Below are 56,202 nucleotides of genomic sequence, written 5' to 3'. Positions count from 1 at the left end.
CGGATCGGGCCGCTCCTTGGCGCCGGTCCCGGCGACGATGACGGTGTCGGCGCGCTCCACGGCGTCCAGTCCGTGCCGGATCACCAGGTCGGCGCCCCCGCTGGTGGCCACGACCCCGGGATCGGGGGTGCACAGCTCGACCTCGTAGCCGGGCGCGCCGTCGACCTCGACCTTCGTGAAGAGCATGTCCGGCACCGCGAGGTTGAACATCGAGGCGGGCGGGGCGGCGATGACGGCGACCCGGTGAGGACGGGGTGCCGCCGGGCGGTCGGTCGTGGTGCTCGCGCGGGTCATGGCCAGAACCTCCGGGTGCATGGCATTCTGGCCGCTACCCTACCCCTGGCGCCCCGGGCACGCTGATCACATGCCTGAGGATCTCCGCACACCGGCCCCCGCCGTACCCCGTCAAGTCCTTTCCCCCGCAGCGCCGTTGGCACCGTCCGGCCGCCGCGCGCCGTCCCCCGGCCGTACGCTGACGGCCGCGCTGCTCGGCTTCTTCGTGATCACTCTGGACGCCTCGGTCGTCACGGTGGCGCTGCCGTCCATCGGCGGCGACCTCCACGTCGGGCTGTCCGCACTGCAGTGGGTGGTGGACGGCTACACGCTGGTCTTCGCCGCCCTGATGCTCTCCACGGGCGCGCTGTCGGACCGGATCGGCGCGGGCCGCGCCTTCACCGCCGGGCTGGCCGTCTTCACCGCCGCCTCGGCGGCCTGCGGTCTGGCGCCCGGCCTCGCGGTGCTGATCGGCGCCCGGGTGGTGCAGGGCGCGGCGGCCTCGGTGATGCTGCCCGCCAGTCTGGCGCTGGTGCGGCAGGCGTACCCCGACACCCCGGCCACGCCGGGCGGCGCGGGCACGAAGGGCCGGGGCAGCGCCTGGGCGGTCTCCTTGTGGGCGGCGGGCGGCGCGGCGGCGGTCGCGCTCGGGCCGGTCGCGGGCGGCGCGCTCACCTCCGCGTGGAGCTGGCGCGCCATCTTCTTCATCAACCTGCCGGTCGGCGTGCTGGCCTTCGTCCTGCTGGCCGGGACACCCCGTCCCGAGCGGCGCCGCACGCCGCTGGACGTCCCCGGTCAGCTGACGGCCGTCGCAGGTCTCGCCGCGCTGACCTTCGCGGTGATCGAGGGCGGCGCCCTCGGTCTGGAGGCGCTCGCGGTGGCGGCCGTGGTGCTGGCCGCCTTCTTCGTCATCGAGTCGCGCAGCGCCCACCCGGTGGTCCCGCTCGGCCTGTTCCGGAATCCGACGATCTCGGTGTGCATTGCGGCGGGCTCGGCGCTGAGTTTCGCCTTCTACGGCATGATCTTCGTGCTCAGCCTGTTCTTCCAGCAGATGCGCGGTCAGTCGGCGCTGGGCGCCGGGCTGATGTTCCTGCCGATGACGGGGCTGATCTCGCTCGTGAACATCGCCTCCGGCCGGCTCGCGCACCGCTTCGGCCCCCGGCCGCCGATGCTGGCCGGGCAGCTGCTGATGATCGGCGGGCTGCTGGTGCTGCTGCCCGTCGGGGCGGGCACCCCCGCGCCGCTGATCGCGCTGGCGATGATCCCGATGGGTCTGGGCGGCGCCCTGTCGGTGCCGCCGCTCACGGCGGCGATGCTGCAGGCGGTGCCCGCCGAGCGGGCCGGACTGGCCGCCGGGCTGCTCAACGCGCTGCGGCAGGTCGCGGGCGGCCTGAGCGTGGCCGCGTTCGGCGCGCTGGTCTCCGGCCGGGCGCACTTCATGTCGGGCATGCGCGTCAGCCTGCTGCTGTCGGCCGCGCTGCTGGTGGTGACCACGGTGGCGACCCTGGTGGGTCTGCGCTCCGGGACACGCCCCGGGGCCGCCCGGTGACCGGCCCGGCTGGCGCCAGCCCGCGAACGGCGGTGGACTGGGGACAAGTGCCGTGCCGCGAACAGATGTCGAGATCAGATGTCGAGAACAGGTGTCGGGAACAGGTGTCGAGATCAGCTGCCGGGTTCAGCTGTCGAGGAGGTCCGCCATGCCGTCGGAGACCGGGTTCCGGGTGCGCCGTGTCTACGATCCGCCGGAGCCCGCCGACGGCGTACGCGTCCTGGTGGACCGGTTGTGGCCGCGCGGGGTCTCCAAGGAGCGGGCGGCCGTGGACGAGTGGTGCAAGGAGCTGACCCCGTCCAACGAGCTGCGGACCTGGTACCACAGCCACCCGGACCGGTACGACGACTTCGCCGAGCGGTACCGCGCCGAACTCGCCGGATCCGAGGCGGATCCGGCGGTCCGGCGGCTGCGGGAGCTGGCCCGCGGCTCCCGCGTCACCCTGGTCACGGCCGTGAAGGACCCCGACCACAGCCATGTGCCCGTCCTGCTGGGCCGGCTCACCGAGTAGGCGGTACGGGCGCGGACACGCCCTAGGACGCGGGCACCTCGCGCACTCCGTCGACCTTGCGCGGCACGCCCAGCGGGTTGCCGTCGCGCAGCTCCGGCGGGAGCAGCGCGGGCGGGGTGTCCTGGAAGGCGACCGGGCGCAGCCACCGCTCGATGGCCGTGCCGCCGACCGAGGTCGAGGTGGACGTGGTGGCGGGGTAGGGGCCGCCGTGGTGCTGGGCGGGGGCGACCGCGACACCGGTCGGCCAGCCGTTGACCAGCACCCGTCCGGCGAGCCCGGTCAGCCGGGCGAGCAGCGCCGCGGCCTGCCCGCCGTCCTGGTCGGCCTCGTCGGCGCCGAGGTGCGCGGTGGCGGTGAGGTTGCCCGGCAGCCGGTCGAGCACCGCGGCCAGGTCGTCGCCCGAGCCGTACCGTACGACCACGGTCAGCGGGCCGAAGCACTCCTCCAGCAGCAGGTCGTACGCGCCCTGTTCGGTGAGGTCGGCGGCCTCGACGGTGACGAAGCCGGGCTGGACCACGTGCTCGCCGCCGTCGCCGGGGACCACCGGGGCGGTGACGCCGGGCAGCGCGGTGCGGGCGGCGGCGCCCTTGAGGAAGTTGTCGCGCATCCGGGAGTCCAGCAGCACACCGGCGGCAGCGCCCGAGGCGGCCTCGGTCAGCGCGGTCACCAGCCGGTCGCCGTCGGCGCCCGAGGGGGCCAGCACCAGACCGGGCTTGGTGCAGAACTGCCCGTTGCCCAGGGTGAAGGACCCGGCGAGCCCGGCGCCGATCTGCTCGGCGCGCTCGGCGGCGGCGGCCTCGGTGACGACGACCGGGTTGAGGCTGCCCAGCTCGCCGTGGAACGGGATCGGGCGCGGGCGGGCCGCGGCGGCGTCGAAGAGCGCGCGTCCGCCGGGGATGGAGCCGGTGAAGCCCGCGCCGGACACCAGCGGGTGCCTGACCAGCTCGACGCCGGCCTGGAAGCCGTGCACCAGCACGACGGTGTCGGCGGGCAGCCCGGCCGCGACGGCGGCCCGGCGCAGCACGTCCGCGCACAGCTCCGAGGTGGCCGGGTGGTCCGGGTGCGCCTTGACGACCACCGGGCAGCCCGCGGCCAGGGCGCTTGCGGTGTCGCCGCCGGGCACGGAGAAGGCGAGCGGGAAGTTGCTGGCCGCGTAGACGGCGACGACGCCCAGCGGGATCTTGAAGCGGCGCAGGTCGGGGCGGGGCAGCGGCTTCGCGTCGGGGTCGGCGTGGTCGATGATCACATCGAGGTAGCCGCCCTCGTCGACCACCTCGGCGAACGCCCGCAACTGGTAGGCGGTCCGCGCGAGTTCACCGGTGAGCCGGGGCACGCCCAGCGCGGTCTCGGCGTCGGCCGCCGCGATGATCCGCTCGCCGGACTCCTCCAGCAACCCGGCGGCGCCGCGCAGCAGGCGGGAGCGTACGCTGCGGTCGGCGAGGGCCGGGAGCGCCGCCGCGGCGGCGCGAACCGCGGCGTCGACCTCCTGCGCCGTGGCCTCCGTGGCGACCTGCTCCCGCTGCTTCCCGGTTCGGGGGTCGACGCTCCAGACTGGTACTGCCACCGGAAGAACCTCCGTATGTCGATAATTCTGTACCGCGCACCAGCATCACACCGGCATCGTTCGGTATACTGAACATCGTCTTCACATGTGAATCAACTCGTCGGGAGCCTACGTCCACCGCCCCCGGCCGAACAAGACCGAACAAGAGGGGTCGCACGCGATGGCTGCTGTCGAGGGAGCCGGTTCCCAGGTCAAGTCTGCGGTGCGCACCGTGGAACTGCTGGAGTTCTTCGCGGGACGCCCCGGAATGCACAGCCTGGCCGCCGTGCAGGAGTCGGTCGGCTACCCGAAGTCCAGCCTGTACATGCTGCTGCGCACCCTGGTCGACCTGGGGTGGATCGAAACCGACGCCACCGGCACCCGGTACGGCATCGGCGTGCGCGCGCTGCTGGTCGGCACGTCCTACATCGACGGCGACGAGGTGGTGGCCGCGGCCCGCCCGACGCTCGACCGGCTCTCCGACGACACCAGCGAGACCATCCACCTGGCCCGCCTCGACGGCACCAGCGTGGTCTACCTGGCCACCCGGCAGTCGCAGCACTACCTGCGGCCCTTCACCCGGGTCGGCCGCAGGCTGCCCGCGCACTCCACCTCGCTGGGCAAGGCGCTGCTCGCCACGTACAGCGACGAGCAGGTGCGCAAGCTGCTGCCGGAGACGCTGGAGCCGCTCACCGAGCACACCCACACCGACCGCGAGAAGCTCATCGAGGAGCTGGCGCAGATCCGCGAGCAGGGCTACGCGGTGGACCGCGAGGAGAACACCCTCGGCCTGCGCTGCTTCGGCATCGCCATCCCGTACCGCACCCCGGCGCGCGACGCGATCAGCTGCTCGGTTCCGGTGGCGCGGCTCACCGCGGGCCATGAGCAGATGATCAAGGACACCCTCTTCGACGCCCGCGACCGGCTGCTGCTCGCGACCCGGCGCCTCTGACACCGCGACCCCGGCGACCTCACGACCCCGGCGACCGGTGGTTATTGCGGGGCGCCCGCCGGGGCCGCCGGGTTAGATTCGGCCGCATGGCGACCGATGAATCCTCCGCGTCCGGACCGCACACCGCCCCGCCCGCCACGGCGTACGACCCCGAGCTGTTCGCCCGGCGCGCCTCGTCCTTCGGCAGCGCGGCGGGCGCGTACGCCGAGCACCGGCCCGACTACCCCGACGCGGGGGTGCGTTGGGCGCTGGAGCCCGCGCTCGGCGTGGCGGACGGCGGCCCGCTCGACGTGCTGGACCTCGGGGCGGGCACCGGGAAGCTGACCGGGTCGCTGGTCGCGCTCGGCCACCGGGTCACCGCCGTGGAGCCCGACCCCGGGATGCTGGCCGAGCTGCGCGGGCGGCTGCCGTCGGTGACCGCGCTGTCCGGTGGGGCCGAGGAGATACCGCTGCCGGACGCCTCGGTGGACGCCGTGGTCGTCGGGCAGGCGTTCCACTGGTTCGACCAGGAGCGGGCGCTGCCGGAGATCGCCCGGGTGCTGCGGCCCGGCGGGGCGCTGGCCGCGCTGTGGAACACCGACGACGACCGGGTGGAGTGGATCGCCGGGCTGGGCAAGGTGTCCGGGGTCTCGGTCTCCTTCGTCCACTGGCCCGACGGCGACGAGATCGCCCCGCACCCCGGCTACGCGCCCCTGGAGCAGGCCGACTTCCCGCACCACCAGCCGCGCACCATCGAGTCGCTGACCGCGACGGTGGCCACCCACTCGCGGTTCCTCGTCCTCGAACCGGCCGAGCGCGAGCGGGCGTTGACCCGCGTACGCGACTACCTGCGTTCCCGGCCGGAGACCGCGGGCGGCTCCTTCGACCTGCGGATCGTCACGCGGGTGCAGCGGTGCGTGCGGCTGGCACATGACGGAGGGACGGCCTGACGGGCGGTCCGCCCGGTGGCGTCCCCCGCGTCTGACGCACCCCCGGCGCACACCTGACGAAGGGCCGAAAACCGGCGCGTTCCAACCTCTGCCCAGAGCGTTGCGCCGCTGCTACGCTCTCGCCGCGCCGTGGCGGGGAGGTCCGGGCAGGAAGAGGTGACCGTGGGCACAGCCATCGACGACGATGCCGACGCCGCCGCCGCGTTCCACGCGTTCTTCGAACGGCACTACGCCGAACTCGCCCGCCTCGCCCATCTGCTGACCGGCGAGGCGGACGCGGCGGACGATCTCGCCGCCGACGCCCTGGTGGCCTTGTGGCGCCGCTGGGACCGGGTCCGCGACGCCGACCACCCGGTGGCGTACGCCCGCGGGGTGGTCGCCAACCTGGCGCGTTCCAGGATCCGCAGCGAGGTACGGGAGCGGCGCCGGATCGCGCTGTTCTGGTCGCATCCCGCGGAGCGCGTCGAGGGTCCTGACGTGCCCGCGGTCCTCGACGTACGGCAGGCGCTGCAGCGCCTGCCGTTCCGCAAGCGGGCCTGTGTGGTGCTGCGGCACGCCTTCGACCTGTCGGAGCGGGACACCGCGGCGGTGCTCGGTATCTCGGTGGGCACGGTGAAGAGCCAGACCTCGCGCGGCGTCGCGGAGTTGGAGCGGCTGCTGGCACCGCGTACGGTCGGAGCGCCGGCGCCCGCCCCGCTTTCGGGCGGCGCCGCGAAGAGCGCGGCGCGCCGGTCCGGCACGGCGGGTCCGCCGAGAGCGGCGGGCCCGGCGGGTACGGCCACGGCGGACCCGGGGGCGGGACTGCCCGCCCCCGGCGCCATGCGGATGATTGACGCGGCGGGTCCTGCGGCTCGTACTCGTACGGGACGGGGAGTGTGATGGCCGAGAGGGCCGACATGGCCGAACTGGCGGCAGGGCTACGGGCGGCGGCCGACGCGCACCGGCCCGACCGGGAGCGGATGCTCGCCCGGATCGAGCGGGCGATGGACGCGCCGCCCACGGTGCCGCAGCAGCGGGAGCCCGGCAGGAGCGGGGCACCGTGGATGCGGGTGACCGCGGTGACGGCGGCCGTGGCGGGGGCGATCGGGCTCGGCGGGCTGGCGGTCGGCGCGGTCACCCGTGACGGCGAGCCGACGCAGAGCGTGGTGACCTCGCAGGGCCCGAACCGCCCGCAGCCGCCGCCCGCAGCGGCCGGCGAGTCCGGCAGCCCCTCGGGCGAACGCGCCGCGCCGCGCCACTCGTCGCGCCCGACGGGGCACCACCCCGGTTCCGGCGGCGTTCCCCACTCGGCCGCCCCGACCAGCGGGACGCCCACGGCCTCCGCCACGGTCACCACTCCCCCGGCGACCACCGGCACCACCCCGGCCACCTCACCGCCCGCCGAGCCCACGCAGGGCGGCACCCTGTCCGCGCAGGGCTCGGTCAACGGCGGCAGCAACTCGTACTGGACGCAGAACGACGTCACCTTGACGAGCAGTCAGCCGATCACCTCGCTGGTCGTCGAGTTGCGGGTGGCCCGCACGCCCGGGGTGGACAGCAGCGGTTCGTGGACGTCGGCGCCGGACGCGACCACGGCCTCGGTCACCGTCGAGGGCGGGGATCTCGTCTACCGCTGGACACTCGACGACGGACGGACCCTCTCGCCCGGCACGTACACCTTCTCCGGCCAGTTCCAGCACGACGAGGGCGTCCGGGACACCAGCGGGGACGGCTGGAGCGCGCAGACCGCGGGTCCCGACGGCTCCGCGTCGCTCGGCGGCGGCTTCTGACGGATTCCGCGGCCCACCCTCCGCGGCCCGCGGCCCGACACCACCGGACCCGGCGTCAACGACGGCTTTCGGTCGTTTCCGTGAAATGTTCGCGACAGACGGCAACCTCTTGAGCCCCGGTGGCGACTTCAGTACGCAACTCCCTCTGCTTCACCTTCCCGGTGATGCTCCGGGGCGCGGCGGTACCCCCATGATCGCCGCGCTCCGGTTCAGCGGGTGAAGTGGTACGGGAGAGCCTCAGCGCAGCTCCGCGAGGCCCGCGGTGACCGCCCGCAGGTCGGCGTCGGAGGCCAATCCCGCGTGGTAGAGCCGCAGTTCGGTGGCGCCGAGCGCGGCCGCGTGCCGGGCGTCGTCGACCAGCGTGCCGGGGCTGCCGCCCATCCCCGAGACGACGGTGAGGTTGGCGGCCAGCACGGTGCGGTCGGTGCGGTGCGGCGCCACCGGCGAGAGCATCGCCTCGCGGACCGCGGCGCCCCCGGTGCAGGGCAGCACCAGGCCGTCCACGGCCCCGAGGATCCTGGCCGGGTCGACGCCCGCGTTGGCGCCGCAGTGGTACGCCACCGGGTCGGCGTGCATCAGCACCTGGAAGCCGGGCGCGGCGGCGGCCCGTACCGCCGCGACGGCCTCCTCCTGCAGCGAACCGGCCGTCGCCGTACGCCAGTCCAGGGTGAGCGCGGCCAGGTCGGCGCCGAGCAGCTTCTCGATGCCGGGCAGGCCCGCCTCGGTGCCGCCCTCGGCCCAGGCGGGTGCCAGGGCGCCGCGGACGGCGGCGGCCAGCGCGTCGGGATCGGCGCCGAGACCGGCGTAGCCCTCCCGGCAGTGCGCGCAGAAGCACAGCGACATCAGGTACTGGGCGGCGTCGCCGAGACCGACGCCGCCGATCTTGTCGTGGGCGTGCAGATGGGCCAGGCCGTACCAGCCGAGCGACTCCAGTTCGGTGCCGCCGGCGCCTGGCCGCACCGCCGCCTCGGCGGCCAGGTCCACCAGATAGCGGCGGACCTCGGGCCGGGCGACGCAGGGCGCCCAGGGGTAGCGGTCGCCGTAGGCGTTGACGACGCTGGTGCGCGGATGGTCCGCGCCCATCCGGGAGTTGTGCGCCAGCACCACCCAGGTGTGGACGGACAGGCCGGCGGCCTCCAGGGCCGCGGCCGCCGTGCCGTACGCGTCCGGGTCCGCCGCCCAGGCGCCCGCCCGGTACGGGTGCGGCTCCCGGCCGCGCCAGTGGTCACCGGGCGGGTAGAGGACGGCGGCGTGTTCCGCGGTGACGACGCGGTGCCGCGGGTGGCGCGGGGTCAGGGCCCGGGTGGAGTGGTAGGCGGAGGCGAGGGTGACCTGGGTGACGCCGAGGGCGGCGACCCGGTCCGCGGCGGCGGGGTCGCCGACGACGTCCCACGGGTAGAGGAAGGCGGAGGCTTTCACGCGCGGGGACCGTCCTGTCGGTTCAGTGGTCGGCGAGCAGTGCCAGGCCCCGCTCGATGAGTTCCGCCAGTTCCTTCACATGCGCGGGCGACGGCTCGGACAGCGGCGGGCGGACCTCGCCGACGTCCAGGCCGCGCAGCCGTACGCCCGCCTTGACCAGCGAGACGGCGTATCCGCGGCCCTGGTTGCGCAGTTCGACCAGCGGCCGGTAGAAGCCGTCGAGCAGGGCGTTGACGGTCGCGTCGTCGCCGGTGGTGAGCGCCTTGTGGAAGGCGAGGGCGATCTCCGGCGAGAAGGCGTAGACGGCCGAGGAGTAGAGCGTCACGCCGATGCCGCGGTAGGCGAGCCCGGTGAGTTCGGCGGTGGGCAGCCCGTTGAAGTAGAGGAAGTCGCGGTCGGGCAGCGCGGTGCGCACCGCGCTGACGATCCGCTGCATCAGGTCGAGGTCGCCGAGGCCGTCCTTGAGGCCGATGATGTTGGGCACCTTGGCGAGCTCGATGACCGTCTCGGGGGTGAAGACCGCGTTGTCGCGCTGGTAGACGATGACATCGAGGCCGGTGCCCGCGGCGAGCGCCGCGTAGTGCCGCAGCATGCCCTCCTGGTCGGCGACGACGAGGTAGGGGGGCATGGCGAGCAGGCCGTCGGCGCCCGCCTCCTCGGCGATCCCCGCGTACTGCAGGGCGAGCGCGGTGCCGTATCCGGCGCCCGCGACGACCGGCACCCGGCCCGCGGTCTCCTCGACGGCCGCCCTGACGCACGCGCCGAACTCCTCGGGGGTCAGCGCGTGGAACTCACCCGTGCCGCAGCAGGCGAAGACGGCCGCCGCACCGGCGTCCACCCCCGCGCGCACGTGCGCGCGGAACGCGTCGAGGTCGAGACCGCCGTCCGGGCCGAAGGCCGTCACGGGGAAGAACAGCAGGCCGTCGAGACGCTCGGCGAGTGCGGGTGAGGTCATCGGGTTCCCCCTGGGGGTCTGTGCGCTCATCTGATTCATGTCCATATTCATGAACGCTGCCACGCTAGGCGAGGTCCGGGGCACGGGTCAAGCCGACGAACGCGCCCCGGGGGCCGTGATGCACCCACATACACGTCCATGTATCTGAATTCTATCCACGGATATACTCAATGCCTTCGTCCTCCCTCTAGAGTGACCCCTGAGGCCAGGAGAAACCCCCAGCGAGACACGGAGACCCCCGCATGCCCGCTCCCCGTACCGTCCTGCTCACCGGCGCCGCAGGCATCCTGGGCACCCTGATGCGCGGCCTGCTGCCGTCCTACGGGTACGAGCTGCGGCTGTTCGACGTGGCGCCGATCAAGGACGCGCCCGAGGGCAGCACCGTGATCACCGCCGACCTCGCCGACCGGGACGCGCTGCGCGAGGCGGTCCGCGGGGTCGACGCGATCATGCACCTGGCGGGCATCTCGCTGGAGTCCACCTTCGACAAGATCCTGCGGGCCAACATCGAGGGCACGTACAACCTCTACGAGGCCGCCCGCGAGGAGGGCGTCCGGCGGATCGTGTTCGCCTCCAGCAACCACACGGTCGGCTTCACCCCGCGGCCCCAGGGTGACGACCCGCTGATCCCGATCGGCACCCCGCGCCGCCCCGACACCTACTACGGGCTCTCCAAGTGCTTCGGCGAGGACCTCGCCTCCCTCTACGCCGACCTGCACGGCATCGACACCGTCTCGGTGCGCATCGGCTCCTGCTTCCCCGCGCCCACCTCCGTACGCATGCTGTCGGTCTGGATGAGCCCGGAGGACGGCGCCCGGCTCTTCCACGCCGCGCTCACCGCACCGGTCACCGGCCACACCGTCGTCTACGGCAGCTCCGCCAACACCCGGCTGTGGTGGGACCTGTCCCCCGCCCGCGCGCTGGGCTACGAGCCGCGCGACGACTCGGAGAAGTTCGCCGCCGCGCTGATCGCCGAGCAGGGCGAGCTGGACCCGGCCAACCCCGCGCACGCCAACCTGGGCGGCCCGTTCTGCACCGACCCCCCGATCTGGCCGTACTGACCGCCCGCCCGCCGCCGTACGGTCAGCGGCCGGGCAGCCGGACCACCGACACGAAGAAGTCGTCGATCTTCCGCACCGCGCGGATGAACTGGTGGATGTCGACGGGCTTGGTGACATACGCGTTGGCGTGCAGCTGGTAGCTGCGCACGATGTCCTCCTCGGCCGAGGACGTGGTCAGCACGACCACCGGGATCGCGGCCAGGTCCTCGTCGGACTTGATCCGCTTGAGCACCTGACGCCCGTCGTACTTGGGCAGGTTGAGGTCGAGCAGGATCAGGTCGGGGCGCACCGCGTCCTTGTGCGCTCCGCGCCGGTAGAGGAAGTCCAGCGCCTCCTCGCCGTCGCGCACCACGTGCAGGGCGTTGCGGATCTTGTTGTCCGCGAACGCCTCCCGGGTCATCAGCTCGTCGGCCGCGTCGTCCTCCACCAGCAGGACGTCGATCGGCTGCACGGGGTCGGTCATCCGGTGTGTGCTCCCTCGGTCTCTTCGCGCGCGGGCACCCCGTGCCGCGCCATGTCGTGGGCGGGCAGGCTGAAGACGATCCGCGTGCCGCGGTCGTACGTGTCGTCCACGGAGATCCGGCCGCCGTGGTGCTCGATGATCTTCCGGCACATCGCCAGCCCGATGCCGGTGCCCTCGTAGACGTCCCGGGTGTGCAGCCGCTGGAAGATCACGAAGACCTTCTCGCTGAACTCCGGTGCGATGCCGATGCCGTTGTCGGTGACGCTGAAGGTGTACGAGCCGTCGGGCGCGGTGCCGGTCTCCACGGTGATCAGCGGCGGGCGGTCCGGCGCGCGGAACTTGACCGCGTTGCCGATCAGGTTCTGCCACACCATGGTGAGCAGTGTCGGGTCGCCCACCGTCTCGGGCAGCGCGTCGGGCCGCCGGATCTCGGCGCCGGACTCCTCGACCACCCCGGCCAGGTTGCGCAGGGCGCCGTCGAGCACGGTGTCGAGCCGTACCGGCAGCCGGTCGTCCTGGGCGCGGCCGACCCGGGAGAACGCCAGCAGGTCGTTGATGAGCACCTGCATCCGCTTGGCGCCGTCGACGGCGAAGTCGATGTACTGCACACCGCGGTCGTCGAGCTGGTCGCGGTAGCGCTTCTCCAGCAGCTGGCAGAACGACGCGACCTTGCGCAGCGGCTCCTGGAGGTCGTGCGAGGCGACGTAGGCGAACTGCTCCAGTTCCTCGTTGGAGCGGCGCAGGTCCCGTGCCTGGTCGGTGAGTTCCTGGGCCTGGAGGGCGAGTTGGGCGCGCTGCCCGTGCGCCTCGGCCAGCGCCCCGGCGATCTCGCTGCGCATCGCCTCCACCGCCTGGGAGAGCACCCGCAGGTCGGCGGGGCCGCTGGGGCGGATGCGCTCCTCGAAGTCGCCGCCCGCCGCCCGCAGCGCGTCGTCGCGCAGCCGCCCCAGCGGGCGGCCGACGATCTGCCGCAGCAGCAGCGCCAGGACGATCACGGCGGCCAGGAAGGAGCCGAGCATGGCGAGGAAGACCGCGTCGCGCAGCGTCTCCACGTGCCGCAGTTCGTTCTTGCCGTGCGTGCGGTCCGCCAGCAGATGCGCGTCCTCGGTGGCGAACAACGCGCGGATCCGGTCGAAGGCCCGCTTGCTGCCGTCGAGCAGCACGGCGTCGGACGCGGCGGGCCTGCCCTGCTGGGCGTGGGCGATCAGCGGGGTCGCGTAGTCGGCGCGCCAGGCGGCGGCCGCGTCCTCCAGGTCCGCGAGGTCGGCGGTCGCCCGGTGGTTGCGGCTGATCAGCGGCCGCAGGGCCGCCACGACGGCGCGTTCCGCGGCCGTGCCGTCGGCGTACGGCTGGAGGAACGGAGCGCTGTGCGTGAGGACGTAGCCGCGGACCCCGGTCTCCTGGTCGAGCAGCGCGGTCTGCAGCCTGACGCCCTCCACCCGTGCGGGCTGCACCCGTTCGGACAGGCTGTCGGACAGGTCACTGGTACGGCTGAGCAGTTGGGCCCCGACCACCGCGAACACCAGCACCAGCAGCGCCATGACGCCGAGCACCAGGTGGAACCAGCCCTGTACGGTGCCGCGTCCGTGCCACCAGCTCTCGGCGGTCGGCGCGGGCTCGTTCGGCGGCGGTGCGGCGCTCATGGGCGGGGGCGCCAGCCGACATGGACGACGGCGGCGTCGTCCGCGAGCCCCGCGCCCTCACCGGTCGCGGCCTCGGCGGCGCTGATCAGCGCGTCGAGGAAGGCCGCGGGCGGCAGGGCGGAGTGCTTGCGGGCCAGCGCCAGCAGGCCGTCCTCACCGAGGCGTTCGGGTCCCGGGCCGAGCCGCCACTCGAACAGGCCGTCGGTGAAGACCACCACGGCGGCGCCGTCCAGCGGCTCCGACGTCACCGGCCAGTGCCCGGAGCCGGGTACGACGCCGAGCGCGGGGCCGTACTCCGGCTCGCACCAGTCGACGTCGGTGCCGCGGCGCATCAGCAGGCCGGGATGGCCGGCCCTGACGATCCTGACCGTATGCCGGTCGGGCGGGAACTCCAGGGTGGTGAGGGTGGCGAAGACATGGTCGCCGCCGCGCTCGGCCACCAGCATCTGCTGCAGCAGGCCCGGCAGTTCGGCCGCGCCCGTCCCGGCGAGCACGAAGGACCGCCAGGCGACCCGCAGGCAGACGCCCAGCGCCGCCTCCGCCGCGCCGTGCCCCGACACATCGCCCACGACCACGTGCACGGTGCCGTCCTCGGTCTGCACCACGTCGTAGAAGTCACCGCCGAGCAGCGCGTGGTCGCGGCCCGGCCGGTAGAGCGCGGTCACCTGCCACTGGTCGTCGCGCAGCAGCGGCGTGGGCAGCAGGCCACGCTCCAGCCGGGCGTTCTCCTCGGCCCGCAGCATGCTCTCGCGCAGCGCGGCACCGGCCTGCTCGATCTGCTTGCGCTGGACGGCGTAGCGGATCGCGCGGCTCAGCGACCGCGGCTCCAGCCGGTTCTTGGACAGGTACTCCTGGGCGCCGGCGGCGACCGCCGCCAGGCCCGCGTCCTCCTCGGACATCCCGGTCAGCACCACGACGGCGGCCGCGGGCGCGTCCCGCAGCAGCCGGGAGACGGCGTCCACCCCGAAGGCGTCCGGCAGATGGAGGTCGAGCAGCACACAGGCGGGCGGCCGGCTGACGGCGAGCCGCTCCAGCGCCTCCGCCAGGTTGCCGGCCCGCACCAGCCGGACCTGCGCGGCGTCCTCGGCGAGGTACTCCTCGACGAGCAGCGCGTCCCCGTCGTCGTCCTCGACCAGCAGCACCGTCTCGGGGCCGGTTACGGACACCGCGACCGCGCTCGCGGCCGCCGCGGGAACCCGCGCCTCCCGGTGTTCGCGCGATCTGGGCACCCCCGCCGGATGTCCGGCCGGCCCCCCGGCTGCGGCACTGTGCGCCACGTTGTGTCCTCCAGCTCGCGCTGCCCACCCCAGTGAATGTGCGCTGAGACTACTTGCCCGGCGCGGAAGCGTATACGCGGCCTCGACACACCGTGTTCGAGGGGTCTGTTCGACCCGGCGGCGCGGCGCGGACGGCCCGGCGGTACGCGGCCTCCTGGTCCACCCGTCCGGGGCCGGACCTGCTACGAATGCCGTAGGGGCGGGCGGCGCGGGAGACTGCCGGGAGCACCGGACACGTACGGCGGCGGAGGGAGCGGACAGGGTGGATACCGGCGGGAGCGGCGGCGGGGCGCGGTACCGGGGGCTGGTCGTGCGCAAGTGGACGGCGGACCCGGCGGCGGTGGTGCTGGTGCTGCACGGCGGCAGTGAGCGGGGGCTCCGGCGGCCGTCGCGGCTCTTCAACGCGCCGGGCCTGCGGATGCGGCCGTTCGTGCGGGCGGTGGCGCGGGCGACGGCCGGGCAGCGGGTGGCCCTGGCCGAGGTGCGCTACCGGCACCGCGGCTGGAACGGCGAGCGGGCGGACGCCGCCCGGGACGCGGCCGACGCGCTGGCCGAACTGGCCGGGCGGACCGGCGGCGCCCCGGTGGTGCTGATCGGCCACTCCATGGGCGGCCGGGCGGCGCTGCGGGTCGCCGGGGAGCCGAACGTCGTCGGCACCGTGGCGCTGGCGCCCTGGTGCCCGCCGGGTGAGCCGGTGGACGGACTCGACGGTTCCCGGCTGGTGTTCCTGCACGCCGAAGCTGACCGGATCACTTCGCCCGCGGAGTCGCTGCGGATGGCCGGGCAGGCGCGCGACGCGGGCGCCGAGGTGTGCCGCTTCGTGCTGCCGGGCGGTGACCACGCGATGCTGCGGCAGGCCGCGACCTGGCATGCGCTGACCACCCGGGCGGTGTGCGGGCTGCTCGGTCTGGGCGCGCTGCCGGCGCCCGTGAAGGAGGCGTTCGCGCAGCCCGCGGGCGTACGGGACGGTCTCGACCTGCCCGCGGGACCGGCCGCCGGGACGGGCCGGGTACGGGCCTGACACCCGGCCGCCGACCCGTCCCGACGGGGCCGCCGGGGGCGCCGCGCGCGGTGGTCACCCGAATCCCGCGAGTAATGGAACCGCAAAGCACGGTCGGTCGTTACGGGGGCATGACCGCTATGACTCCTGGCTCGAATGTGCCGCTCCCCGTGCCCCGGGTGGCGGTGGACGTCACCGCTCCCGTGCGGCTCGACGTGTCGGGCCTGCTCCTGACCGGCGACGGCAAGGTCCGCTCGGACGACGACTTCGTCTTCTACAACCAGCCGCAGGGGCCGGGGGTGACCCATCGCTCCGGCGGCGGGTCCCAGCCCGACTCGATCACCGTGGACACCGCGGCGGTGCCCGCCGGGATCGAGAAGATCGTGGTGACCGCGAGCCTGGACGGCGGCGGCCCCTTCGCGGGCACCATCCCCACGGCCACGGTCCGCGGCGCCGACGACGGCGCGGTGATCGCCACCTTCACCCCGACCGGGCTCGGCCCCGAGACGGCGCTGGTCGTCGTCGAGGTCTACCGCCGCGGCGGGGCGTGGAAGGTCCGCGCGGTCGGCCAGGGGTATGCGAACGGGCTGGCGGGCATCGCCACCGACTTCGGCGTCACCGTGGACGAGCCCGCGGCCACCCAGGCCCCGCCCGCCCCCGCGGCGACGCTGCCGACCGCCCCGCCGCCGACCGGCGCACCGGCCGCCCACCTCCCCCCGCCGCCTCCCGCGCCGCCGGCCGCACCCGCCGCGCCGCCCGCGGCGCCGGGCAAGATCAACCTGGACAAGGGCCGGGTGAGCCTGCGCAAGAACGAGACGGTCTCGCTGGTCAAGGCGGGCAAGCCGCTGCTGTCCTCGGTCCGGATGGGCCTCGGCTGGGAGCCCGCCTTCGGTGGCCGCAGCATCGACCTCGACGCCTCGGTGATCGCCTACGGCCCGCAGCGCAACCACGTCGCCACCTGCTACTTCGGCAAGCTGCAGATCCTCAACGGCGCCATCCAGCACTCCGGCGACAACCTCACCGGCCAGGGCTCGGGCGACGACGAGGCGATCACCGTCCACCTCGGCGGCCTCCCGCCCGAGGTGACCGGGCTGGTCTTCACCGTCAACTCCTACTCGGGCCAGAAGTTCAACAAGGTCGCGAAGGCGTACTGCCGTCTGCTCGACGCCGCCTCCGGCGAGGAGATGGTGCGCTTCGACCTCACCAACGGCGAGGCCAGGACCGGGGTTCTGATGGCGAAGTTCGTCAAGCAGTACTCCGGCGAGTGGGAGATGACGGCACTCGGCCAGTTCATCGACTCCCGCACCGCCAAGGGCATGGTGAACCCGGGCGCCGCGGCGCTCTGATCGCACGCTCCCGCCGACGGCCCGACTCCCCCGCGGAGTCGGGCCGTTGCCGTACGAGGGCGGCCTTCTCCTCCGCGCATCTCCTGCATGCATCTCCTGCGCGCAACCCGCTGGAATGTCATGGTCACATAAAATTCACCGCTGAACATCTACCCGCATAGACCCGTGGCCGGGACGCTGGAAGGGCACTGACCGGACCGCCCGTCCCCTAGCCACGGGAGCGCTCAGCCATGCCCAAAACCCGCCCTGCGACGTCGATCCGTGCCCTCACCCGAATATCGACCGCGACCGGTTCCGCCCTCGCGCTCACCGTCAGCGGCCTCATCCTCGGCGTCAGCGCCGGCACCGCGCACGCCAGCACCTGCTCGCACGCCTTCCTGCCGCTGCCCGACCCGAGCTGCACGCCGGGCGCGTACAACTCCGCCGTGACGCAGTCCACCATCCACAGCACCATCTGTGTGTCCGGCTGGACGGCCACCGTGCGCCCGCCGACGTCGTACACCAACCCGCTCAAGGCCCAGGGCATCATCGACTACGGGTACTCCGACACCAGCATGGCGGACTACGAGGAGGACCACCTCGTGCCCCTGGAGCTCGGCGGGTCCCCCCGTGACCCCGGCAACCTGTGGCCCGAGCCGTACTCCGGCGGCCAGACCGCGCACACCAAGGACGGCACCGAGACCAAGCTGAAGAACGCGGTCTGCAACGGCACCGTCACCCTGTCCGCCGCCCGCAGCGCCATCAGGACCAACTGGACCACCGCGCTGCAGGTCACCGGCATCGGCTGAGCGAGGAAGACGTACGGAACGGCCGGTGGCGCCCGGCGGAAGGCGCCACCGGCCCTGGGCTCCGGGTCTCAGCAGTTCTTGCCCTGCCGGCGCCACGGACCCGTGATCGCGAGCATGATGCCCGGCGTCTGGATGTTGGCGAAGAGCGTGTCGCCGTCGGGCGAGAAGGTCACACCGGTGAACTCGCTGTACTCCGGCGCCTCCTCGGTGCCGATGTTCAGCTCGTTGCGGGCCAGCGGGTAGGTGCGGCCGTCGTTCAGGGCGCCGAAGAGGTGCTGGACGCCGTTGCCGTCCTCGGCGACGATCAGGCCGCCGTACGGCGAGACCGTGATGTTGTCGGGGCCGTCGAAGGCGCCGTCCGCCTCGGGCGTCGCGTTCACGCCGAGCAGCACCTTGAGGGTGAGGGTGCGCCGCGAGGCGTCGTAGAACCAGACGGCGCCGTCGTGCTGGACCGGGCTCTCGGCGCGGGCGAAGGACGACACCACATAGGTGCCGCCGTCGGCCCACCACATGCCCTCCAGCTTGCGCGCCCGGGTGACCTCGCCCTCCCCGAACTGCTTGCGCACCGAGGTGGTCCGCGCGTCGCGGTCGGGCACGTCCACCCAGTCGACGCCGTAGACGGTGCCGATCCTCGTCGCCCGGGACAGGTCGTCGACGAAGCGGCCACCGGAGTCGAAGCAGCGGAACGCCTGGAGGGTGCCCGCGGTGTCGTCCAGGGTGCGCAGCTTGCCGCGGCCGTGGTGGAAGCCCTTGGGCGGGGTCCAGCGGTAGAGCAGGCCGTTCGGCCCGGCGGCGTCCTCGGTCAGGTACAGGTGGCCGCGCTTGGGGTCGACCACGACGGCCTCGTGCGCGTACCGGCCCAGCGCCTTGACCGGCCGCGGGTCGCGGTTGGCGCGGCGGTCGTGCGGGTCGACCTCGAAGACATAGCCGTGGTCCTTGGTCATCCCGTTGGAACCGGCCTTGTCCTCGGTCTCCTCGCAGGTCAGCCAGGTGCCCCAGGGAGTGGCGCCGCCCGCGCAGTTGGTGGCCGTACCGGCGATGCCGACCCACTCGGTGACCGGCGCGCCGTGCCCCGCGCCGCGCCCCTCGGAGGTGTCCCCGTGCCAGTGCCGCGGGACCTCCACGACGGTGCAGCCGCCCGCGGCGGCGGGGTCGTAGACCAGTCCGTCCGCGAGCGGCACGGGGTAGGGCACCTTGGTGCGGGGGCCGCCGAGTTCGTGGTTGTTGACCAGCAGCGTGGCGCCGCGCTCGCCCGCGAAGGCCGCGGTCCCGTCGTGGTTGGAGGGCGTGGTCTCGCCCGACTCCAGGTGCGTCACGCCGGTACGGGTGACGACCCGGTACGAGAAGCCGGCCGGCAGCGCGAGCAGCCCGGCCGGGTCGGAGAACAGCGGGCCGTACCCGAGAGCGGGCTGGTGCGTGCCGTGCCCCTGGCCCTCCTGCTCCGTGCCGTGCCCCGCCGGGCTCGCGGCGAGCGCACCGGGCGCGGTGGCCAGGACGTCCACGGCCCCGGCCAGGGCGACGCCCGCGCCGGTGATCGCGGAACGCTGTACGAAGTCTCTGCGGCTGAGCGGCACGGGGAACTCCTTAGGTCGCGCGGTGACATGCAGCGCCGCCACGCTCCCGCTCCCCGGCCAACACCGCGTGAACGATGCGCGACCGCGAAAGGGACGCCCTCAGAGCAGACCAAGAATTCGTAAAGAGCCATCCAAGGGATGGTCATGGCGCGCCGCCGTCCGGTGCGGGCGTGAACGGCGGGCGCGCCGCGGGCGAGGGCTCAGGTCGTCGAACCGCCCGTGCGGGAGCGGGCCTTGAAGGCGGCCTTACGCGCGTCCTTGGCGGCCTTGCGGTCGGGGTGCAGGCGGCCCATCGCCTCCAGGACGTCGGCGGTGGCCGGGTGCTCGACTCTCCAGGCGGCGTCGAAGAAGCCGTCGTGGCGGGCGACGAGGTCGCGGACCAGGTCGGCGAGGAGCTCGGGGGCGTCGTCGGCGGCGAGTTGGGCGGCCAGGGTGTCGATGGTGAGCCAGAAGACCATGTCGGCGTCGGGCGCGGGGATGTCGGAGGCGCCGGTCTCGGTCAGCCAGACCCGGGCCAGACCGCCGAGCTGGCGGTCGTCCAGGACCTCGCGCAGCGCGGGCTCCGCCTCGGCGCCGAGCAGGGTGAGCGTCTGCTGGCAGATCAGCCGGCGGCCGGGCGCCCCGGCGTCGTCGCCGCGGCCCGCGGCCAGCAACTCCCGTGCGGCGTCGGCCGGTTTGCGGTCCGCCAGCCAGAACTCCGCCTCGGCGCGGGCCGCCTGGTCGGGGTAGGAGGTGAGCGCGTCGAGCAGTTCGGTGGCGGGCGCGCCCGCCAGATCGCCGACGGCGGGGGCGTGCGCCCCGGCGTCCCGCAGCCGCTCGCGCATCCCGTGCACGCCCAGCGGGGTGAGCCGGACCAGGCCGTAGCGGGAGATCTCCTCGGGACCGAGCTCGTCGCCGTCGGAATCGTCCTCGGCGCCGAAGCCGGCGGCCTCGGCGCCCTCGGGCTGCTCCGCCTCCTCGATCAGCGCCTCGTCGACCGGCTGGTAGTCCAGCAGCCCGGTGGGCGCCAGCAGCCGGAAGTGCTCGTCGAGGCGCATCATCACCTCGGTGACCTCTTCGAGCACGGCGTCGCTGGGCTGCTCCATGTCGTCCGGTACGACCAGCGACGCGGCGAGCACCGGCAGCGGCACATCGGACCGTCCGGCGTCGTCACCGGCGGCGCCCTCGTCCATGGCCATCAGGGCGTAGAGGTTGGCGAGCGCGCTGTCGAGGAACTCGGCCTCCTCCTCGGGGTCCCAGTCCAGCTCGTCCAGTACGGAGCCCTCGCCGTCGTCGAGCACGTCGCGCAGGCTCTCGTAGTCGGGTGCGGCGGCCTCGGCGAGCGCGGACTCGGCGGCGGCCAGCCAGACGTCGAGCACGTCCTGCGGGTCGCCCGCCTCCACCCGGCGGTACGCCTCACCGGGCACCGCCCGGCCCGCGACCTCGCCGAGCGGGGTGGACTCCTCGGCCTGCTCGTCGATCTCCAGCGTCAGCAGGCCGGTGTCGACCGCCACGCCCCACGCCTGCGCGGTCTCCGCGAGCGCGGCCTCCTCGGCGTCCTCTTCCTCGCCCGAGGCGGCGGCCGACGCCTCGGAGAGCAGACCGAGTGCGGCGGCGGCCTCCCGCAGCTCGCCCTCCAGCAGCTCCCCCATCGCGTCGACCTGGCGGTGCGGGGCGGCCCAGCCGGCCAGCCGCAGCGCACGGTCCAGCAGCGGCACCGTGAGGGCGAGCCGCGCCAGGTCGTCCGCGGGGAGCAGCCGCACGGGCGGCAGGACGAGAGGGCCTTCGGACATGGGAGGGGCTCCAATACGGCGGGTCGGACGGCAGTGGGCGGATCGGTACGCACCGGTGGGCGCTCCGGTCCACGCACACTCAGCGTAGGCCCTTCGCGACCCGTCCCGTCCGCCGTCGGCCCGGCCCGGCGGCGCCCGGCGGCCCGCCGCGACCACGGTTCATCCGCCCGTACGAGCGCGTTCGGCTCCCGCCCATGTCCCGGCCGCCCGCGGCGGCCGCTCACCGCTGCCGGCGGACCCTCAGCGCACCCCGTCCCACAGCGCCCGCTCGGCGGCCCGCGGGTCGCTCACCACCTGGGGTTTCGCGAGGTCGTCGCCCACCCCGAAGACCATGGTCGTCCGGTCCCTGACGTCGTACGCCGCCCAGCCGGGGTCGCCGGTGGCGGCGAAGGCCACCCAGGCGGCGTGCATGGCGTCGGCCAGCGGCTGCGGCGGATCGGTGCCGATCAGCTCCGAGTCACCGGCCACGGCGAGGTTGTCGAAGACGAAGGGGATCTCGGTGGCGTGGGCCGCGCCCATCAGACCGCCGCAGGCGGGCGAGCGCCGGCCGAACTCGTAGAGGTGGGCCCGCGGCGCCGCCTCCGCGAGCCGGATCGCGGGCATCCGGAAGAACCAGTCGGTGACGACGGCCGAGAGCAGATCGCCGGGTGCGGCACCGGGCCTGGCCTCGCGGTAGACGGGCAGGTCGCGGTCCGGGTCGAGTCCGTGCCGGGCGGCACCGGCCCGCAGCCGGCGCTCGTCGACATGGCCGAGGATGCCGGTGGGGACCATGAAGAGCCGGTACTCCTCGGTGTTGCTGCCGAGGAGCAGCGCCACCGGGGAGTCGGGTCCCGGCAGCAGGCCCGGGGTCTCCGAGACCGGCTCGAACGGCATCGCGTTGAGCGCCGCCTCGCCCCACACCTCCGGGGCCTGGTGGGTGGCGAGTTCGGCCCGCAGCTCGGCCTGCCCCGCCAGCAGCCGGTCCATCGGCACGGTCGCCAGGCCCTCGGCGGTGGGCTCGACGCCGAAGCGGGCCGCGAAGTGCGCGGCGATCCGGCGGGCGGTGGCCTGCCGGATCGTGTGGTGCGCGGCGCCGCTCTGCAGGATCGCGCGGTGGAACAGCCCACGGGCGGCGGGCGTGGTCAGCAGCACCCCGATGCTCATGGCGCCCGCCGACTCGCCGAAGACCGTGACCCGGCCGGGGTCGCCGCCGAACGCGGCGATGTTGTCGCGGACCCACTCCAGGGCGGCGATCTGGTCGAGCAGCCCGCGGTTGTCGGGCGCGTCCGGCAGGGAGAGGTAACCCTCCACGCCCAGCCGGTAGTTGACGGTCACGCACACCACGCCGTCGCGGGCGAAAGCGGCGCCGTCGTACCCGGGCAGCGAGCCGGCGCCGTTGACGAAGGCGCCGCCGTGCAGCCACACCATCACCGGTGCCCGGCCGTCCGTGCCCGGCGTCCAGACGTTGAGGTTGAGGCAGTCCTCGCCCGGCAGGGACGGGTCCGGCAGCACCCGGTCCATCGGCGGCGGATACGGCCCCTTGGGCGCGGTCGGCCCGTACGCGGTGGCGTCGCGCACCCCGTCCCAGGCGGGTACGGGCCGCGGCTCCCGGAACCGGTGCGGGCCGAACGGCGGTGCGGCGTAGGGGATCCCGCGGAAGACGGCCACTCCCCCGGCGCCGTGGGTGCCGCGTACCGCGCCCTGCCGGGTGGTGCACACCGGTGCGTCCATGCCGTCGGCCTCTCCCTCGTCGGTAGCCGTAGCCGTACCCCCTCTCAACATACCGGTCGGTCGGTATGACAGGGGAGGGCGCCGCGCTTGCGTGGCGGTGCGGCCGGGCGACAGGCTGGGGCCGTGAGCGACGCGGCGGGGGACGTGCGGCGGATGACGGCTGAGTTCATGGCCGCGGTGGGGGTACGGCAGACGCTGGCGGTACTGCTGCCGGTGCGGCTGGTGGCGGATCCCCCCTGCGAGGCGGACCACGCGGACACCGGCGACCCCGCGGCCGGATCGCCGTGGCGGAAGGGGCCGATGCCGTTCGCGGTGGCCTCGCGGGTCTCCGACACCGCGGCGCGGCGGCGGCTGTTCACCCCGGCCGCGGCCCGCGCGCTGTACGACCGGCGCTGGCACCGCGTGATGTCGCTGACCCGGGGCGCGCTGCGCGTCGACGGCCTCGAACTGCTGCGGACGCCGACCGCGAAGTCACCGCACCAGGCGCTGGCCATCGCGCACTTCACGCTGACCGGCGAGCCGCTGCTGCCGCTGCTGCGGTCGATCAGCCATCGGCGCGGGTCGGACCCCGACCCGCTGTCCGGGGCGTTCGACCCGGCCGAACTGCTGGCGGGGGTGGCCGATCCCGCGCCGGCGCAGTCGCCGTTCGCGCTGGCCCGGCCGTACACGGTGGTGTTCCTCACCCCGGGGACCGGTCCCTCGGCGGCGCTGCGCGACCCGTCGACCGGGGAACTGCCCGTCGGCGCTGACTGGTTGCTGCGGTCGCTGGCCGCCCGCGCCACCCCCGACGACCTGCCGCTGGCCCCTGAGGTGGTGGCCGAGGTGCGCGAGCAGGCGGGCCGGATATCGGCGGACTGGAGCGCCCTGGTGCTGCGCCAGGGCGCCGCCTTCCTCGGCCACCGGCCGGACACCGGCAGCGGCGACTTCTTCGACTTCGCCGCGCTCAACGCCCGCTGCACCTACCTCGACGCGCTGCTGCTGGGCACCGTGCAGCGCGACCACATCGAGGAGTTGACCGACGATCTGTCGGCGGTCTTCGAGGGCCCGGGACTCGCCCGCAGGGTGGCGGCGCTGGAGCAGCGCATCGCGCTGTTCCGCAGCACCTACTGGCGCCAGCACCTCAACGCGCACGGCCCGGCCAACGACATCCTGCTCGCCTTCCAGGCCCGGCACCGGCTGCCCGAACGGTTCAGCCAGGTCCTCGCCGAGGCCGCCGACTACGCGCGGCTGGTGCAGACCCAGGAGAGCCAGCAGATCGCGGGCGCCCTCGGCGTCCTCACCGTCCTCGGCCTGCCGCTGGGCACCGCGCTGTCCGTCCTGCAGGTGCTCGGCGACTCCGACCCCTGGCACCTGGCCCTCGCGCTGACCGCCTCGCTCGCCGCCACCGCCGCCGCCCTCACCACCCGCTACGGCCGCCTGGTCCTGTCCTCGCTGCGCGGCGGCCGCCGCCGCTGACCGCGGTACGGTCCCGCGGCTCAGCAGTTCAGCGGCGCAGTCCGAGCCGGGCCAGCAGCGCCGGGGTGCTGTCCCGGCGGGCCCAGGCGATGACGGCCAGCGGCAGTATGAGGATGACCGGGGTGGCCGCGTGCTCCCCGTGGAAGACGGTGACCTGGGTGACGGTGGCGCAGACCATCAGGCCGATCATCGCGAGCGCGGCCACCTGGTAGAGCAGCGGGACGACCAGGGCGACCGCGCCCGCGAACTCCAGCGCGCCGGTGAGGTACATGAACCAGTCGCCGAAGCCGATCTTGTCGAACGAGTCGGCCGCGGCGCGCAGGCCCAGCAGCTTCGGGGTCGCGCTGGCGAACGCGTAGAAGAGCGCGAGCACGATCTGCAGGCCGAGCAGCGCGGTGTGCGCCCGGTCGCGGCGGGCGGGGGCGCCGGTGGCGCCCGGGACGGCACCCGGGGTCGTGTTCAGGGTGGTGGCGTCGGTGGCGGTGCCTGCGGTGGCGTGGGACACGGTGAACTCCTCGGTCGGGGACTGCGCTTGTCGCTGTCACAGGGATGGACCGGAGGGACTGCCACAACTCATCGGTGCCGCGGGAACCGCGGCGGTAGAGTGTGAGTTCCTCGGAGAAACCCACACGGCAGGGGGCGTACGGCGTATGCGCGAGATCAGTGGAGAGGCCGAACTGCGGGAACTGCTCGGGGAACCGACGCAGGCCGCGCTCGACAAGAGCCGTGACCGGCTGCACGCGCTGGACGTGGATTGGCTGGAGGCGGCGCCGTTCTGCCTGATGGCCACCGCCGCCGCGGACGGCACCTGCGACGTCTCGCCCAAGGGCGACCCCGCCGGGTTCACCGTGGTGCTCGACGACCGCACGATCGCCCTCCCCGAGCGGCCCGGCAACCGCCGCGCGGACGGCTTCCGCAACATCCTGTCCAACCCGCACATAGGGCTGCTCTACTTCATCCCCGGCCGCGGCGACACCCTGCGGATCAACGGCCGCGCCCGGCTGCTGAGCGACGCGGACTTCTTCGACCGCATGGTGGTCAAGGGCCACCGGCCGAAGGTGGCGGTGCTGGTCGAGATCGAGGAGGTCTTCCACCACTGCTCGAAGGCGTTCCTGCGCAGCGCCCTGTGGAAGCCGGAGAGCTGGCACCCGGAGGCGATGGCCTCCCGGGCGCTGATCTCGCGGACGCTGGAGCGCAAGGGCGAGTCGCTGGAGGCCCTGGAGGCGTACTACGGGCCGTCGTACGCGGAGAACATCTACCGCTGACGTGCGCGGCTGCCGTCATCCGGCCGCCGCTGCGGCGAGGAGCGGTCAGGGCAGTTGGGGGCACCCTCCCCGCAGACCGGAGGCCACCGGAGCGGTACCGTGTGCGGCACAGCGATCGCCCGTGTCCGATCGCTGATCCGACAAGGGGGGTTCCATGAAACACCGTCGCCCGCGCCCGCCGCGAAGAGTGCTCGCCAGAGCGGTCGGTACGGCGGGTGCGCTGGCTGTCGCGCTGGGCGCGGGGGTGACACCGGCGATGGCCGCCGGGAAGGTGTCCGGCGAGTCCGCGACCACCGGGTCCTCGCCCGACGAGCCCGACGCGAGCGCGCCCTGGGCACCCGAGAACGACGAGCTGCCGCTGGACCACAAGGCCGTCCACCCCGAGGCGTTCTCCTTCGGCCTGGGCGGGTCCCCTCTGCAGCTCACCATGCCCGCGACGACCGGGCCGTACAGCGTGGGCATGGTCGGCCTGCACCTCGTCGACAAGTCCCGTCCGGACCCGTACGTGCCGGGCAGCAAGTCCCGCGAAGTGATGGTGTCGCTGTGGTACCCGGCGACCTCCACGTCCGGGCACTACCAGGCGCCGTGGGAGCCGTCGATCTCCGGCGCCCACTTCCTCGCCACGCGAGGACTGTCGACGGGCCTGGTGACCCTGCCGAGGACCGCGGGCCATGTCCTCGCCCCGCTGAACTCCAAGCTCGGCAAGCTGCCCGTCCTGCTGTACTCGACCGGGCTGCACTCGGACCGCTCGATGGGCACCGCGCTCGCCCAGGAACTCGCCAGCCGCGGATACCTCGTCGTCACCGTCGACCACACCCACGACGCCAACGAGGTGCAGTTCCCCGGGAACCGGCTGGAGGTCAACAGGATGCCGGCGGGCACCCACTCCTCCGACACGCTCAAGGTGCGCGCGGCCGACATCAAGTTCGTCATCGACCAGCTGGACGCCATCAGCAAGGGCGGCAACCCGGACCCCGGCCACCCCACGCTCCCCACGGGGCTGTCGAAGGCCGTGGACATGGCCCACATCGGGATGTTCGGCTGGTCGCTGGGGGGCGCCGCGGTCGACACCTCCATGCAGCTCGACCACCGCATCGCCGCCGGGGCCAACCTGGACGGCCAGTTCTTCGGCACGGCGCCGAGCAAGGACCTGGACCGCCCGTTCATGCTGTTCAGCTCCGGCACCCACAACCGCAACAACGACTCGTCGTGGCGCACGCTGTGGCCGCACCTGAAGGGCTACCACGTCGACATCCAGCTCCACGGCGCGGCGCACCAGTCGTTCAGCGACAACGAGTGGATGGTGCCGCAGGAGGCGCGGCTGCTCGGGCTCTCCCAGTACCAGCTGCAGCAGCAGTTCGGCACGATCGATCCCGACCGGGCGGTCAAGGTCCAGTCCGACTACCTCACCGCCTTCTTCGACCAGGAGCTGCGCGGCAAGCACAGCGCGCTGCTGGACGGGCCGTCCAAGAGCTACCCGGAGATCTCCTTCGTCAAGTGACCGGACACGACGAAGGGCGGGCCCGGTGCGCGGGCCCGCCCTTCGTCGTGTCGGTGGTCAGTTGTGGCTGTGCAGGGCCGCGTTGAGGCCACCCCAGGAGCCGGTGCGCTGGAGCACCTCGACCCGGCCGGAGGTGGAGTTGCGGCGGAAGAGCAGGTTGTCGGCGCCGGACAGCTCCAGTGCCTTGACGACCTGGCCGTCCGGGAGGGTGACGCGGGTGCCGGCGGTGACGTACAGACCCGCCTCGATCACGCAGTCGTCGCCCAGCGCGATGCCCAGGCCCGACTCGGCGCCGAGCAGGCAGCGGCGGCCGACCGAGACGACCTGCGTGCCGCCGCCGGACAGGGTGCCCATGATGGACGCGCCGCCGCCGACGTCGGAACCGTCGCCGATGACGACGCCCTGCGAGATGCGGCCCTCGACCATGGAGGTGCCCAGGGTGCCCGCGTTGAAGTTGCAGAAGCCCTCGTGCATCACGGTGGTGCCGGAGGCGAGGTGGGCGCCCAGGCGCACCCGGTCGGCGTCGGCGATACGGACGCCGGAGGGCACCACGTAGTCCGTCATGCGCGGGAACTTGTCCACGCCGTACACCGCCAGGTGCAGGCCCTCCGCGCGGGCGGCCAGCCGGGCGGCCTCGACGCCGGACACCGGCACCGGGCCGATCGAGGTCCAGGCCACGTTGGCCAGCAGGCCGAACAGCCCTTCCAGGTTCTGCGCGTTGGGCCGCACCAGGCGGTGGCTGAGCAGGTGCAGCCGCAGATAGGCGTCGTGCGCGTCCAGCGGCTTGTCGTCGGTCGACGCGATGACCGTACGCACCGCCACGACCTCGACGCCCCGCCGCGGGTCCGGGCCCAGCGCCTTGGGCGCGGCGGCGCCCAGCGCCTGCCCGGCCTCCTCCGCCGTCAGCCGCCGCGTCCCCGCGGGCTCGGCCTGCGCGGTCAGCTCGGGGGCGGGGAACCAGGTGTCCAGAACGGTGCCGTCGTCGGCGAGGGTGGCAAGGCCGACGCCAACGGCGCCGGGGGCACGAGAGTCAGTCATGCCCAGCACGCTAGCCCCTTACCCCCCGCCCCGCCCAACCGGTTCACCATCCGGTCGCCCGGGGGTGTCGCGACGGCCCCACCAGGGAGGTCTTCCAGCCCGGCAGCGCAGCACGCCACGCCGCCAGTGCGCGCACACCACCTCGGCAAGGCCGCGGGCCGCCTGGTCGCGCCTGCGCCGCATGGGCAGGTGGCCCGGCCTCGCAATGGCGGGCCGGCGTCACATTGGCCAGGCCCCGCACCGCATGGGCTGGGCCCCGCCGCCGGAGGCGGCCGCGGGCCGCCGCCAGGTCCGGACCGGGCCCGCCGCCAGGCGAAGCGTCACGCCTGTGCCCGCTCGCTGTCCGCCGCCACGGGCGGCACCTGCGGCGTACGGGCGACCGGCTCCTTCAGGGGGGCCGGGAAGCGCTGCGCGAGCAGGACGATCACTCCGGCGGCGGCGGCGAGGGCGGCGCACAGGGGCCAGAGGAGGGCGGGGGCAGCGGCGTAGAGGAGGGTGCCCAGGGGCGGGGCGAGGACGGTGCCGGTGGTGGACGCGCCCGCGTACAGGCTCTGAAAGCGGCCCTGCATCCCCGCGGGTGCGTGGTCGGCGACGTAGGCGGTGGCGGGGGTCTTGTAGAGGATCTCGCCGAAGGTCAGCAGGAGGAGCAGGGCGATCGCGGTGCCGGTGGTGGCGCCGAGGCAGAGCGCGGTGTAGCCGAGGCCGACGAGCACCAGCCCGGCGCCGATGATGCGCAGCGGTGCGGCCCGGCGCAGCGCCAGGGTCGCGGGGATCTCCAGGCAGAGGATGACGCCGCCGTTGACGGCGAGCAGGGCGCCGTAGAAGGCGGTGCCGAAGCCGTGGTCGGCGAGGAAGACCGGCAGCGTGGAGTACTGCTGGCGGTAGACGGTGTCGGTGACGACGATCGCCGCGAGCAGCACCAGCACCGCGGGCCTGGCCCGCAGTTCCGTCCACAGCCGCGGCCCGCCCGGCCCGGCGGCCGTCCGCCGGGCGGCGCCCCGCGCGGGCAGGATGCGGGCGGCGTAGGCGGCGAAGAAGAGCGTGCCCGCGCCGTCGGCGACGAAGAGCCAGCCGTACGAGAAGCGGGCGGCGATCAGCGCGCCGATCGGCGGGCCGAGGGTGAAGCCCGCGTTCGCGGCGAAGCGCATCACCGCGTATCCCTGGCGCCGAGCGCCTTCCGGCACCGAGACGGCGACCAGCGCGGAGTTGGAGGCGCGGACGGCGCCCGCGGCGTACTGCGCGACGGGCAGCACCACGAGCAGCGCGGCGGTCGGCAGCACCGGCAGCGCGATCAGCCCGGCGCCGCTGGTGGCCGCCGCGGTGACCAGGGTGCGGCGGTGCCCGTAGCGGTCGCCGAACCACCCGCCGGTGAAGTTGCCCGCGACCAGCCCCGCGCCGCCGATCCCGGCGATGAGCCCGGCCTGCGCGACGCCGAGCCCGCGCGGCCCGTTCAGGTAGAGCACCAGGTACACGAAGGTGTACGCGACCATCATGTTGGCGAAGCTGCCCGCCGCCAGCAGCCAGACGACCCTGGGCACGTCCCGCATGATGCTCCCCCCGCCGGGTAAGTTTCCTGTGGGAACTGACTTTCCCAGTCCGGTCGGCTAGGGTCAACGCACTTGTCGCGCGGCACCGATCACAGCGGCACCGATCACGGGCGCTCCCGGACGCTCACAGGCAGGGGTCACGCTCACATGGCACGCCGCACCGCTCCCACCGATCCGCACTGCGCCATCGCGTCCGCGCTCGACGTGGTCGGCGACTGGTGGACGCTGCTGATCGTCCGCGACACCGCGCGCGGGGTGCGCAGATTCGACGCCCTCCACAAGGAGCTGGGCGTCTCCCGCAAGGTGCTGGCCGAGCGGCTGCGGGAGATGGTGGCGGCCGGAATCCTGGAGCGGCAGCCGTACCAGAGCGGTCCGGTGCGGTACGAGTACGTGCTGACGCCGCGCGGCCGCGCCCTGCTGCCGGTGCTGATCGCGCTCCAGGACTGGGGCGACGGCTGGGTGCTGGGCGACGGTACGGCCACGGCGACGGCGGACGAGGGCTCGCGGGAGGCGCTGCGGGTGCGGGAGCTGGTCGGCACCCGGCTGCCCGAACTGCGGCTGCCGGGTGCCGGGGGGTCACTCGATCCGGTGGCGCCCGACATGCCTTTCACGGTGCTGTACTGCTTCCCCGGCGCCTACGCGCGGCCCGAGGCGTATCCGCCGGGCTGGTCCGCGGTCCCGGGCGCGCCCGGCTGCACCCTGGAGTCGTGCACCTACCGCGACCGGCTGGCCGACTTCACGGCGGCCGGGGCCGGTGTGCACGGGGTGAGCACCCAACGGCCGGACGAGCAGGAGGCGTTCGCCGCCAAGGAGCGGCTGCGCTTCCCGCTGCTGTCGGACGCCGGCCTCGAACTCACCGCCGCCCTGCGGCTGCCCACCTTCCGTACCGGCGGCGCGGTACGGCTCAAGCGGCTCACCCTCGTGGTGGACGCGGGCCGGACGGTCCGGGCCGCGCTCTACCCGATCACCGACATCGAGCAGAGCGTGGCGGCGGCGCTGGAGGCGGTCCGCACGGCCGCCGCCGCAGAGACGGTCCGCTAGCCCCCTGGTCAGACCACGGCGCCGGGCGGCACTTCCCAGGCGTCCGCGTCCTGCCCGGGCCCCGCGCCGAGCACCGCGCAGCGCAACCAGTGCTCGCCGGGCGGGAGTTCACCGGTCAGGGTGGGGACGACCGTCCTGCGGTGCAGCACATTGGTGCCGGGCATGACCTGGACGACCCGGCCGGTCCTGGTCCCGTCGAGGTCGCGCAGGCCGCTGAGTTCGCCGTCCGCGGTGACGGCGAGCGCGCTCGCGCCGGTCTCCTCGCGGCGCGCGAAACCGCCGTCCCGGTCGACCGCGAAGCCGCCCTCCGCCGTCCACAGCGGGCGGCCGGTGCGGACGCGGTGGGTCCGCAGGTGCCAGGGCGCCGCCGCGGTGAGCCAGGTGGTGATCTCGACGTCGGACCACGGGTGCCAGGTGCTGCTGACCGTGCCGTCCTCCCCCGTCACCGGGTCCGCGCACTCCTCCCGCACCCGGAAGTGCACCGGCTCGCCCGCGGCCGGGTCGTCGTCGCTGAGCGCGAGCATCGAGTCGTACGCCCCCTGCGCCAGGCCGTCCCGGTCGGCGGGCAGGCTGAAGCCGAAGCGGGTGGAGTAGGCGAACTTGCTGTACTTCGCCGCCCCGCCGCGCACCCAGGAGTGGTGCTGGCGCCCGCTGAGCAGCGTCACCTCGCCGCCGGAGCGCATCAGCACCGCGCCCGCGTGCGGCTGGCCGACGACCGCCGGCAGGCCGGCCGCGGGCGGCTGCTCGGCCGCCGTCCAGAACGGGTGCGTCTCGGGCAGCGCCAACGGCAGGAACGCCTTCATCGCCCAGTACGGCGACCCGGGGCCGTTGTACTGCTCGGCGACGGCCGGCTGCGGATAGCCGTAGCCGATGCTCAGCAGGCCCTCCGGCGAGGTGTGCGCCGCGCGCCCCCGCCACCAGCGCAGATGCCGCAGCAGCAGCCCCTTCGCCTCGCCCGGCGCGACGGCGTCCACCCCGGCGTAGGGCAGCGCGCCCCAGAACGCGCCCTGCGCGAACCGGTAGGTGAGGCTGCGGCCGAAGGGCACCGCGGCGCCGTCGTCGGCGAACCAGTGCCGGAACCCCGGGGCGAACTCCGCGGCGCGCTCGCGGAACCGGGCGGCGCGGGCGGGGTCCTCCTCACCGGCGAGCGCGGCGTACAGCAGCCCGTAGAAGTGCATCGCCCACGGGATGTAGTAGTCGCGCCGCTCGAAGTCGCCGTCGGCGTACCAGCCGTCGCCCAGCGCGTACGTCTCCAGCCGGTCCAGCCGGGCGTGGCGCGCCTCGCGGTCGTGGCGGAAGCCGACCCGGTCCAGGCCGAGGGAGACCAGCACGGGGAAGAAGTCCCAGTTGTTGGGCGGGGTCCCCCGAGGCAGGCAGCTCGCCAACCACCGGCCCACACGGTCGCGTTCGGCGCCGGTCAGCGGGTCCCACAGCCGCTCGGGTGCCAGCGCGAGGGCGAAGCCGATCGCGGCCATCTCGACGATCCGCTGGTCGAGGTCGCCGGGCACGCCCCAGAACTCGGGGTGCGCCGGATCGGTGCCCGCCGCCAGACCCCGCGCCCACACGTCCCAGTGCGCGAACTCCCCGCCCCCCGCGGCCAGCGGCGCCAGCCCCCACAACGGCCGTGCGTACCCCTCCAGATCAGCCGCGGTGTCATCGTGATGCGCGATGTTGACGCCCAGCCGGATCCTGGCCCCACCCGCACTGGCATACGCCACCAGCGGCTCGGTCACCTCCCGCACACACGCCTGCAGCCCACCCCGGCTCCCCGGTTCCCGCAACCCCTGGCCCATGCCTGGCCGCCCTCCACGGTCGGTCCCGATGTTGCGATAACTTTCGCAACTCCGCACGGGCGGCGTCAACGGCCTGGCACGGACAGGGGAGGCGGCTGCGTCCCGTCGTCAGCGGGCGGCGGACGGCGTACCGTCCGGGTCGAGACCCGCGGGCCAGAGCCATTCGAAGAACTCGGTGGAGGAGACGAAGAGGCTGCCTGCTCCGCCGTCGGCCGTCTGCCGGCGCGGACCGCGGCCCAGGAACGCGGCGAGCGGGCTGCGGCCGATCATCCCCGCGTCGACCGCCGCCTTCGCCAGCCGCTCGGCGGCGTCCCGGTCCCCCGCGTCGCCGCAGCGCAGGGCCAGCCCGGTCAGTGCCAGGGTGTCCCCGGCGTCGGCGGCCAGCCGCGCCAGCCGCTCGGCTTCCGCGAACCGGCCCACCCGGTCGCGTCGTCCGGCGAGTTCGGTGAGAGCCGCGGTGTTTCCGGCCTCCGCCGCCAGCAGCGCGAGCCGTTCCGCGGCCGCCGGCTCCCCCGCTGCCTCCCGCTGCGCGACCAGCCGCACCAGCGCCGAGGTGTTCCCGGTGCCGGCGACCAGCAGGGCGAGACGTTCGGCTTCGGCGTATGCGCCCTGCTCCCCGTGGTGCACCGCGAGCAGCGCCAGAGCGGACGCGTCCCCGGCGTCGGCGGCCATCCGCGCCAGGCGCTCCGCATCGCCCGGCTCACCCTCCGTGCGGCGCCGCTCGGCCAGCCAGTTCAGCGCCGCGGTGGTACCCGTCCGCAGCGCCTGGAGGGCGAGTTGCTCCGCCTCCTCCGGGTCACCGGCCGCGTCACAGAGCTGGACGAGCCGGGTCCACGCGGAGGCGTTCCCGGCCTCCGCGGCGAGCCGGAACAGGCGCCGGGCCTCGTCGTGCTCACCGAGCCGCTCGCGTCCGCGCGCGAGACGGGCCAGGGCGGCGGTGTCACCGGCGTCCGCGGCCAGGCGCAGCAAGCGCTCGGCCTGCGCGTGCTCGCCGGCTTCCGCGCGACGGTCGGCGAGCCAGTACAGGGCGGTCGTGTCACCGGCGTCCGCGGTCAGCCGCGCCAGACGCTCGGCCTCCGCGTGCTCGCCGTCCCGGTCCCGGCGTTGGGTCAGCCAGCGCAATGCGGCGGCATCGCCGACCGCCGCGGCCAGCAGCGCGATCCGCTCCGCCTCCTCGTACTCGCCCTGCTCGCCGCTGCGCTGGGCCAGCCAGTGCAGCTCAGCGGCGCTGCCCGTGTCCGCCGCCGTCCGGGCCAGCCGCTCGGCGTCCGCCGGTTCGCCCGCCCACGCCTGCCGCTGGGTGAGCCAGCGCAGTGCCGAGGCGTCACCGGCCGCCGCGGCCACCAGCGCGATCCGCTCCGCCTCGGCCAGGTCTCCCTCCTCGCCTCTGCGCTGCGCCAGCCAGCTCAGCGCGGACGTGCTGCCCGCGGCCGCGGCCGCGTTCGCCAGCCGCTCCGCCCGTGCGTGTTCCCCCCGCTTGTCACAGCGCCGGGTGAACCAGGTGAGCGCTCTGGGGTCGCCGGCCTCCGCGGCCGACCGGAACAGCCTTTCCGCCTCGGCGGGTTCGGCCGCCGCGCTCCGCTCCATGGCGAGCCGGGTCAATGACGCCGCGTCCCCCGCTTCAGCGGCCTTGTGCAGCAAGCACTCGGCCCAGTAGGTCCGTTGCCGCACCTCGGCGGCGTACGAGAGCGTGGCCAGGTCCTCCGGCCGGACGAGGTGGTCATGGGCGGCCTGCCAGAAGGACCGCCGGGGACAGCGCGCACGGCGGTCCTCACGCCCGTGCTGCTCGAGTGAGTCCGCCAGCCGGTAGACGGGTACCGCGTTGCCCGCCGCGGGCGGACCGTCGCGGCCCGCGCGCGGCCGGACACGGCGCAGGGGAGCGAGGTTGCCGTGGACGGTCTCCCCCAGCTCCGCGAGCGCCCGCTCCAGCCAGTTGTTGTCGAGGGCGTCGTATTCGTCGTCGCTCAGGTAGTCCTCGGCCGCCGCTTCCAGGAAGCCGATCGGCAGGGAGAGGCCGACGCCCAGCCGACGGGCGTCCATGGCCGCTTCGAGGATGGCGCGGGCGGGAGGCGACCCTGTGCGGTAGCGGTCCAGGAGCTGCGGGGCACCGGCGAGGTGCTGGGTCAGCCTCCCGTCGGGTGCGTGCCGCAGGGCGTCGGCGATCTGCCAGTCGCCGGTGGCGGCGAGCGCTCGCGCGGCCCGCATCGCCGGCTCGTCGAAACAGTGGGGCAGGGTGACGACCCGCCCGGCCAGTAACTCACGCACCCGGGGATGAACGTCCGCTTCCTCGGGGATGGGCAGCGCGGTGTAGGCGGCGGCGTACTGCGGCCACAGGGTGCACAGCACGAGGACCGGACCGGACCGCGGGTCGGTGAGGAGCGAGTGCAGCGCCGCGGCGATCCGTTCGCCCAGGCCGGAGGCGGCACCGAGGTAGTGCTGGGCCTCGTTCATCCACACCACGGTGCGCGGGCCGACGTTGCGAAGGTCGGCGAGGGCCGCTTCCGCGCGGCCCGGGTCGAACGGGTGCCACAGTGACCAGCCCCGTCCGGCGAGCGGCTGCACGGCCTCCCAGCAGGCCCGGGTCTTGCCGGTCGACGACGGCCCGACCAGCACCGCCATCTGGCTGCGACCGGACGCGGCGGCGGCCGCCAGGTCCGCGAGTTCCCGGTCGTGCGGCCGCACCACGTACGGCGGGAGCGGGGACTTGGTCCGTGACCGCCGCTGCTCTCCGGAGGCGCGGCGCTCCGCCCGGCGCGGCGGCGGGTCGGCTGCGGGATGCACCTCGAGGTCGAGGGGGTCCCACTCCGCGATCGGCCGGCCCGGACCGCTGGCAGGTACCGGGGCGGCCGCGTCGGTGCGGGCGGCGGCCCGCAGATCCAGCAGGGAGCGTACGTCGCGGTCCAGACCCAGCCCGTGTGCCAGCGCGGCCACCGTCTCCGTCGACGGTATCGGCCCGCCCGCCCGGAACGCCTCGCTCACCGTGGTGCGCCCCAGGCCGATCCGCTCCGCGAGCCGGGCCTTGGTGAGCCGCTTCGCGGCGCGAGCCTGCTCCAGACGGGCCCGCAGCTCGGCAAGGGCATCGGCCGGGTCCGGATACGGCTCAGCGCTCACCTCTCGCCCCCCGCCGCAGGTGTTGGACCACTTCGTGTGCTGCTGTTCACAGGTGTCCATCATCGTCCGGAACGAACCCCGGCGAACACTTTCCCGAGGAATCTTGCGGCCAGGCAATGGACCCGCACAGCAAGGGGATCGTCACATGTCCGACCACACCGCCGTCGTCGTGCTCGCCTGCGCGCTGATCGTCCTGGTGGCCGCGCTGGCCGGTGCCGCGGCGGCCTGCCTCGCCCGCCTGGATCACGCCAGCTATCCCGCGGCCGTCTGCCGCGCCGCGGTCGCCTTCACCGCGGTCCTCTCCCTCGCCACCGCGATCGCCGCGGTGCTCGTCGGCTGACGCGCCGGATGCCAGGCACCGGACACGCCGACGGGCGGCCACCACATCTCTGTGGTGGCCGCCCGTCGTGTGTCGCGGTGAGGCGTACGTCCGGTCAGACGTTGAAGCCGAGGGCGCGGAGCTGTTCGCGGCCGTCGTCGGTGATCTTGTCCGGGCCCCACGGCGGCATCCAGACCCAGTTGATCTTCAGGTCGCTGACGATGCCCTCGGTCGCGGACTGGGCCTGCTCCTCGATGACGTCGGTGAGGGGGCAGGCGGCCGAGGTGAGGGTCATGTCCAGGGTGGCGACGTTGGCGTCGTCCACGTGGATGCCGTAGATGAGACCGAGGTTGACCACGTCGATGCCCAGTTCGGGGTCGACGACGTCGTAGAGCGCCTCGCGGATCTCCTCCTCGGAGGCGGGCTTGAGCGCGGTGCCCGGGTTGCCGGCGGTGTCGGTCATGCGGACTCCTTCGGAGTTACGGCGCCGGAGCCGGACAGCGCCTGCGCGGTCGCGTCCTTCCACGCCATCCAGCTCAGCAGGGCGCACTTCACGCGCGCCGGGTACTTGGAGACGCCGGCGAACGCGACCGCGTCCTCCAGCACCTCCTCCATCGCGTCGTCCGGCTCGATCCGGCCCTTGGACTGCATCAGCTCCAGGAAGGTCTCCTGGATCTTCCGCGCCTCGGTCAGGTCCTTGCCGACCAGCAGGTCGTTCAGCACCGAGGCGCTGGCCTGGCTGATGGAGCAGCCCTGGCCCTCGTAGCTGACGTCGCCGATGACGGTGCCGTCCATCCGCACCCGCAGGGTGATCTCGTCACCGCAGGTCGGATTGACGTGATGCACCTCGGCCTGGCCGTCCCGCAGGCCGCGGCCGTGCGGGTGCTTGTAGTGGTCCAGGATCACTTCCTGGTACATCGAGTCGAGCTTCACAGCAGCACCACCATCACCCGAAGAAGTTCCGTACGTGCTCCAGTCCCTCGACCAGGGCGTCGACCTCGGCCGGGGTGGAATACAGATAGAACGACGCTCGCGTGGTCGCAGGAATTCCGTACCGCAGGCAGACCGGCCGCGCGCAGTGGTGGCCGACCCGGACCGCGATGCCCTGCTCGTCGAGCACCTGGCCGACATCGTGCGGGTGGATGTCGCCGAGGGTGAAGGAGATCGCGGCGCCGCGGTCCTCGGCCGTGGTGGGGCCGATGATCCGCAGGTCGGGGACCTCCAGCAGCCTGCTCACCGCGTAGTGGGTGAGGGCGTGCTCATGCGCGGCGATCTTGTCCATGCCGATCGCCGACAGGTAGTCCACGGCCGCGCCGAGGCCGACGGCCTGGGCGATCGGGGGCGTACCCGCCTCGAACTTGTGCGGCGCCGGGGCGTACGTCGAGGAGTGCATCGAGACGGTCTCGATCATCTCGCCGCCACCGAGGAACGGCGGCAGGTCCTCCAGCAGCTCCTGGCGGCCCCAGAGCACCCCGATGCCGGTCGGGCCGCACATCTTGTGGCCGGTGAAGGCCACGAAGTCGGCGCCGAGCCGCTGCACGTCCAGCGCCATGTGCGGCGCGGCCTGCGAGGCGTCGATGAGCACCAGCGCGCCGACGTCCTGGGCGCGGCGCACGATGGCCTCGACCGGGTTGACGGTGCCCAGGATGTTGGAGACCAGCACGAAGGAGACGATCTTCGTCTTCTCGGTGATGACCTGCTCGATGTCCGACAGGTCGAGCCTGCCGTCGTCGGTCAGGCCGAACCACTTCAGCTTCGCGCCGGTGCGCTGCGACAGCAGCTGCCACGGCACGATGTTGGAGTGGTGCTCCATCTCCGTGATGACGATCTCGGTCTCGCGGTCCACCCGGTAGGGCTCGTCGGCCCAGCCGAGCATGTTCGCCACGAGGTTCAGCGACTCGGAGGCGTTCTTGGTGAATATGACCTCGTCGCGGCTGGGCGCGTTGATGAAGGCGGCGACCTTGTCACGGGCGCCCTCGTACAGCGCGGTGGCCTCCTCGGCGAGGACGTGCACACCGCGGTGGACGTTGGCGTTGTACCGCTCGTAGTACCCGTTGAGGGCGTCGAGCACCTGCCGCGGCTTCTGCGAGGTCGCCGCGTTGTCCAGGTAGACCAGCTTGCGGTCGTCGTGGACCAGGCGGTCCAGGATCGGGAAGTCCTTGCGGATCGCCTCGGTGTCGAGGAGGCCGGGCAGCGTACGTCCGGTCGTCGAGGGAACTGTCACGCGACATCCTCCTTGGAGTTCGCCCCGCTCGCGGAGCCGCCCTTCACATAGGACTCGTAGCCCTCTTCCTCCAGCTTGTCCGCGAGCTCGGCACCGCCGGACTCGGCGATCCGGCCCTGCGCGAAGACATGCACGTAGTCGGGCTTGATGTAGCGCAGGATGCGCGTGTAGTGGGTGATCAGCAGGGTGCCGACCTCCCCGGACTCACGGACCCTGTTGACACCCTCGGAGACGACCCGCAGGGCGTCCACGTCGAGGCCGGAGTCGGTCTCGTCGAGGATGGCGATCTTCGGCTTGAGCAGTTCGAGCTGGAGGATCTCGTGGCGCTTCTTCTCGCCGCCGGAGAAGCCCTCGTTGACGTTGCGCTCGGCGAAGGCGGGGTCCATCTGGAGCCGCTCCATGGTCTCCCGCACCTCCTTCACCCAGGTGCGCAGCTTGGGCGCCTCGCCGCGGATCGCGGTGGCCGAGGTGCGCAGGAAGTTGGAGACGGAGACGCCGGGGACCTCGACCGGGTACTGCATGGCGAGGAACAGACCGGCGCGGGCGCGCTCGTCGACGCTCATCGCCAGCACGTCCTCGCCGTCGAGGGTGACGGTGCCGCCGGTGACGGTGTACTTGGGGTGGCCCGCGAGCGAGTAGGCGAGGGTCGACTTGCCGGAGCCGTTGGGGCCCATGATGGCGTGCGTCTCGCCCTGCTTCACGGTCAGGTCGACGCCGCGCAGGATCTCGCGGGGGCCGTTCTCGGCCTCGACGGTGACGCGCAGGTCGTGGATTTCAAGCGTGGCCATGTGCTCAGGACTCCTGGGTGACGGAGACGAGCACGTCGTCCCCAACGATCTTGACGGGGTATACGGGTACGGGCCGCGTGGCGGGCAGTCCCGACGGCTTTCCGGTGCGCAGGTCGAAGCTGGATCCGTGCAGCCAGCACTCGATCTGGCAGTCCTCGACCTCGCCCTCGGAGAGCGAGACGTTCGCGTGCGAGCAGATGTCGTTGATGGCGAACACCTCGCCCGCGGTGCGCACGACCGAGACCGGTACGCCGTCCAGCTCCACGCGGCGCGGCGTGTCGTCTTCCAGCTCGCTCAGGCCGCAGGCGCGGAGGAAGCCAGTGGGGGCGGTCATCAGACGGACGCCTCCAGTTCGGCGTCGATGCTCGCCATCAGACGCTCCTCCAGGTCGGGCAGGCCGATCTGCTGGACCAGCTCGCCGAAGAAGCCGCGGACCACCATGCGGCGGGCCTCGTCGGCGCGGATGCCGCGGGACTGCAGGTAGAAGAGCTGCTCGTCCTCGAAGCGGCCGGTCGCCGAGGCGTGGCCCGCGCCGACGATCTCGCCGGTCTCGATCTCCAGGTTGGGCACCGAGTCGACCCGCGCGCCGTCGGTGAGGACGAGGTTGCGGTTGAGCTCGTAGGTGTCGGTGCCCTCGGCCTCGGCGCGGATCAGCACGTCGCCGATCCAGACCGCGTGCGCGTCCCGGCCCTGCAGCGCGCCCTTGTACGTGACGTTGCTGCGGCAGTGCGGGGTGTCGTGGTCGATGAAGAGCCGGTGCTCCTGGTGCTGGCCCTCGTCGGTGAAGTACAGGCCGTACAGCTCGGCCTCGCCGCCGGGGGCGCCGTAGATCACCCGCGGGTGCAGCCGGACCAGGTCACCGCCGAAGGTGACGACGACGGACTTGTACGTGGCGTCCCGGCCGACGAGCGCGGTGTGCTGCGCCACGTGCACGGCCGTGTCGTCCCAGTCCTGCAGGCTGACGACGGTGAGCTTGGCGCCGTCGCCGACGAGGATCTCCACGTTGGCCGCGAGGGTGGCGTCCCCGGTGTGGTCGATGACGACCACGGACTCGGAGAAGGCGCCGGCCTCGATGATCTGGTGGCCGAAGACCGTGCCGCCCTCGCCGTGCACCGCGATCCTGACCGGCTCGGTGAGCACGGCGTTCTTCGGTACCGAGACGACCGAGGCCTTCTCGAAGGAGCTGAACGCCTGGGCCACGACCCGGTCGGCGGGCTTGCCCGCCCGGCCGACGCGGGCGTCGGTACGGTCCACGGTCTCCACGGTGACGCCCTCGGGCGCGGTCACCTCGACCCGCAGGCCGCCGGTGGCCTCCGCGGTGCCGTCGTGCAGGCCGCGCAGCCGCTCCAGCGGAGTGAAGCGCCACTCCTCCTCGCGACCGTGCGGCACCGGGAAGTCGGCCACGTCGTAGGACGGGGCCGCGCTGACCCGGGCGTCGGCGGGTTGACCCACCGTGATGGCACCGTCCGTGGTGCTGCCCGCAGGGATGTTGTCAGCCATGGCTTGTCGTACTGCTCACTTTCTGCCTTGTGGTGTTCGCTCGCGCGAGTGAGCCCGGGAAGGGCGGTGTACGGGGCCGGGGGCTAGCCGACCGCGCCTTCCATCTGCAGCTCGATCAGGCGGTTGAGTTCCAGGGCGTACTCCATCGGGAGCTCCTTGGCGATCGGCTCGACGAAGCCGCGCACGATCATCGCCATGGCCTCGAACTCGGTCATGCCGCGGCTCATGAGGTAGAAGAGCTGGTCGTCGGAGACCTTGGAGACGGTCGCCTCGTGTCCCATGGACACGTCGTCCTCGCGGACGTCGACGTACGGGTACGTGTCGGAGCGCGAGATGGTGTCGATGAGCAGGGCGTCGCAGAGCACGTTGGACTTGGATCCGGCGGAGCCCTCACCGATCTCGATCAGACCCCGGTAGGAGGTGCGGCCACCGCCGCGGGCCACCGACTTGGAGACGATGTTCGACGAGGTGTTCGGCGCCATGTGCACCATCTTGGCGCCCGCGTCCTGGTGCTGGCCCTCGCCCGCGAAGGCGATGGACAGGGTCTCGCCCTTGGCGTGCTCGCCCATCAGGTAGACGGCCGGGTACTTCATGGTCACCTTGGAGCCGATGTTGCCGTCGACCCACTCCATCGTGGCGCCCTCGTAGGCGACCGCGCGCTTGGTGACCAGGTTGTAGACGTTGTTCGACCAGTTCTGGATGGTCGTGTAGCGGCAGCGGCCGCCCTTCTTCACGATGATCTCGACGACCGCGGAGTGCAGCGAGTCCGACTTGTAGATCGGCGCGGTGCAGCCCTCGACGTAGTGGACGTAGGCGTCCTCGTCGACGATGATCAGCGTCCGCTCGAACTGGCCCATGTTCTCGGTGTTGATCCGGAAGTAGGCCTGGAGCGGGATCTCCACGTGCACGCCCTTCGGCACGTAGATGAAGGAGCCGCCGGACCACACGGCCGTGTTCAGCGAGGCGAACTTGTTGTCGCCCGCCGGGATCACGGTGCCGAAGTACTCCTGGAACAGCTCGGGGTGCTGCTTGAGCGCGGTGTCGGTGTCGAGGAAGATGACGCCCTGCTCCTCCAGGTCCTCGCGGATCTGGTGGTAGACGACCTCGGACTCGTACTGCGCGGCGACACCGGCGACCAGGCGCTGCTTCTCGGCCTCGGGGATGCCGAGCTTGTCGTACGTGTTCTTGATGTCCTCCGGCAGGTCCTCCCAGGACTCGGCCTGCTTCTCGGTGGACCGCACGAAGTACTTGATGTTGTCGAAGTCGATGCCGGAGAGGTCGGAGCCCCAGGTCGGCATGGGCTTCTTGCCGAAGAGCCGCAGGCCCTTCAGCCGCAGCTTCAGCATCCACTCGGGCTCGGACTTCTTGGCCGAGATGTCGCGGACGACGTCCTCGGAGAGGCCGCGCTTGGCAGACGCGCCCGCCACGTCGGAGTCGGCCCAGCCGTACTCGTACGTACCGATGCCTTCGAGCTCCGGGTGAGTGGTCTCCGTGGGAGCAGTCATGCGGGTTTCCTCCCGGACGTGCTGGTGGATGCTGATGAATCTGACAGGTCTGACGGATCGTGAACGGTGGTGCTCGCGTGGTTGGCCTGCGGGATGAACGTGGTGCACACCCCGTCGCCGTGGGCGATGGTGGCCAGCCGCTGCACATGGGTCCCGAGCAGGCGGGAGAAGACCTCGGCCTCCGCCTCGCAGAGCTGCGGGAACTGCTCGGCGGTGTGGGCCACCGGGCAGTGGTGCTGGCAGAGCTGCTCCCCGGCCGGGCCGGGGGCGCTACGCGCGGTAGCAGCGTACCCGTCCGCGGACAGGGCCCTGGCCAGCGCCTGAGCGCGGTCCTCGGGGGCCGCCGCCTCCACCAGGGGCCGGTAGCGCTCGGCCTGGCCGGCCACGCGGGCCCGGGCGAAGGCCGACACCGCGGCCTCGCCGCTCTCGCCACCGCCCGCGGATTCCGCGATCCAGTGCAGGGCGTCGGCGGCGAGCTGGTCGTACGCCTGGTCGAAGGCGTCCCGGCCGCAGTCGGTGAGTGCGAAGACCTTGGCGGGGCGGCCACGGCCACGGTGGCCGTAGACGCGCTGGTCCCTGGGCTCCACCACATTCTCGGCGTGGAGGGCGTCCAGGTGGCGGCGGACCGCGGCCTGGGTCAGGCCGAGCCGCTTGGCGACATCGGCGGCGGTCGAGGGACCGTGGTCCAGGATGGACCGGGCGACCCGGTTGCGGGTGCGCCGCTCTCCGGTCGTCTGCTCCTCCGCTGCCCGCTGGGCAGCGCCACCGCCGTATTCCACAACACCATTGTTGCGTAATTCCTCAGGAGCAGGCAAGCCGCCTCGGTCACGATCACGGTGTGCTGTGTCACTAAGGGTTGCCTAACCTCGCCCTGCCGCAAGAGCCGCGGGAAGCGCTACCTACACTCACAGCATGCGAAACGAGCCCGCGGTCGAGGTGACCGGACTGGTCAAGCGGTACGGGGCCAAGACCGCGGTGTCCGGTCTCGACCTGACCGTCGCCCGAGGCGGCGTGACCGCCGTGCTGGGGCCCAACGGCGCGGGCAAGACCACCACGGTCGAGGTGTGCGAGGGGTACCGGCGGGCGGACGGCGGGGCCGTCCGGGTGCTCGGCCTCGACCCCGCCGTCCGGGGGACCGAGCTGCGGCCCCGGATCGGGGTGATGCTCCAGTCCGGCGGTGTCTACCCCGGCGCCCATGCCGAGGAGATGCTGCGGCACACCGCGACCCTGTACGCCGATCCCGTCGACCCGGCGCTGCTGATCGAGCGGCTCGGCCTGGAGTCCTGCGGCCGCACCACCTACCGGCGGCTGTCCGGCGGCCAGCAGCAGCGGCTGGCGCTGGCCATGGCCGTGGTCGGCCGCCCCGAGCTGGTCTTCCTCGACGAGCCGACCGCGGGCCTGGACCCGCAGGCCCGGCACGCCACCTGGGACCTCGTACGGGAGCTGCGGGCCGACGGCGTCACGGTCGTGCTCACCACGCACTTCATGGACGAGGCCGAGCAGCTCGCCGACGACGTGGTGATCATCGACGGCGGCCGGGCCATCGCCCAGGGCAGCCCCGACGCGCTGTGCCGCGGCGGCGCCGAGAACACCCTGCGCTTCTCCGGCCGCCCCGGGCTGGACCTGGTCTCGCTGCTCAACGCCCTCCCGGCCGACACCGCCGCCGCCGAGCTGACCCCGGGCACCTACCGGATCGAGGGCAAGGTCGACCCGCAACTGCTGGCCACCGTCACCTCCTGGTGCGCCCAGCACGGCGTCCTCCCCGACCGCCTCTCGGTGGAGCGCCGCACCCTGGAGGACGTCTTCTTGGAGCTGACCGGCAAGGAGCTGCGCGGATGAGCAGTACCAGTACGCACACCGCCGCCGGAGCCGGGCTGTTCGCGCCCGCGCCCGGGGCCGCGCCGCTGCCGCGGATGATCCGCGCGCAGGCCGCGCTGGAGACCCGGATGCTGCTGCGCAACGGCGAGCAGCTGCTGCTCACCGTGGTGATCCCGGCGCTGCTGCTGGTGCTCTTCAGCGCGGTCGACATCGTGGACACCGGCGCGGGCAAGTCGGTGGACTTCCTGGCCCCCGGCATCCTCGCGCTCGCGGTGCTGTCGACCGCCTTCACCGGCCAGGCCATCGCGACCGGCTTCGAGCGGCGCTACGGCGTGCTGAAGCGGCTGGGCGCCTCGCCGCTGCCGCGCTGGGCGCTGATGACCGCGAAGACCTGTTCCGTGCTGGTGACCGAGGCGCTGCAGATCGCGCTGCTGACGGTGATCGCCTTCGCGCTGGGCTGGTCGCCGCACGGCGACCCGCTCGCCGTGGTCGCGCTGCTGCTGCTCGGCACCGCCGCCTTCTCCGGGCTCGGGCTGCTGATGGCGGGCACCCTCAAGGCCGAGGCGACGCTGGCCGCCGCGAACCTGGTCTTCCTGCTGCTGCTGGTCGGCGGCGGGGTGATCGTGCCGCTGAGCAAGTTCTCCGGCGGCGTGCAGTCGGCGCTGAAGCTGCTGCCGATCTCCGCGCTCTCCGACGGCCTGCGCGACGTGCTCCAGCACGGCGCCTCGATGCCCTGGGGCGACCTGGGCATCCTCGCCGTGTGGGCGGTCGTCGGCCTGGCCGCCGCCGCCCGCTTCTTCCGCTGGGAGTGAGCCGCGCGCGCCGCGGGGTTCAGCCCGCGGACACGCAGTCGGTGAAGCGCACGACGTCCTGCCCCGTGCCCGCGTCGAGCGCGGTGAACTCCCCTTGCGGGTGCGAGGCGAAGCGGCACATGTCGTACCGCGCGCGGACGCCCGCCGCGGCGCCCCGGTACCGGTGCGCGCCCACGAGCTGGCAGGAGTCGTAGCGCACCAGCGGGCCGTCGTCGGTCAGGGTGTAGCGGTGGGCGCGCAGCCCCGCGGAGAAGTCCTTGAAGGCGTGCGCGGTGTCGTCGCAGTCGTTGAAGCGGACGGTGCCGCGGTTCCACGCGCAGTCGATCACCACGACCGAGGGGTCGCGCAGCTCGAAGCGGATGTCCTCGGCGTGGAAGCGCTGGGCGCCGTCGAAGTGCGCGGGCCGCGGGAAGCGGAAGAAGGCGCTCTCGAAGCCGTATTCGGGGTGTGGCACCGGGCGGCGGCCGGTGACGATGTAGCTGCCCGCCCGGCAGGTCACCGAGCCGCCGTACGGGAACTCCAGGAAGTTGCCCCACTCGTAGGTCACGTTCATGTCGGTGAACCAGTAGTTGAGGAACTGGTCCTGCTGCGCGGTGTCCTCGGAGTGCAGCGACAGCCCCGAGTACAGGAAGGCCCGGCGGTACGCGCCGCCGACCCGGCACGCCTGCCAGCGCATCTCGGAGTTGGTGTTGGAGCCGTCGAGCGCGAGGCCGTACTCCCACTCCCCCATCCACTCGCAGTCGGAGAAGCGGTAGTTCGCGGCGCCGCCGGTGGAGTACGAGTAGAAGAACGAGGCGCCGGGTGTGCCCGAGGTGAAGCGCAGGCCCTCGAAGGAGATGTTCTGCCAGGTGTCGTTGTTGCGGCACAGATAGCTGCCCTCGGCGGCGCCCGCGGCGGTGGCGGGCGGGGCGAAGACGATCTCGCTGATCCGCAGGCCCGCGCCGCGGAAGCGCAGCCCGTTGGCGGGGCGCCGCGGGCGGTCGGCGTCGAGCAGGGCGCCGGGCCTGGTGACCAGGAAGCGGCCGGGCGGCACGTCGACGACCGTTCTGCCGGTGCCGTCGGACACCCGGGACTCGGCGTAGGCGTAGGCGGCGGCGAAGGCCGCGCTGTCGTCGGTGCGGCCGTCGCCCTTGGCGCCGAAGTCGGCGACCACGTCCACGTATCCGGGGTGGCCCCGGGGCGCGGCGGACGCCTCCTGGCCGTCGAGGGCGCCACCGGCGTACGCGGCGGCGCCGGCCCCGCCCAGCGCCGCGGCCGCGCCGCCGTACAGCAGCCGCCGCCGGTTGACGCTCCCGCGCTCCGCACCGCCCATGTCTCCCCCAGCCCCCACGTCCCAGCCCCCGAACCCCTGCCCCGGCCCCCGCCGGTGGTGCCCCGATGCTAGGGCCTGACCTGTACGGAGTGCGCCGGGCGGCCCGCGGCGACCCCCTAGTGAAAGCATGCACAAGGGCGGCGCTTACCATAGGGCCCGTGCCAAAACTGCCCGAACTCGCGCGAAACCCTCTCGCCTTCATCGCCGCCCGGTGGACCCCGTCCCCGGTCACGGTGCGCAGGGCCACGCTCTCCGCGCTGGTCATGTCGGTGGTCATCGTCGTGACCGGCGGCGCCGTGCGCCTCACCGGTTCCGGTCTCGGCTGCCCGACCGCCCCCCGCTGCGTGGGCGACAGCTGGGTGCCCACCGAGGCGATGGGCGTGCACGGCGCGATCGAGTTCACCAACCGCATGCTGACGTACGTGCTCTGCGCCGCCGTCGGCTGGGCGATCATCGCGGTGAGGTCGCAGAAGCCGGTGCGCCGCAGCCTGACCCGGCTGGGCTGGGCCCAGTTCTGGATGGTCGTGGCCAACGCGGTGCTGGGCGCCTTCACGGTGCTCACCGGCCTCAACCCGTACGTGGTCTGCGTGCACTTCGTGCTGGCCGCGATCCTGATCGTGATCGCCGTGCAGATGTGGCAGCGCGCCAAGGAGGGCGACGCCTCGCCCCGGCCGCTGGTCGGCAAGCCGGTGCGCCAGCTCACCTGGCTGCTGACGGCGGCGACCGCCGCGCTGATCGTGGTGGGGACCGTGGTGACCGGCGCCGGGCCGCACGCGGGCGACTCCAGTGATGTGCACCGCATCCCGGTCGACTGGAAGTCCGTCGCCCAACTGCACGCGGACCTCGCCTGGGTGGTCGTCGCGCTGACCGCCGCGCTGTGGTTCGTGCTGCGCGCGGTGGACGCGCCGATCGGGCCCCGCGACCGCAGCCGCGACATGTTCGTCGTACTGATGTCGCAGGGCGTCATCGGCTACGTGCAGTACTTCACGCATCTGCCCGAGGCGGTCGTCGGGCTGCACATGTTCGGCGCGTGCATCGTGTGGATCGCGAACCTGCGGGTCCTGCTGTCGCTGCGCGAGCGCCCCTTCGCCGAGCCCGGCGCGGTGCTCCCCGGCCCCGCGCAGTCCGGCTCAGCGGTCAGCGTGGGAGTCTGAGCGCCGGGGGTCCGGGCGTCCTTCGGCCAGCCGGTAGACGCGGCGCGCGTTCGCCGCGCCGACCAGCGCCGCGACCCGGTGCCCGTCGGCTGACGACCAGTCCCCGGCGTCGACCCGCCGCTCGACCAGCCGGTCGAGCGCGGCCCTGAACCGCCGCGCCCCCGTCACGTACAGCTCGGGCAGCGCCGCCGCGCCGCCCGCGTACAGCACCTTCCCGAACGGCGTGCGCCCCAGCACCGGGGCCGGGTCGCCGCCCAGCCCCACGTAGACGTGCGGCAGCGCGGCCGCCAGGTCCGCCGCGGCGCCCTCGTGCGGCTCCCCCGGCAGCAGCACCACATCCGTGCCGAGCCCCGAGGTGGCCCGCAGAAAGCCCTCCGCGGCCCGCGGCCCGGCCCCGTCCGCGGGGAGGCGCAGCGACAGCGGCAGCCCGGTGGCCACGGCGTTCCACAGCAGATGGTGCAGGAGTACGGGGTCGGTGGGGCGGGCGCCGACCGGCCGCCGGGCGAGCCACTCGGCGGCGGCGTACCGCACCTGACCCGCCCCCGGCGGTCCCGGTTCGCCGCCGTCCGGCCCCTCGGGACCGGCGCCGTGGAAGCCGACCGCGCTGAAGCCGACGGCGCTGAGCGCGGCGCCGTGCACCGCCTCCGCGAGATTGGCCAGAAATCCGTCCACCGTGCCGGAGGTGTCGGCCACCTGCTGGGCCAGCGGTTCGAGCCGGACGATCTCGTACGCCCGCGCCGCGCCCGCCGCGCCCAGCTCCTTGGGCGGCGTCAGGTCGCCGGGCTCCCCGGTGTCCACCAGGTAGGCGTCGATGCCGGTGCCGCGCAGCAGCAGCCGTGCGGCCTCGTAGGCGCCCAGCTCGCGGCGACGGGCCAGATACCTGGCCGGGGCGCAGTGCGGCTCCAGGCCGAGCAGCGGCGGGCACCAGCGGCGCACCGCGAAGCCGGTGGGGCTGTCGAAGAGGGTGGTGTGCGGCGCCGCGGTGCCGGGGAGCTGGGCCTCGAACGCGCCGAGGCCCAGGTCGCCGGGGAGAATCCCGTGGCAGTACGCGTCCACCAGCTGTGCCTGGTCCCCGGCCATCGCCGTCCCCTCGCCGTCCGCCGTGTGTGCCGACCCGCTGTCGTCGGGACACAGGCTCTAACGGACGAAGGCGGCGTCAGGTGTTGGCGGGGCCGCCGATCTGGATTCCGGCCATTCTCGTCCACTCGTAGCGCCCGGTGCGGACCTTCGCCGCGAACTCGCCGTCGAAGTCCTCGTGGACGGTGACGCCGGACCGCTCGACCGCGCGCAGCGCCATGTCGTAGCTGGGGGCCACCAGGTCGCCCCACTCGCCGTTCTCACCGACCAGGACGATGCGCGCGCCGCGCTCTCCGATGTACGCCACGTTCGCCTCGGCGGAGCCGCCGTGCGACGCGGCGAACGCGTGGATCTGGCGCGCCAGGCGCGCGGTACGGCGCTGCGCGCGCGGGGTCTCTTCGAGGGTGCTGTCAGCCATGCCCCGATGCTACCTGCCGGTAACCAGCGACGGCCAGTGGTGCCCGCCGAACGTGGTGGTGGAGTGCTAGTGGAGGAAGGGGTCCACGGCGACCGCGACGAACAGCAGCGTCGCGTAGGTGATCGACCAGTGGAACAGCCGCATCTCCTTGAGCTTCGGCCCGGTGATCCCGGCCTTGGCGCGGGAGTGCAGGGCGTGCGCCTCCTTGAGCCAGAAGCCGCCGAGGGCCGTCGCGACCACCGGGTAGAACCACGAGGTCTCGCCCAGCGGCCACCACAGGGTGAGCGAGGTGAGCACCATCACCCAGCTGTAGAGGACGATCTGCCGGGCCACCACCTGGTTGCCCGCGACCACCGGCAGCATCGGGACGCCGACCCGCGCGTAGTCGTCCTTGACCTTCATCGACAGCGGCCAGTAGTGCGGCGGCGTCCAGAAGAACAGCACCAGGAAGAGGACGAAGGGCGCCCAGGCCAGCTCGTTGCGCACGGCCGACCAGCCGATGAAGACCTGCAGGCAGCCCGCGACCCCGCCCCACACGATGTTCTGCGCGGTACGCCGCTTCAGGCCCAGCGTGTAGACGAAGACGTAGTAGAGGATGGCGGTGAGCGACAGCGCCGCGGACAGCGGGTTGACGAGCGTCCAGAACCACACGGTGGAGACCACCGAGAGCGTGATGCCGAAGACCAGGCCCTCGCGCGGTGACACCAGGCCCGTGACCAGCGGGCGCTGCTCGGTGCGGTGCATCAGGGCGTCGATGTCGCGGTCGATGTACATGTTGAGGGCGTTGGCGCCGCCCGCCGACAGATAGCCGCCGACCACGGTCGCCAGCACCAGCCAGAGGTCGGGGACGCCGCCCGCCGCCAGGAACATCACCGGGACGGTCGTGATGAGCAGCAGTTCGATGATGCGTGGCTTGGTCAGCGCCACGAACCCCATGACACGGGCCCCGAATGGCCGGTGACCGGAGCCCGTCCCGATGACCCCTGCGGGTCGGGATTCGACGGCCGTCACGAACACCCCAAGAGAAGAAGAGGAAGAGTCCAGCAAGTCCGGCCGCTGTGCGAGTGAGCGGGGCCCGGAGATACCTGCGCGTACCACGCCACTCTAGACGCAGGGAATAGTGCGTCCGCTCCCGGGGGTGGAGTGTGTTGCCCGCCCCGCTTCACCAGGCGTTCACGCGGTTCGGCAGGCGAAGTGCGGCGTACCGGGGCAGCATCGAAAAGGTGACCGCCCGTACGGCGGTAGGCTCGACCATGTCGGGTAGGCACCACGTCACCGGCGTCTTTTCAACATATGTGGAGAGGAGCCCTGACCCAGGGTGAGCAAGCAGCCGACCACCACAGACCTTGAGTGGACCGAACTGGACCAGCGGGCCGTTGACACCGCGCGGGTGCTGGCCATGGATTCCGTGCAGAAGGTCGGCAACGGCCATCCCGGCACGGCGATGAGCCTGGCACCCGCCGCCTACCTGCTGTTCCAGAAGGTCATGCGGCACGACCCCGCGGACGCCGACTGGACCGGCCGCGACCGCTTCGTGCTCTCCGCCGGGCACTCCAGCCTTACCCTCTACACCCAGCTCTACCTGGCCGGATACGGCCTGGAGCTGGACGATCTGAAGGCGTTCAGGACCTGGGGCTCGCTCACCCCCGGCCACCCCGAGTACGGCCACACCACCGGCGTCGAGACCACCACGGGCCCGCTGGGCCAGGGTGTCGCCAACGCGGTCGGCATGGCGATGGCCTCCCGTTACGAGCGCGGCCTGTTCGACCCGGACGCGGCCACCGGCGCCTCGCCGTTCGACCACACCATCTGGGCGATCGCCGGTGACGGCTGCCTCCAGGAGGGCATCTCCGCCGAGGCCGCCTCGATGGCGGGCCACCAGAAGCTCGGCAACCTGGTGCTGCTGTGGGACGACAATCACATCTCCATCGAGGGCGACACCGAGACCGCGGTCTCCGAGGACACCACCAAGCGCTTCGAGGCATACGGCTGGCACGTCCAGCGCGTCCAGCCCAAGGAGAACGGCGACCTCGACCCGCAGGCGCTGTACGCGGCGCTGAAGGCGGCGCAGGCCGAGACCGGGCGGCCGTCGTTCATCGCCGCGCGCTCGATCATCGCCTGGCCCGCCCCGCACGCGCAGAACACCGAGGCCGCGCACGGCTCGGCGCTGGGCGCGGACGAGGTCGCCGCGACCAAGCGGGTCCTGGGCTTCGACCCGGAGCAGTCCTTCGAGGTCTCCGACGAGGTCATCACGCACACCCGTGCGGTGCTCGACCGCGGCCGTGAGGCCAGGGGCGAGTGGGAGAAGCGATTCGCCGCCTGGCGTACCGCCAACCCCGAGCGCGCCGAGCTGTTCGACCGTGTCGCCGCGGCCGAACTCCCCGCGGGCTGGGAGGAGAAGGTCCCGGCCTTCGAGGCGGGCCACGCGATGGCCACCCGCGCCGCCTCCGGCAAGATCCTGGAGGCGCTCGGCCCGGTCATCCCCGAACTGTGGGGCGGCTCCGCCGACCTGGCCGGCTCCAACAACACCACGATCGACAAGAACTCGTCGTTCCTGCCGGCCGGCAACCCGCTGCCGGGCGCGGACCCGTACGGCCGCACCATCCACTTCGGCATCCGCGAGCACTCGATGGCCGCCGAGATGAACGGGATCACGCTGCACGGCAACACCCGTGTCTACGGCGGCACTTTCCTGGTCTTCTCCGACTACATGCGCAACGCGGTACGGCTGTCGGCGCTGATGCACCTGCCGGTGACGTACGTCTGGACGCACGACTCGATCGGGCTGGGCGAGGACGGCCCGACGCACCAGCCGGTGGAGCACCTGGCCTCGCTGCGCGCGATCCCGGGGCTGAACGTGGTCCGCCCGGCGGACGCCAACGAGACCGCGATCGCCTGGCGCGAGATCCTCAAGCGCTGGACCAAGGTCTACGGCAAGGGCGCCCCGCACGGCCTGGCGCTGACCCGGCAGGGCGTGCCGACGTACGAGGCCAACGAGGACGCGGCGCGCGGCGGTTACGTGCTGTTCGAGGCCGAGGGCGGCCCCGCGCAGGTGATCCTGATCGGCACCGGATCCGAGGTGCAGCTCGCCGTGGGCGCGCGCGAGCAGCTCCAGGCGGCCGGGGTGCCGACCCGGGTGGTCTCGATGCCGTGTGTGGAGTGGTTCGAGGAGCAGGACCAGGAGTACCGCGACAGCGTGCTGCCCAAGGACGTCAGGGCGCGGGTCGCGGTCGAGGCCGGGATCGCCCTGACCTGGCACCGCTTCGTGGGTGACGCGGGACGCGTCGTCAGCCTGGAGCACTTCGGTGCCTCGGCCGACGCCAAGGTGCTCTTCCGCGAGTTCGGGTTCACCGCGGACGCGGTGGCCGCCGCGGCCCGGGAATCTCTCGCGGCCACAGATCGCTGACGCAGGTACACGACAAGTAGGAGATGCAATCCCATGACAGACGCACTCAAGCGCCTCTCCGACGAAGGCGTCGCGATCTGGCTGGACGACCTTTCGCGCAAGCGGATCACGTCCGGCAACCTGGCCGAACTGATCGACCAGCAGCACGTGGTGGGTGTCACCACCAACCCGTCGATCTTCCAGAAGGCCATCTCCCAGGGTGACGGCTACGACTCGCAGCTGGGGGACCTCGCGGCCCGTAGGCTCACCGTCGACGAGGCGCTGCGCATGATCACCACCGCCGACGTCCGCGACGGCGCGGACATCCTCCGCCCGGTCTTCGACGCCACCGACGGCCAGGACGGCCGGGTCTCCATCGAGGTCGACCCGCGGCTGGCGCACAACACCCTGGCCACGGTCGCCGAGGCCAAGCAGCTCGCGTGGCTGGTCGACCGGCCGAACGCGCTGATCAAGATCCCGGCGACGCTCGCCGGTCTGCCCGCGATCACCGAGGTCATCGGCAAGGGCATCAGCGTCAACGTCACGCTGATCTTCTCCCTCGACCGGTACCGCGGTGTGATGGACGCGTACCTCTCCGGGCTGGAGAAGGCCAAGGCCGCCGGTCTCGACCTGTCCCTGATCCACTCGGTGGCGTCGTTCTTCGTCTCCCGGGTGGACACCGAGATCGACAAGCGGCTGGAGAAGCTGGGCAGCGACGAGGCCAAGGCCCTCAAGGGCAAGGCCGCGATCGCCAACGCCCGGCTGGCCTACCAGGCGTACGAGGAGGTCTTCTCCTCCGACCGCTGGCTGGCCCTGGAGAAGGCCGGCGCCAACAAGCAGCGCCCGCTGTGGGCCTCCACCGGCGTCAAGGACCCGGCGTACCCGGACACCATGTACGTCACCGAGCTGGTCGCGCCGAACACGGTGAACACCATGCCCGAGGCCACCCTGGACGCCGTCGCCGACCACGGCACGATCTCCGGTGACGCGGTCCGCGGCACCTACGAGCAGGCCCGCGCCGACCTCGACGCGATCGCGGCGCTGGGCATCTCGTACGACGACGTCGTCCAGGTCCTGGAGGACGAGGGCGTCGAGAAGTTCGCGGCGGCCTGGAACGAACTCCTGGACTCCACCAAGGCGGAACTCGAACGGCTCGCCCCCTCGGAGGCATGAGTTGACGACCCAGACGGAACCCCACGAGGGCAACCCGCTCAGGGATGCACTGGACCGGCGGCTCCCGCGTATCGCGGGGCCGTCGGGCCTGGTCATCTTCGGCGTGACGGGTGACCTGTCCCGCAAGAAGCTGATGCCCGCGGTCTACGACCTGGCCAACCGCGGCCTGCTGCCGCCGGGCTTCGCGCTCGTCGGCTTCGCCCGCCGTACCTGGGAGAACGAGGACTTCGCCCAGGAGGTCCACGACGCCGTCAAGGAGCACGCCCGCACCCCGTTCCGCGAGGAGGTGTGGCAGCAGCTCGCCGAGGGGTGCCGCTTCGTCCAGGGCGACTTCGACGACGACACCGCGTTCGAGACGCTGAAGTCCACCATCGAGGAGCTGGACAAGGCGCGCGGCACCGGGGGCAACTTCGCCTTCTACCTGTCCGTGCCGCCGAAGTTCTTCCCCAACGTGGTGCAGCAGCTCAAGAAGCACGGGCTCTCCCAGGGCACCGGCGAGTCCTGGCGGCGCGCGGTCATCGAGAAGCCCTTCGGCCACGACCTGGAGAGCGCGCAGGAGCTCAACCGGATCGTGCACGACGTCTTCCCGCCCAACGAGGTCTTCAGGATCGACCACTACCTGGGCAAGGAGACGGTCCAGAACATCCTGGCGCTGCGCTTCGCCAACACGATGTACGAGCCGATCTGGAACCGGTCCTACGTGGACCACGTACAGATCACGATGGCCGAGGACATCGGCATCGGCGGCCGTGCCGGGTACTACGACGGCATCGGCGCGGCCCGTGACGTCATCCAGAACCACCTGCTGCAGCTGCTGGCGCTCACCGCGATGGAGGAGCCCGGCTCGTTCCATCCCAAGGCGCTGACCGCGGAGAAGCTGAAGGTGCTCGGCGCCGTCCAGCTCCCCGACGACCTCGCGAAGCACACCGTGCGCGGGCAGTACGCGCACGCCTGGCAGGGCGGCGAGGAGGTGCTCGGGTACCTGGAGGAGGACGGCATCGACCCCAAGTCCAAGACCGACACCTACGCCGCGGTGAAGCTGGAGATCAACAACCGGCGCTGGGCGGGTGTGCCGTTCTACCTGCGCACCGGCAAGCGGCTGGGCCGCCGGGTCACCGAGATCGCGGTGGTCTTCAAGCGGGCGCCGTTCCTGCCCTTCGAGTCCGGCGCCACCGAGGAGCTGGGCGAGAACGCGCTGGTCATCCGGGTGCAGCCGGACGAGGGCGTGACGGTCAGGTTCGGCTCGAAGGTGCCCGGCACCTCCACCGAGGTCCGGGACGTGTCGATGGACTTCGCGTACGGCGAGTCCTTCACCGAGTCCAGCCCGGAGGCGTACGAGCGGCTCCTTCTGGACGTGCTGCTCGGCGACGCCAACCTCTTCCCGCGCCACCAGGAGGTCGAACTCTCCTGGACGATCCTCGACCCGATCGAGGAGTACTGGGAGAAGCACGGCAAGCCCGCCCAGTACGCGTCCGGCACCTGGGGGCCGGCCGAGGCGGACGAGATGCTCGCACGAGACGGCAGGAGCTGGCGCCGGCCATGAAGATCGATCTCACGGACACCACGTCCGCACGCATCAACGCCGGGCTGATCCAGGCCCGGCGGGCCATCGGCACCCCCGCGGTCGGGATGGTGCTGACGCTGGTCATCGTCACCGACGAGGGCAGTGCGTACGACGCGCTGAAGGCGGCCACCGAGGCGTCCAGGGAGCACCCCTCCCGGATCCTGGTCGTCATCAAGCGGCCGGGACGCTCGCCGCGGGACCGGGCGCTGGCCCGGCTCGACGCCGAGGTGCTGGTGGGCTCGGAGGCGGGCACCGGCGAGACCGTGGTGCTGCGGATGCACGGCGAGCTGGCCAACCACGCCGAGTCGGTCGTCCTGCCGCTGCTGCTGCCGGACGCACCCGTCGTCTGCTGGTGGCCCGACCAGGCGCCGGAGAACGCCGCCGAGGACCCGCTGGGCCGTCTCGCGCAGCGCAGGATCACCGACGCGTCCTCGGCCGAGGACCCCGTCGCCTCGCTGGCGGTCCGTGCCTCGGGCTACTCCCCCGGTGACACCGACCTGGCCTGGACCCGGATCACCCCGTGGCGTTCGATGCTGGCCGCGGCCCTGGACCAGAAGCACTCGAAGATCACCGCGGCCGCGGTCGAGGGCGAGGCGTACAACCCGAGCACCGAGCTGCTCGCGCTGTGGCTCGCCGACCGGCTCGGCGTCACGGTCGAGCGCAAGGTCTCGGACGGCCCCGGCATCACCGCGGCCCGGCTCTACACGCCGGACGGCGACATCTGCCTGGACCGCGCGGACGGCAGGCTCGCCGAGCTGGCGATGCCGGGCCAGCCGGACCGTCATGTGGCGCTGAAGCGGCGCGAGACCTCCGAGCTGATCGCGGAGGAGCTGCGGCGGCTCGACCCGGACGACATCTACCGCTCCACGGTGCAGTTCGGTGTCGGCCATCTGGTGCGGGCCAGCGGTGCCGGGGCCGACGGTGCCAGCTCGGTGGAGCCCACCGGGAAGCCGACGGCCACCAAGAAGGCCGCCTCCACCACCGCCGCCGCCGCGAAGAAGGCGGCGGGGAAGGCGGCGACCCCGAAGTGAGTACGCCGCAGGTGGTCGTCCACCGCGACAAGGAGCTGATGGCGCGCGCCGCGGCGGCCCGGCTGATCACGAAGATCGTGGACGCCCAGGCCGCCCGGGGCGCCGCCTCGGTGGTGCTCACCGGCGGGCGCAACGGCAACGCGCTGCTCGCCGCGCTCGCCGAGTCCCCCGCCAGGGACGCGGTGGACTGGTCCCGCCTCGACCTGTGGTGGGGCGACGAGCGCTTCGAGCCGGACGGCGACCCGGAGCGCAATGTCACCCAGGCCCGCGCCGCGCTCCTGGACGCGGTCCCGGTCGACCCGCGGCGGGTGCATCCGATGCCCGCCTCGGACGGCCCCTACGGGGACGCGGACACGGCTGCCGACGCCTACGCGGCGGAGCTGGCCGCGGCGGCCGGGCCGGAGGACCACGGGCCGGTGCCCGCCTTCGACGTGCTCATGCTGGGCGTCGGTCCCGACACCCATGTGGCCTCGCTCTTCCCCGAGCACCCGGGGGTGCGCGAGACCGAGCGGACCGTGGTCGGTGTCCACGGCTCGCCCAAGCCGCCGCCCACCCGGGTCTCGCTGACCCTCCCGGCGATCCGGGCGGCCCGCGAGGTCTGGCTGCTCGCCGCGGGCGAGGACAAGGCGGGCGCGGTGGCGGTGGCCCTCTCCTCCCCCGGCGAGGTCCAGGCCCCCGCCGCGGGCGCCCGCGGCCGCTTCCGCACCCTCTGGCTCCTGGACAAGGCGGCTGCCGCCAAGCTCCCCCCGGCCCTCTACCCGCCGGCGTCTTCGTAAGCGGCCTTTCGCGGCGGTTCAAGGGTGGAACGCCAACCGGGGAGCGGCCCCGGCGTCCAGC

Annotated in this window: 50 protein-coding genes (1 of these 50 only partly in view); 23 read left to right on the top strand and 27 right to left on the bottom strand. The window is 73.1% G+C overall.

All coding sequences use genetic code 11. The features are described from left to right. Positions 1–294, bottom strand: the 5' end (the start) of a protein-coding gene (locus AB0M29_RS19680) for a helix-turn-helix domain-containing protein (RefSeq protein ID WP_365384145.1). It extends 702 nt beyond the left edge of the window; 294 of the gene's 996 nt are visible here — the first part of the coding sequence; the start codon lies at positions 292–294; the stop codon falls past the left edge of the window. A gap of 70 nt (positions 295–364) precedes the next feature. Between AB0M29_RS19680 and AB0M29_RS19675 the strand changes: the two genes are divergently transcribed. Both AB0M29_RS19675 and AB0M29_RS19670 read left to right on the top strand, forming a co-directional pair. After that, on the top strand, positions 365–1,822 hold the full coding sequence (locus AB0M29_RS19675) for an MFS transporter (protein WP_365384143.1): 1,458 nt from the start codon (positions 365–367) through the stop codon (positions 1,820–1,822). 148 nt (positions 1,823–1,970) lie between these two features. Then, the gene (locus AB0M29_RS19670) at positions 1,971–2,333 is read left to right on the top strand and encodes a DUF488 family protein (protein WP_365384140.1); all 363 of its coding nucleotides are present in this window, start codon (positions 1,971–1,973) and stop codon (positions 2,331–2,333) included. A gap of 22 nt (positions 2,334–2,355) precedes the next feature. Here AB0M29_RS19670 and AB0M29_RS19665 read toward each other — a convergent pair whose 3' ends face one another. After that, on the bottom strand, positions 2,356–3,897 hold the full coding sequence (locus AB0M29_RS19665) for an aldehyde dehydrogenase (NADP(+)) (protein WP_365384138.1): 1,542 nt from the start codon (positions 3,895–3,897) through the stop codon (positions 2,356–2,358). 160 nt (positions 3,898–4,057) lie between these two features. Between AB0M29_RS19665 and AB0M29_RS19660 the strand changes: the two genes are divergently transcribed. The 4 genes from AB0M29_RS19660 (at position 4,058) to AB0M29_RS19645 (ending at position 7,526) form a co-directional block, all read left to right on the top strand. Further along, entirely contained in the window at positions 4,058–4,828 is a 771-nt protein-coding gene (locus tag AB0M29_RS19660; RefSeq protein ID WP_365384136.1) for an IclR family transcriptional regulator, read from the top strand. 86 nt (positions 4,829–4,914) lie between these two features. Beyond that, the gene (locus tag AB0M29_RS19655; RefSeq protein WP_365384134.1) at positions 4,915–5,757 is read left to right on the top strand and encodes a class I SAM-dependent methyltransferase; all 843 of its coding nucleotides are present in this window, start codon (positions 4,915–4,917) and stop codon (positions 5,755–5,757) included. 162 nt (positions 5,758–5,919) lie between these two features. Then, on the top strand, positions 5,920–6,636 hold the full coding sequence (locus AB0M29_RS19650) for a SigE family RNA polymerase sigma factor (protein ID WP_365384132.1): 717 nt from the start codon (positions 5,920–5,922) through the stop codon (positions 6,634–6,636). Continuing rightward, a complete protein-coding gene (locus AB0M29_RS19645; RefSeq protein ID WP_365384130.1) occupies positions 6,636–7,526 on the top strand; it encodes a hypothetical protein in 891 nt (296 codons plus the stop codon). Before AB0M29_RS19650 ends, AB0M29_RS19645 begins: the two co-directional genes overlap by 1 nt. 237 nt (positions 7,527–7,763) lie before the next feature. On the opposite strand, the gene AB0M29_RS19640 is transcribed toward AB0M29_RS19645, so the two are convergent. Further along, a complete protein-coding gene (locus tag AB0M29_RS19640; protein WP_365384128.1) occupies positions 7,764–8,945 on the bottom strand; it encodes a hypothetical protein in 1,182 nt (393 codons plus the stop codon). A 22-nt stretch (positions 8,946–8,967) separates the two neighbouring features. Next, positions 8,968–9,900 (bottom strand): 5-dehydro-4-deoxyglucarate dehydratase, encoded by a 933-nt coding sequence (locus AB0M29_RS19635; protein ID WP_365384126.1) that lies wholly within the window; start codon positions 9,898–9,900, stop codon positions 8,968–8,970. Positions 9,901–10,142: 242 nt separating this feature from the next. Here AB0M29_RS19635 and AB0M29_RS19630 point away from each other — a divergent pair, with 242 nt between their 5' ends. Continuing rightward, positions 10,143–10,961 carry an NAD(P)-dependent oxidoreductase gene (locus AB0M29_RS19630; protein ID WP_365384125.1) on the top strand — a complete coding sequence of 273 codons (819 nt, stop codon included), beginning with the start codon at positions 10,143–10,145 and terminating at the stop codon, positions 10,959–10,961. 22 nt (positions 10,962–10,983) lie between these two features. Here the strand turns inward: AB0M29_RS19630 and AB0M29_RS19625 are convergent, their stop codons facing one another. From AB0M29_RS19625 to AB0M29_RS19615, 3 genes are read right to left on the bottom strand one after another with little or no spacing between them, the layout of a single operon-like run. Next, positions 10,984–11,424: a response regulator gene (locus AB0M29_RS19625; protein WP_365384123.1), complete on the bottom strand. Its 441-nt coding sequence runs from the start codon at positions 11,422–11,424 to the stop codon at positions 10,984–10,986. Next, positions 11,421–13,067, bottom strand: a complete 1,647-nt coding sequence (locus tag AB0M29_RS19620; protein WP_365384121.1) for a CHASE3 domain-containing protein — start codon at positions 13,065–13,067, stop codon at positions 11,421–11,423. Before AB0M29_RS19620 ends, AB0M29_RS19625 begins: the two co-directional genes overlap by 4 nt. Continuing rightward, positions 13,064–14,233: a SpoIIE family protein phosphatase gene (locus tag AB0M29_RS19615; RefSeq protein ID WP_365384272.1), complete on the bottom strand. Its 1,170-nt coding sequence runs from the start codon at positions 14,231–14,233 to the stop codon at positions 13,064–13,066. The genes AB0M29_RS19620 and AB0M29_RS19615 overlap by 4 nt, the downstream gene beginning before the upstream one ends. A 373-nt stretch (positions 14,234–14,606) precedes the next feature. Between AB0M29_RS19615 and AB0M29_RS19610 the strand changes: the two genes are divergently transcribed. The 3 genes from AB0M29_RS19610 to AB0M29_RS19600 all read left to right on the top strand — a co-directional run bounded on the left by AB0M29_RS19610 (position 14,607) and on the right by AB0M29_RS19600 (position 17,478). Then, positions 14,607–15,365, top strand: coding sequence for an alpha/beta fold hydrolase (locus AB0M29_RS19610; RefSeq protein WP_365384119.1), 759 nt, complete (start codon positions 14,607–14,609; stop codon positions 15,363–15,365). 119 nt (positions 15,366–15,484) lie between these two features. Beyond that, a complete protein-coding gene (locus tag AB0M29_RS19605) occupies positions 15,485–16,690 on the top strand; it encodes a TerD family protein (RefSeq protein ID WP_365384117.1) in 1,206 nt (401 codons plus the stop codon). Positions 16,691–16,920: 230 nt separating this feature from the next. Continuing rightward, complete coding sequence (locus AB0M29_RS19600; protein ID WP_365384116.1) at positions 16,921–17,478, top strand: hypothetical protein; 558 nt, start codon at positions 16,921–16,923, stop codon at positions 17,476–17,478. A 68-nt stretch (positions 17,479–17,546) separates the two neighbouring features. Here the strand turns inward: AB0M29_RS19600 and AB0M29_RS19595 are convergent, their stop codons facing one another. The 3 genes from AB0M29_RS19595 to AB0M29_RS19585 form a co-directional block, all read right to left on the bottom strand. Beyond that, a complete protein-coding gene (locus AB0M29_RS19595) occupies positions 17,547–19,052 on the bottom strand; it encodes an alkaline phosphatase PhoX (protein WP_365384114.1) in 1,506 nt (501 codons plus the stop codon). Between the two features lie 200 nt (positions 19,053–19,252). After that, positions 19,253–20,824, bottom strand: coding sequence for a hypothetical protein (locus AB0M29_RS19590; RefSeq protein WP_365384113.1), 1,572 nt, complete (start codon positions 20,822–20,824; stop codon positions 19,253–19,255). A 240-nt stretch (positions 20,825–21,064) separates the two neighbouring features. Continuing rightward, positions 21,065–22,534, bottom strand: coding sequence for a carboxylesterase family protein (locus AB0M29_RS19585; protein WP_365384111.1), 1,470 nt, complete (start codon positions 22,532–22,534; stop codon positions 21,065–21,067). Between the two features lie 123 nt (positions 22,535–22,657). Here AB0M29_RS19585 and AB0M29_RS19580 point away from each other — a divergent pair, with 123 nt between their 5' ends. Beyond that, positions 22,658–23,989, top strand: coding sequence for a hypothetical protein (locus AB0M29_RS19580; RefSeq protein ID WP_365384109.1), 1,332 nt, complete (start codon positions 22,658–22,660; stop codon positions 23,987–23,989). A gap of 28 nt (positions 23,990–24,017) precedes the next feature. Here AB0M29_RS19580 and AB0M29_RS19575 read toward each other — a convergent pair whose 3' ends face one another. Next, positions 24,018–24,494 carry a DoxX family protein gene (locus tag AB0M29_RS19575; protein WP_365384107.1) on the bottom strand — a complete coding sequence of 159 codons (477 nt, stop codon included), beginning with the start codon at positions 24,492–24,494 and terminating at the stop codon, positions 24,018–24,020. A 145-nt stretch (positions 24,495–24,639) separates the two neighbouring features. Between AB0M29_RS19575 and AB0M29_RS19570 the strand changes: the two genes are divergently transcribed. Further along, positions 24,640–25,254 carry a pyridoxamine 5'-phosphate oxidase family protein gene (locus tag AB0M29_RS19570; RefSeq protein ID WP_365384105.1) on the top strand — a complete coding sequence of 205 codons (615 nt, stop codon included), beginning with the start codon at positions 24,640–24,642 and terminating at the stop codon, positions 25,252–25,254. 154 nt (positions 25,255–25,408) lie between these two features. Further along, positions 25,409–26,755 (top strand): hydrolase, encoded by a 1,347-nt coding sequence (locus tag AB0M29_RS19565; protein WP_365384103.1) that lies wholly within the window; start codon positions 25,409–25,411, stop codon positions 26,753–26,755. A gap of 57 nt (positions 26,756–26,812) precedes the next feature. Here the strand turns inward: AB0M29_RS19565 and dapD are convergent, their stop codons facing one another. Further along, positions 26,813–27,793 carry a 2,3,4,5-tetrahydropyridine-2,6-dicarboxylate N-succinyltransferase gene (gene dapD / locus AB0M29_RS19560; RefSeq protein WP_365384101.1) on the bottom strand — a complete coding sequence of 327 codons (981 nt, stop codon included), beginning with the start codon at positions 27,791–27,793 and terminating at the stop codon, positions 26,813–26,815. Between the two features lie 320 nt (positions 27,794–28,113). Continuing rightward, positions 28,114–29,340 (bottom strand): MFS transporter, encoded by a 1,227-nt coding sequence (locus AB0M29_RS19555; RefSeq protein WP_365384100.1) that lies wholly within the window; start codon positions 29,338–29,340, stop codon positions 28,114–28,116. Between the two features lie 147 nt (positions 29,341–29,487). Between AB0M29_RS19555 and AB0M29_RS19550 the strand changes: the two genes are divergently transcribed. Next, positions 29,488–30,381, top strand: a complete 894-nt coding sequence (locus AB0M29_RS19550; RefSeq protein ID WP_365384098.1) for a winged helix-turn-helix transcriptional regulator — start codon at positions 29,488–29,490, stop codon at positions 30,379–30,381. An 8-nt stretch (positions 30,382–30,389) separates the two neighbouring features. Here the strand turns inward: AB0M29_RS19550 and AB0M29_RS19545 are convergent, their stop codons facing one another. Both AB0M29_RS19545 and AB0M29_RS19540 read right to left on the bottom strand, forming a co-directional pair. Continuing rightward, complete coding sequence (locus AB0M29_RS19545) at positions 30,390–32,174, bottom strand: DUF2264 domain-containing protein (protein ID WP_365384096.1); 1,785 nt, start codon at positions 32,172–32,174, stop codon at positions 30,390–30,392. Between the two features lie 108 nt (positions 32,175–32,282). Then, on the bottom strand, positions 32,283–35,285 hold the full coding sequence (locus AB0M29_RS19540; protein WP_365384094.1) for a helix-turn-helix domain-containing protein: 3,003 nt from the start codon (positions 35,283–35,285) through the stop codon (positions 32,283–32,285). A gap of 145 nt (positions 35,286–35,430) precedes the next feature. Between AB0M29_RS19540 and AB0M29_RS19535 the strand changes: the two genes are divergently transcribed. Next, positions 35,431–35,625 carry a hypothetical protein gene (locus AB0M29_RS19535; RefSeq protein WP_365384092.1) on the top strand — a complete coding sequence of 65 codons (195 nt, stop codon included), beginning with the start codon at positions 35,431–35,433 and terminating at the stop codon, positions 35,623–35,625. Positions 35,626–35,719: 94 nt separating this feature from the next. On the opposite strand, the gene AB0M29_RS19530 is transcribed toward AB0M29_RS19535, so the two are convergent. The 8 genes from AB0M29_RS19530 to AB0M29_RS19495 all read right to left on the bottom strand — a co-directional run bounded on the left by AB0M29_RS19530 (position 35,720) and on the right by AB0M29_RS19495 (position 42,400). Then, entirely contained in the window at positions 35,720–36,067 is a 348-nt protein-coding gene (locus AB0M29_RS19530) for a metal-sulfur cluster assembly factor (protein ID WP_365384090.1), read from the bottom strand. After that, positions 36,064–36,537 (bottom strand): Fe-S cluster assembly sulfur transfer protein SufU, encoded by a 474-nt coding sequence (sufU, locus tag AB0M29_RS19525; RefSeq protein WP_365384088.1) that lies wholly within the window; start codon positions 36,535–36,537, stop codon positions 36,064–36,066. The genes AB0M29_RS19530 and sufU overlap by 4 nt, the downstream gene beginning before the upstream one ends. Before the next feature lie 13 nt (positions 36,538–36,550). Further along, positions 36,551–37,798: a cysteine desulfurase gene (locus AB0M29_RS19520; protein WP_365384270.1), complete on the bottom strand. Its 1,248-nt coding sequence runs from the start codon at positions 37,796–37,798 to the stop codon at positions 36,551–36,553. 26 nt (positions 37,799–37,824) lie between these two features. Further along, complete coding sequence (sufC, locus tag AB0M29_RS19515; RefSeq protein ID WP_365384086.1) at positions 37,825–38,616, bottom strand: Fe-S cluster assembly ATPase SufC; 792 nt, start codon at positions 38,614–38,616, stop codon at positions 37,825–37,827. 4 nt (positions 38,617–38,620) lie between these two features. Next, on the bottom strand, positions 38,621–38,950 hold the full coding sequence (locus AB0M29_RS19510) for a non-heme iron oxygenase ferredoxin subunit (RefSeq protein WP_365384084.1): 330 nt from the start codon (positions 38,948–38,950) through the stop codon (positions 38,621–38,623). Next, the gene (sufD, locus tag AB0M29_RS19505) at positions 38,950–40,116 is read right to left on the bottom strand and encodes a Fe-S cluster assembly protein SufD (protein ID WP_365384082.1); all 1,167 of its coding nucleotides are present in this window, start codon (positions 40,114–40,116) and stop codon (positions 38,950–38,952) included. The genes AB0M29_RS19510 and sufD overlap by 1 nt, the downstream gene beginning before the upstream one ends. 83 nt (positions 40,117–40,199) lie before the next feature. After that, positions 40,200–41,621 (bottom strand): Fe-S cluster assembly protein SufB, encoded by a 1,422-nt coding sequence (sufB, locus tag AB0M29_RS19500; RefSeq protein WP_365384080.1) that lies wholly within the window; start codon positions 41,619–41,621, stop codon positions 40,200–40,202. Next, positions 41,618–42,400: an ArsR family transcriptional regulator gene (locus AB0M29_RS19495; RefSeq protein ID WP_365384079.1), complete on the bottom strand. Its 783-nt coding sequence runs from the start codon at positions 42,398–42,400 to the stop codon at positions 41,618–41,620. Before AB0M29_RS19495 ends, sufB begins: the two co-directional genes overlap by 4 nt. A 133-nt stretch (positions 42,401–42,533) precedes the next feature. Here AB0M29_RS19495 and AB0M29_RS19490 point away from each other — a divergent pair, with 133 nt between their 5' ends. Both AB0M29_RS19490 and AB0M29_RS19485 read left to right on the top strand, forming a co-directional pair. Then, the gene (locus AB0M29_RS19490; RefSeq protein WP_365384077.1) at positions 42,534–43,460 is read left to right on the top strand and encodes an ABC transporter ATP-binding protein; all 927 of its coding nucleotides are present in this window, start codon (positions 42,534–42,536) and stop codon (positions 43,458–43,460) included. Continuing rightward, on the top strand, positions 43,457–44,251 hold the full coding sequence (locus AB0M29_RS19485; protein ID WP_365384075.1) for an ABC transporter permease: 795 nt from the start codon (positions 43,457–43,459) through the stop codon (positions 44,249–44,251). Before AB0M29_RS19490 ends, AB0M29_RS19485 begins: the two co-directional genes overlap by 4 nt. 19 nt (positions 44,252–44,270) lie before the next feature. On the opposite strand, the gene AB0M29_RS19480 is transcribed toward AB0M29_RS19485, so the two are convergent. Continuing rightward, on the bottom strand, positions 44,271–45,563 hold the full coding sequence (locus AB0M29_RS19480; RefSeq protein WP_365384073.1) for a glycosyl hydrolase family 28-related protein: 1,293 nt from the start codon (positions 45,561–45,563) through the stop codon (positions 44,271–44,273). A 158-nt stretch (positions 45,564–45,721) separates the two neighbouring features. Here AB0M29_RS19480 and AB0M29_RS19475 point away from each other — a divergent pair, with 158 nt between their 5' ends. Next, positions 45,722–46,717, top strand: a complete 996-nt coding sequence (locus AB0M29_RS19475; protein ID WP_365384072.1) for a COX15/CtaA family protein — start codon at positions 45,722–45,724, stop codon at positions 46,715–46,717. On the opposite strand, the gene AB0M29_RS19470 is transcribed toward AB0M29_RS19475, so the two are convergent. The 3 genes from AB0M29_RS19470 to AB0M29_RS19460 all read right to left on the bottom strand — a co-directional run bounded on the left by AB0M29_RS19470 (position 46,694) and on the right by AB0M29_RS19460 (position 49,223). Further along, entirely contained in the window at positions 46,694–47,797 is a 1,104-nt protein-coding gene (locus tag AB0M29_RS19470) for an amidohydrolase (RefSeq protein ID WP_365384070.1), read from the bottom strand. The genes AB0M29_RS19475 and AB0M29_RS19470 overlap by 24 nt on opposite strands. A 76-nt stretch (positions 47,798–47,873) precedes the next feature. Next, positions 47,874–48,212, bottom strand: a complete 339-nt coding sequence (locus AB0M29_RS19465) for a hypothetical protein (protein WP_365384068.1) — start codon at positions 48,210–48,212, stop codon at positions 47,874–47,876. Positions 48,213–48,278: 66 nt separating this feature from the next. Beyond that, the gene (locus AB0M29_RS19460) at positions 48,279–49,223 is read right to left on the bottom strand and encodes a heme o synthase (protein ID WP_365384066.1); all 945 of its coding nucleotides are present in this window, start codon (positions 49,221–49,223) and stop codon (positions 48,279–48,281) included. Positions 49,224–49,530: 307 nt separating this feature from the next. Between AB0M29_RS19460 and tkt the strand changes: the two genes are divergently transcribed. Genes tkt through pgl form a run of 5 tightly spaced genes read left to right on the top strand, consistent with a single transcriptional unit; the run spans position 49,531 to position 56,141 of the window. Next, the gene (gene tkt / locus AB0M29_RS19455; RefSeq protein ID WP_365384064.1) at positions 49,531–51,618 is read left to right on the top strand and encodes a transketolase; all 2,088 of its coding nucleotides are present in this window, start codon (positions 49,531–49,533) and stop codon (positions 51,616–51,618) included. A gap of 33 nt (positions 51,619–51,651) precedes the next feature. Next, on the top strand, positions 51,652–52,770 hold the full coding sequence (gene tal, locus AB0M29_RS19450; RefSeq protein WP_365384063.1) for a transaldolase: 1,119 nt from the start codon (positions 51,652–51,654) through the stop codon (positions 52,768–52,770). Position 52,771: 1 nt separating this feature from the next. After that, complete coding sequence (gene zwf / locus AB0M29_RS19445; RefSeq protein WP_365384061.1) at positions 52,772–54,313, top strand: glucose-6-phosphate dehydrogenase; 1,542 nt, start codon at positions 52,772–52,774, stop codon at positions 54,311–54,313. Next, entirely contained in the window at positions 54,310–55,365 is a 1,056-nt protein-coding gene (opcA, locus tag AB0M29_RS19440; protein ID WP_365384059.1) for a glucose-6-phosphate dehydrogenase assembly protein OpcA, read from the top strand. Before zwf ends, opcA begins: the two co-directional genes overlap by 4 nt. Further along, a complete protein-coding gene (pgl, locus tag AB0M29_RS19435; RefSeq protein ID WP_365384058.1) occupies positions 55,362–56,141 on the top strand; it encodes a 6-phosphogluconolactonase in 780 nt (259 codons plus the stop codon). Before opcA ends, pgl begins: the two co-directional genes overlap by 4 nt. Positions 56,142–56,202: the final 61 nt, after the last annotated feature.

The sequence above is a fragment of the Streptomyces sp. NPDC051976 genome, from assembly GCF_040680795.1.
In the GTDB taxonomy this organism is placed as follows: domain Bacteria; phylum Actinomycetota; class Actinomycetes; order Streptomycetales; family Streptomycetaceae; genus Actinacidiphila.
Note: the sequence above shows the minus strand (reverse complement) of the source record. Positions and strands in the feature narration are given on the sequence as shown.

Coding starts and splice junctions, on each gene's coding strand:
- AB0M29_RS19675 (WP_365384143.1), top strand. CDS start 365: ATGCCTGAGGATCTCCGCACACCGGCCCCCGCCGTACCCCGTCAAGTC.
- AB0M29_RS19670 (WP_365384140.1), top strand. CDS start 1,971: ATGCCGTCGGAGACCGGGTTCCGGGTGCGCCGTGTCTACGATCCGCCG.
- AB0M29_RS19660 (WP_365384136.1), top strand. CDS start 4,058: ATGGCTGCTGTCGAGGGAGCCGGTTCCCAGGTCAAGTCTGCGGTGCGC.
- AB0M29_RS19655 (WP_365384134.1), top strand. CDS start 4,915: ATGGCGACCGATGAATCCTCCGCGTCCGGACCGCACACCGCCCCGCCC.
- AB0M29_RS19645 (WP_365384130.1), top strand. CDS start 6,636: ATGGCCGAGAGGGCCGACATGGCCGAACTGGCGGCAGGGCTACGGGCG.
- AB0M29_RS19635 (WP_365384126.1), bottom strand. CDS start 9,900: ATGACCTCACCCGCACTCGCCGAGCGTCTCGACGGCCTGCTGTTCTTC.
- AB0M29_RS19630 (WP_365384125.1), top strand. CDS start 10,143: ATGCCCGCTCCCCGTACCGTCCTGCTCACCGGCGCCGCAGGCATCCTG.
- AB0M29_RS19625 (WP_365384123.1), bottom strand. CDS start 11,424: ATGACCGACCCCGTGCAGCCGATCGACGTCCTGCTGGTGGAGGACGAC.
- AB0M29_RS19620 (WP_365384121.1), bottom strand. CDS start 13,067: ATGAGCGCCGCACCGCCGCCGAACGAGCCCGCGCCGACCGCCGAGAGC.
- AB0M29_RS19605 (WP_365384117.1), top strand. CDS start 15,485: ATGACTCCTGGCTCGAATGTGCCGCTCCCCGTGCCCCGGGTGGCGGTG.
- AB0M29_RS19600 (WP_365384116.1), top strand. CDS start 16,921: ATGCCCAAAACCCGCCCTGCGACGTCGATCCGTGCCCTCACCCGAATA.
- AB0M29_RS19590 (WP_365384113.1), bottom strand. CDS start 20,824: ATGTCCGAAGGCCCTCTCGTCCTGCCGCCCGTGCGGCTGCTCCCCGCG.
- AB0M29_RS19585 (WP_365384111.1), bottom strand. CDS start 22,534: ATGGACGCACCGGTGTGCACCACCCGGCAGGGCGCGGTACGCGGCACC.
- AB0M29_RS19570 (WP_365384105.1), top strand. CDS start 24,640: ATGCGCGAGATCAGTGGAGAGGCCGAACTGCGGGAACTGCTCGGGGAA.
- AB0M29_RS19565 (WP_365384103.1), top strand. CDS start 25,409: ATGAAACACCGTCGCCCGCGCCCGCCGCGAAGAGTGCTCGCCAGAGCG.
- dapD (WP_365384101.1), bottom strand. CDS start 27,793: ATGACTGACTCTCGTGCCCCCGGCGCCGTTGGCGTCGGCCTTGCCACC.
- AB0M29_RS19555 (WP_365384100.1), bottom strand. CDS start 29,340: ATGCGGGACGTGCCCAGGGTCGTCTGGCTGCTGGCGGCGGGCAGCTTC.
- AB0M29_RS19550 (WP_365384098.1), top strand. CDS start 29,488: ATGGCACGCCGCACCGCTCCCACCGATCCGCACTGCGCCATCGCGTCC.
- AB0M29_RS19545 (WP_365384096.1), bottom strand. CDS start 32,174: ATGGGCCAGGGGTTGCGGGAACCGGGGAGCCGGGGTGGGCTGCAGGCG.
- AB0M29_RS19535 (WP_365384092.1), top strand. CDS start 35,431: ATGTCCGACCACACCGCCGTCGTCGTGCTCGCCTGCGCGCTGATCGTC.
- AB0M29_RS19530 (WP_365384090.1), bottom strand. CDS start 36,067: ATGACCGACACCGCCGGCAACCCGGGCACCGCGCTCAAGCCCGCCTCC.
- sufC (WP_365384086.1), bottom strand. CDS start 38,616: ATGGCCACGCTTGAAATCCACGACCTGCGCGTCACCGTCGAGGCCGAG.
- AB0M29_RS19510 (WP_365384084.1), bottom strand. CDS start 38,950: ATGACCGCCCCCACTGGCTTCCTCCGCGCCTGCGGCCTGAGCGAGCTG.
- sufD (WP_365384082.1), bottom strand. CDS start 40,116: ATGGCTGACAACATCCCTGCGGGCAGCACCACGGACGGTGCCATCACG.
- sufB (WP_365384080.1), bottom strand. CDS start 41,621: ATGACTGCTCCCACGGAGACCACTCACCCGGAGCTCGAAGGCATCGGT.
- AB0M29_RS19490 (WP_365384077.1), top strand. CDS start 42,534: ATGCGAAACGAGCCCGCGGTCGAGGTGACCGGACTGGTCAAGCGGTAC.
- AB0M29_RS19485 (WP_365384075.1), top strand. CDS start 43,457: ATGAGCAGTACCAGTACGCACACCGCCGCCGGAGCCGGGCTGTTCGCG.
- AB0M29_RS19480 (WP_365384073.1), bottom strand. CDS start 45,563: ATGGGCGGTGCGGAGCGCGGGAGCGTCAACCGGCGGCGGCTGCTGTAC.
- AB0M29_RS19470 (WP_365384070.1), bottom strand. CDS start 47,797: ATGGCCGGGGACCAGGCACAGCTGGTGGACGCGTACTGCCACGGGATT.
- AB0M29_RS19465 (WP_365384068.1), bottom strand. CDS start 48,212: ATGGCTGACAGCACCCTCGAAGAGACCCCGCGCGCGCAGCGCCGTACC.
- tal (WP_365384063.1), top strand. CDS start 51,652: ATGACAGACGCACTCAAGCGCCTCTCCGACGAAGGCGTCGCGATCTGG.
- opcA (WP_365384059.1), top strand. CDS start 54,310: ATGAAGATCGATCTCACGGACACCACGTCCGCACGCATCAACGCCGGG.